Source organism: Halostagnicola sp. A-GB9-2 (assembly GCF_030068615.1).
Lineage (GTDB): Archaea > Halobacteriota > Halobacteria > Halobacteriales > Natrialbaceae > Halostagnicola.
In genome coordinates this window covers 1-43,489 of record NZ_JASJOC010000019.1, presented here as the reverse complement: position 1 = coordinate 43,489, position 43,489 = coordinate 1, and the positions used below count along the sequence as shown (strand labels likewise).

The window sequence follows — 43,489 nt, the reverse complement described above, 5'->3', positions numbered from 1 at the left end:
CGTCCCGCCGTAGGCGTCCTTTTCGACCAGCGTCGTATCGAGCCCGTGTTGGGCGGCCCGAATCGCCGCCACGTAGCCGCCGGGACCGCCGCCGATTACCAGTACATCCGTCGCCGTCCGCACATCTCCCATCACCATTATTCGAGTAGTAGCAGTTCAGGATTGTTCAGGTATCGCTTGACCTCGTTCGTAAACTGTGCCGCCTCCGCGCCGTCGACGATCCGGTGGTCGACCGACATCGAAATGGGGAGCGTCTCTCGAACGACGAGTTCGCCGTCTTCGACCCACGGCCGCTCTTTCAGCGATCCCATCGCGAGGATCCCCGCCTCGGGATAATTGATTATCGGCGAAACGTACTCGCCGCCGATCGCCCCAACATTCGTGATCGTAAATGTGCCGCCCTGCATTTCGTCGGGCGCGATCGAACGGGTTCGAGCGCGTTCGGCCTTATCGTTGATCTCTCGAGCCAACTCGATCAAGCTCTTTTGATCCGCATCGTCGATCACGGGTACCATCAATCCGGCGTCGTTCGCCACGGCGATCCCGATGTTGTACTCGTCGTGGAGAAGAATCTCGTCGTTCTCCTCGTCCAACTCCGCGTTTAACGCCGGGACTTCTTTCAACGCCGCAACCGACGCCTTGATCGCGAACGGCAGGTACGTAAGCGACGCGTCGCGATCCGAGGCTACCTCTTTGAGTCGACTTCGCATTTCGACTAACTCCGACACGTCGACCTCGTCTTGATGGCTGACGTGGGGAGCCGTGTACTTCGAGGTCGACATCTTCTCCCCGATCGTCCGCCGCACTCCAGTGTACGGAATCCGGTCTCCCGGCCGATCGTGGTCGGGTTCGACCGCTCGTGATTCTTGCTTTCCGGACGTCGTTCGATCGCCCTCCACGTACTCGTCGACGTCGTCAGGGGTGACGAACGGTTCTCCTTCCCGCTTTTCGCTCGCCGGAACCCGATCTATGGCAACGTCTTTCTCGCGAGCGAGTTGACGGGTCGCCGGCATTGCGAGCGTTCGATCCCGGTCCGCGCTTTCGACGCGTTCGGCTGGGGTCGAATCACGCTCCTTGAGTCCGGTTCCATGTGCCTCGAACTCATATTCGGCTTCGGTACCATCTGTCGGTTTAGTATCTGTTGTCAGTTTGGAACCTGCGGCCGATTCGGTGCCCACCGCTTCGTTCGAGTTTGTGAAGGCGCGTACATCAGACTCGGAGATCCGACCGGCCGAACCGTCCATCCGGCTCCGGACCGCGGAAAGATCCACACCCTGTTCTCGAGCGAGATTTCGGACGCTCGGCGGTGCAAATACGCGTTCGTCCTGAACGGGAACATCGGTTCCGCCGCTCGTCTCGCTTGCCGGTTTGGCCGAATCCCCCGTCGGGTCGGAGTCAGCGGACAACGTTTCGGTCGAAGCGCTCGAGTTACCCGAAGCCGTTTCGGCAGATGAGGATCCCTCAGCGACGGTTCCGTCATCGACTTCGAAAGCGACGAGGACATCGCCGACCGGTACCGTCTCATCCTCTTTCGCACGAAGTTCGGCAACGACGCCCTCGTACGAAGACGGAATCTCTACCAACGCCTTATCCGTCTCAACTTCGGCAATCGGTTGATCCTTCTCGACGTGGTCGCCGGGTTCGACGAACCACGTGACCAGCTTACCTTCGGCGACGCCTTCGCCGACGTCAGGAAGTTTAAACTCCTCTATAGCCATGCGTGTTAGTACATCGTATACAGAGTGCTATACACTCTTCGGTGACTGATATTGTTATCGAGACTAGATTCCAGTAATACGACCGAACGGTTCACACGAATTTCGGGGCGGTTGTAGCACAGTTCTCCGTGCGGTCACGCGGCAGGTTTTCTTCTCGCACTGCCATCTTGGTGGGACACTAGCACGAATCGGAACTAGCAACCAACTTCACGAGATAAGAACTCCGAAGCGGAGTACCCACTAGTCAACAGTGCTAGTATCGATATAGATTGCCACTATCGAAAGAAATATTCGGCTAGGGAAATTCCGGTCACATGTGATTGGAGAAATCGACCACATCGAGATAGAGGCAAGTAACGCTGAGGAAATGGCCGGATTCCTGAAGAAGCTCGGATACGAAGAGCTTCGAACGACGGAACACCACGGCGAGTCCTTCGAACTCGAACCGTCATCCGGGGACGGTCCGCTCTTCGAAATCCACACCGTCGAAGGTGAAGAGGTCCCAGGAATCAACCACATCGCCTTCGGGGTCGACGATATCGACGAGGTTTCCGAGCAACTCGCGGAGGAAGACATCGATTCGATCGTCGGTCCGTACGACGTTGAAGAGACCGGCCGGACTATTACGAACTTCCGCGACCCCGACGGTCGACGGTTTCAGGTAGTGTCGGACGACGAGTAAAGATGCGAGTGCCGCCGACCGGCGCGTGAGAAGCGTTTCGGCCGGCGAGACAGCGAAAGCGAAGCGCGGACCTTGACAAAACGTCTACCACCCGCGCCTTTTCAAAGCGTTTCCCACCCGCGATTCCATTCTCGGAATCGAGACAGTTGGGATCAGACTCCTTCGGACATTTCTACTCGAGAATTGTTCTCGAAAGTCGTTTCATTTAACGGTACCGGGCAGATGATATCTCGCCCGACAGTAGAATGCCGCAGTTCCGATTTACTCGGATCCAGAGAATTATAAATGCGCACATAGTAAAATTCATTATTTAGTTTGTGGGATTTATACAGTCTGCCAGGCATATTACAACCATATGTTTGTAAGATATCAGTAGGACGTATTCGACGAGCCACCATCCGACCATATCGGAAGGGGTAGAAGACGGTTCGTAGCCCGCAGACAAGTACGAACACTAGTTAAACGTTACAGAGCGCTGAGTAACTAAGAGGGGTATAACTGAAGGAAATCTCTAGTTTGGCGATCAGTATGCTTATTGTTACCGCGCAGATTCTTCACAGCAATGCACGTCGCAATTATCGGCGGAGCGAGTACGATCGGATCGACCTTCGCTTACACAATTATCGCAAATAATCCAAACGCCGACGTCACGATCGTCGAAAAAGCCGAAGATGCCGCGTGGGGGCACGCGACAGATATTACGCATAGCCAGTATCACTTCGCCGATTCTCCGAAGGAGGGCTCGTCCGCTTCCGGAACGATCGAGAGCATCGGAACGGACGAACTCGAGACGATAGAACCGGATGTGGTAGTGATTACTGCTCGCGCCCCCCTGGAGATCGATCCGAAAGAAGCCGAGAACGGAGACGTACGGAAAAAAGAGCTAGCAGGAAACGTTCCGATCATCGACAATATCGCCACTCAGTTGCGGTCGATCGGTCCGTTGCCCGTGATCGTCGTTACGAACCCGATCGATAGGATCACGTACAGACTCTGGGATCGATTGAAGTGGGACCGCGAGCGGTTTCTCGGATTTTCGTTAGCCGAAACGGCAAGAGCCGCGGAGACGATCGCATCGCTGTATGATGTTCACCCGTCCAAGGTGTACTGTCCGACGATGGGCGAACACGGCGATAACGTCGTCCCCATCTTTTCGAAAGCGACGGTAAACGGGGACCGCGTGAGCCTCTCGGAGGAACAACGAGCGGAGATCACGGAACGAGTGCTCGAGATTCCGTTCAAAATCGCAGAGGGTCGCGGAATAGAAGACTCATCGCGATGGGTAACCAGCGCGGGATTGAGTCGCGTACTTAGAAACATGTTCGACGAGACCCTTCAGGATCACCTGTGTCTCTCCGTTCCGGTCGATGGAGAATACGGATTGGAAGACGGATGTCTGAGTATCCCGGTAGAGTTGAACGAGAGCGGGGTGAAACGAACGATAGAGTGGGACCTCTCGAGTTCGGAAGCCCAGAGGGTAGAAACCGCACATAACAATATCCAGACGGATATTAACAGACTCGATACCTTTAACTGAGTGGAATGGGAGTTTTGGATACGATAACTGGAACAGTTTGAGACACAGCGATGTGAGCGACGTTGTCGCCTCCGTTTAGTTACAAGACTGGGGAAGGAGACACCCCTCTATCGATGTGTTCCGAAGACGGAGAACGGCGTTTCACCCGGGTTTTAGCAGGCGATCATGGTTACAGTAGAGTATCGTGAGATATACTACCCGACGCAACGAATCCTCGAGTACTCAATGACGACTACCGAAGACCGAATCAGCACGACGCACGTCGGAAGTCTCCCCCGTCCGCCAGAACTGCTCGAGCTTCTCAAAGCGCGCCAGGATGGCGCGGACGTCGACGAAGACGAGTGGGAGGCGACCGTCACCGACGCCACACGGACCGTCCTCGAACGCCAAGCAGACATCGGCCTCGACGTCGTCAACAACGGCGAGCAGTCTCGAGTCTCGTTCAACTGGTACGTCGCAGATCGACTCAGCGGCATCGACGGCGAGCGCGAGCAGGAGATTTGGGCTGACCTCGAGGATTACCCGGAGTACGCCGATGAAACGTTCAAGACGGACGTCATCGACCTCTCGATGCAGCCCGTCGTCGTCGACGAGATCGAGTACACCGGCCAGGAGGAGGCCGCCGCCGAATGCGAGGAGTTCCGAGAGGCGCTTACAACCGTCGACGCCGAATACGAGGAGACGTTCATGACCTCAGCGTCGCCGAGCATCGTTACGACCACGCACGTCAACGACTACTACGACTCCTACAAGGAGTACCTCTTCGACGTCGCGGACGCGATGGCAGACGAGTACGAACTGGTCGCCGAAACCGGGATGACCATCCAGATCGACGCCCCTGAACTCCTCACCGTCGGCCAGACGTCGGCATTCGCAGACGAACCCATCGAGGATATCAAGAACGCCACGAATCTCCACGTCAAGGCGCTCAACAAAGCTCTCGAGAACGTCCCCGCCGAGCAGGTCCGGCTTCACACCTGCTGGGGGAGTTACGAGGGGCCCCACCATCTCGACGCGAATCTCGTCGATCTCCTGCCGGAGATATACGAAGCCGATATCACGGGATTGCACGTCGAACAGGCCAACCCGCGCCACCAGCACGAGTACCGCGCGTTCGCCGAACAGCCGGTTCCGGACGGGTGGACCCTAATGCCGGGGGTCGTCGACGTGAAAACGAACATCATCGACCACCCGGAGACGATCGCGGACCGTCTCGAGCGGGTCGCCGACGTCGTCGACGACTCGACGCCGATCGTCGCCGCGCCCGACTGCGGCTTCGACACCCAGGCCGGGATCGGCATGGTCGATCCCGAAATAGCGTGGGCGAAACTCGAGGCGCTCGTCGAGGGGAGCGAGATAGCGACCGAGCGTCTCCACTGAGAGAAGGCTGAAGCGGTCGAACGATCGCGATGTAGCGTCTTCTCGAGTGGGACCAGCGTCGTATCGGTTATCGCCTCACCGTAGCCGATCCGCCTCTCGAGGAACTCCCGTCGGTCATCGGCGATCACGCGGTCACCGTCAGCCCATCGGATCAACCCGATTACCGCCGCGAACCGTGATTGAGCCGTCGATGGTTCGTCCGTCGACGGGTGGCGTTCATGCTGTGCGGTCCCTACCGTACTGGAGTCGTCGAGCGGTATGAGACTAACCGATACGCCGCACAAGACTCGCTAAGCAGTCTGTGAGTATTGTCTCAAACAAACTCTACGACCTGCTTGTTTCTCAAACAGGTCTAACTAGAAAATAGAGGCTCGAGAGAAGTTTTAGTTCCTAATCAGGCAGATCAAACTCCCAATCGACCACCATCTTATGAAAATCGACATATTGGGTTACCTGAAACGAAAGAAGTCGATAATTGATAATTTGGCTACGGTTCGCTATCATCACCCCCACGTAGACTTTCGGCGAACCGGTTCGACTGCGATGACAATGGCGTGTTCCGACCATCAATTGAGAGCGTTACGTACTCGTATCCGTCCGTGTGGTCTTCCTTTAGATAGGGCGAGTTACTCGATTTGGTTCGAGAACTGCTGACTGATTCGGGTTCGAACAATCAGCTACTGCATACTGATACTCTCCCGGTACAGACAGATTGTTGATAATATATCTCTGTCCTTCGCGTTCGATGCTCGTCCTGTATCGAACGCAGCAAACACACGCTCCCGACCAAACACAACAATCTCATCCACGGTATCGTCCACGGAGCGGTGAAGAGACGGCTTCGATGAACTCCACTCTGCGGTCCCTAAGCAACCCGTCCGGATCGTGTGACTGTGTTACCGACTAAATCCGAGACGGGTGATGCCGTCATAGGACTATTCTCGAGGAGGTGTTTTTCATCCCGACTCCGCTGAACCATCCGATAGATCGACTGCGAAACGACCCTCACCCTCGCCAAAACAACTATCAGTGACAACGGTCACATCAGTTGCAATGAACGGTCTCGATCGCGTTCGACCGCACGTCATCGGAGAAGGGTGGAGAGGTGGGCTTTTCTTACTGGCAGTGATCGCTCTCTCGTTGCTCTTCTCCGGTGGTTTTGTGCTCGAAATACTGGATGTGGGCTTCTCACTTAGCTGGGTCGTCGTAGCGTTCGGGATCGCGATCGTCGCAGGAGGGGTGAGGGCAGGCCTCCTACCGGCTATCGGTTCGCTGTGGTTTTTCGCCTTCTGGTGGTATACCTTTCCACCGCTCGTGGGCTATCTCACCGGCGATTGGGAAGCGGCCTCCCGATATACGTACCCTCGGACGTTGGGATACGGGTACGATTCAGCCTACCACGAGCTAATGGGTGGGATCAATCGGGGCGTTAGATCTGGCCTCTCGTTTGCTCTTTTCGTCGGAACAATTGGATACAGTATTGGAACCGCCGTCGCTTGGTTTCAACACGATTGAGAGGTCGTCGATAACTATCTCCTCTGTACGTACTGTTCGTCGGGTAGTCACAGAGAGGCGATGCAAATCGTCCTATGACACCGCCATACGGGAGACCGGCAGTGCGACCTCATCGAAAGATGCGATACTGTACCGGTGGGGTGTGTTGGGCGGCCACCCATCCGTTTTGCTGATCCGCGGGAAATCGCGACAGGCACCCCGTGGCCCCCTACGGGTAACGCGCGTATGGCACTTCGAGCCAGACGCTGGGAGCATGATTCCGAGTGATCTAGAGCGCGGTCGTTTCAGTTCCACTCTAAGACGAACCGTCTTGGTTGTGGATTCCGTCGAGTAATCGAGGAACAACAGCTATGACATCCATTGGTAACGTCACGTTCGCATGTACGGACCCCAACCGACTGGCAACCTTCTGGGCAAGCGCACTCGAGTACGAACGCGAGGAGTGGCCGGCCGAGTTCCAGCAAGCGTGGGAGGACGCAGGTCGTGATCCCAACGGTGCTGCTGCGATCGTCGATCCCGACGACAACGGACCACGGCTACTCTTCCAGAAGAAGCCGAAGACGCCGACCGAATCGATCCCCATCCACCTGGACCTCACGACGGACGACCGGGAGGCGACGGTCGAACGACTCGTCGAGCGTGGGGCGACGGAAGGGGAGACGAAGACGATGGAAATCGGCCCGCACACGGAAACCTGGACGGTGATGACCGATCCCGAGGACAACGGCTTCTGCGTACAAGCGCCGGATCAGTAACAAGGCCGATCGCGGAACGCGGATCGTCGTCGTTCGACCCGGTGTCCGTCGTCGATTCTTCCCGTTCGGTAGCACGGGGTTTGGTCATCGTCTCTCTCGTTCGTCCGCTCGTGGGGGAACGCGATAGGTTAGGTGCGTCACGACCGGTGACTCGACCACCCTCGTTCGCTCGAGTTCGATTCCGTCGTGATCCGATCGTCCGAACAGCCGAACGCCGTCACCGAGCACCACCGGCACGAGGTGGAGTTCGAGTTCGTCGAGCAAACCCGCCTCGACGCACTGTTGGATCGTGCTCGCACCGCCAGCGACCGAAACCTCCGCGTCGCCCGCAACCTCTCTCGCCAGTTCGACCGCGGACTCGATCCCTTCGGTGACGAATGTGAACGTCGTTTCGCCCAGTTCGAGGGGCTCTCGCTCGTGGTGCGTGAGCACGAACACCGGCACGCCGAAGGGTGGATCCTCGCCCCAGTGACCCTCGAACGGGTCGTCTTGCCACGGTCCTTCGCCGTTGTCGAACATCCGCCGACCCATCACCACCGCGCCGACGTTCTCGATCGACTCGCTGAATATCTCGTCGGCCCGACCCGTCTCGCCGCCCTCGAGACCGTGGACCTCCCGCCAGCTCGCGAGGTCGTAGATCCACTCGTGGAGGCGCTCGCCGCCGTCGCCGAGGGGATTCTCGCGACTGTCGTTCGGCCCGGCGACGAAGCCGTCGACCGAGACCGAGATGCTGGCACGGACCTCGGTCATCTCAGGGTCCACCTCCACTCGCCGCTTCGTCGTCGCCTCCGTTCGCCGCCAGGTGCTCGTCCGTTCGGAGCGGTTCGAGGTCCGCTTCGAACGCAGCCGCCGTGAGTTTCGCTGCCTTCGCGGGGTCGGAGCTCATGGTCGAGTTCCTCCGTCTGCGAACCCCATTTCTTCCGATTCGAGACTGTCCTGTAACGTCTCGAGGACCGACGGGCCGATTCCGTGCAACGCCTCGATTTCGGACGGGTCGGCCCCGTCCAACTGGTCGAGGCGGGAGTAGCCGGCCCCGGCGAGAGCGCGGCGTGTCGGCGCGGTCAGTTCCTCGGGGAAGTCGTCTCGAAGCAGGTAGGTGATTTCGGTGATCCACTTCGATCGATCGGATTCCGCCGTCGGATCGGTTTGGAAATGCTCGTATCGTCCCTCCCATCGGGTTGTCTCGCCGTCCGTTCGACGGGCGATATCGTGTCCGCTCGCCTCCGCCCAGTCCTCGAGCGCCGCGTGTCGGCCGGGAAGATCGTCGGGATCTCCCTCGTGTACTAGGATCGCGTACGTGCCGGCGGGGATCGTTCCAGGCTGCACCCGATCGTCGCCGTCGAGTCGCCCCTCGGTCGGGACGCCAACCTCGAGCTCGAACGGCCTCGTCTCGTCGCCGAGGACCCGATACCGGTAGAACGGGGCACCAACAAGTGGCTCTTCGTGGCGCTCGAGCCACTCGAGGAGCTCTCCGACGAGCGCGTTAACCTGCCCCCACTCGGCGAGCGTGGCCTCGATCGGGATCTCCACGCAGGGACGATCGCTGCGGTGCTCGAGAGATGGGGTCGTCGCCGTCATGTGCGAGCGTCTCCCGACTCGTCGAGGTATTCCTCGAGCTTCTCGAAGCTCTGGCTCCAGCCCATTTCCATCCCGCCGAGGGACTCCTCCACCGCCGGCGTCGCCGAGACGACTTCCGCTTCCAGCGTGAGATGCGTCTGATCGCCGTCGTCCTCGAACGTGACGGTGTTTCGGACCTCGAGCTGGTAGCCACCGTCGTCGTCCTCGAACGCCCGACTCGTGCTCACGAGCCGCTCGGGATCGACAACTTCGTGGAACACCCCCTCGTCGGGGTAAACGGTGCCGTCGGGCGCTTCCATATCGATGCTGAATGCGCCACCGGGGCGCGCGTCCACCTCACAGTCGGGGACGGTGAATCCCTGGGGGCCCCACCACTCGGCTACCTGGTTGGGATCGGTCCACGCCGCCCACACCGCTTCGCGGGGGGCGTCGAAGGTTCGCGTGATCGTCGTGTCGTACTCGCTCGGGTCGAATTCGTGCTCGCCGGTCGTGTCTTCGGTCATCGTTCTCGGGTCTCTTCGTTCCGCACTGTCTCCGCCACCGTTTCGATCGCCGCCATCCATCCCTCGGCGTGTTCCTCGGTGGTCTCTCGGTCCGGAAGACCCTCGTGAGTGAGCACGACCTCGGTGCCCTGACCGACCTCGTCGAATTCTACCGTGACTCGACCGACGTACCAGGTGTGGACGAGGCGCTCGCGCTCGATCACCTCGAGGAACTCGCACTCGATGTCGTGGTCGTCCTCGTCGTTACGCATGGTGATCGAGAACGAACCCCCAGGTTCGGCCTCGAGCGCGTGAATCTCGACGTCCATCATGTCCGATCCGTACCACCGACCAACCTCGTCGGGGTCGGTGAACGCTCGCCAGACGGCCTCGGTCGGCGCGTTGACGGTGCGCCGGACGGTCAGGCTCGTCTCCGTCGTTTCGAGCGAGGAACCCGCCGTCACGAGATCCGCCAGGGTCTCGAGGGAGTCGTTCCATCCCTCGTTCGCATCCGAGGGTGGAATCGCCTCGGGGATGTTTTCCTGACGAACGGTGACCTCCGTCCCGTCGGCAACTGCTTCGAAGGTGACGGTGACCGTCATCTCGCCGGCCATCTCCGGTTCGTCGCTCTCGAACTCGTCCGTGTGGACGATCCGTTCGCCTCGAGAGAGCTCCACGTAGGTCCCGCCGAACGACTGCTCGAAGTCCGCGACCTCTTCGGCGTCGCCGTAGAACGTCATGCGGTACGTGCCGCCTTCCTCCGGTTCCAGGTGGTGGACCTCGGCCGTGAAACCGGTCGGCGGCAACCACGCTGCGAGTTCGTCCGGATCGAGGAAGGCGTCGTATACCCGCTCGGGCGACGCCTCGATCACGCGACTCACTGTCATCGTTCGCGTTTCCGGCGTCGGAACGTCCGTCATCGGTTCGATCCCTCCTCGAGTACCTCCGCCAGTTGAGCGAGCATGCCCGTCCAGCCCGCTTTGGCACCGTCGGGAACCGGACCGGGGAACTCCTGGGTGATCACGACCTCGGTGCCGCCGCCGACGTCGCGGAACTCGTACGTGAGACGGAGTTCGCCAGCCTCGGTCTCCTCGCCCGAAACGAGGCGTTCGGCTTCGACAACGTCGATGTAGTACCCCTCGTTGTCCACGTGCGTCTCCCCATCCGTCCAGCGGATGGCCATCTCGCCGCCAGACTCGAGTTCGTTGGCGCGAACCTCCGCCGTCATGCCCTCCGGTACGAACCACTGCTCGAGTTCGTCCGGATCGGTGAACGCCCGCCAAACGCGTTCCCGTGGGGCGTCGAAGGTCCGTCTGATCGTCAGGTGCTCGGCGCGCGATTCGGATACTGCTTCGGTGTTCGCCGTGTCGTCTATCATTGGTTTGCTTCCTCCAGATGGTCCTCGAGTGCGTCGAATCGATCCTCCCAGAAGACGCGGTATCGAGTGAGCCACCCGAAGGCGTCGCTCAGCGGAGCGGCGTCCAGGTGACACTGACGTACGCGTCCGTCCTTCTCGACGTCGATGAGATCCGCATCTTCGAGCACCTGCAAGTGCTTCGAGACTGCTGCCAGGGACATGTCGTGTGGCTCGGCCAGGTCGCCGACGCGTTCCGGTCCGCTGGCTAACTGCTCGATGAGTTCCCGCCGAGTCGGGTGAGCCAGGGCTCCGAAGATCGCGTCAAGATCGATGTCGTTCGGGTCTCGTTCAACCATCCAGTTGAATATATGCCGCGGTATTATTTAACCTTTTAGTTGAATGAGGAGAAGTTCCAGTTCGTGTACCCTCCGTACGAAGGTTCAGCGACGCTATTAGACCACTTCAACGGAGACCGGTGTCGGCGAGTTCGACCGGAGGGACTCCTCTCCGTTGGATCGTCTTGTCTACGACCATCCGAGTCGGTTCTGCTCGAGCCGGAGATCGATCGACTCGGCGACGACCAGTCCGTCACCTCCGCGAACGAAGCCTTGACCGAACTCGAGGAGCGATACGGAGTCAGTACGCCGATCCAGGACCGCGTCCAAGAACTGACAAAGCAAGACGACCGCGGGCTCGAAGTCCTTCACACACCCGACGAATCAATGACTGTCGACGAACTGGCTACTGATGGTGATTGTTGACGAGTCGAGAGTCGGATTCGTCGGCAAGAAGTGCCCCATAATTGTCAGGCTGAGCCAATGGAGAGTTTCGGGTCAACGTCGTTCCGGCCAGTTCGGTCGGTTGCCGAGTAACTGAAATATACTCGATGTAATTACAAACACACGTCTGTAAATCACTCATTGTCAAACCATAATATATCAATACAGAGATAGCTTGTGCCGCGGCCAACTCGTCGGAGCCAGGGCACCACTCGTCCGTGGGCTCTCTTTCGGTGCCGGCTCGGTGAGGACCGACTGGCGAAGCGTAGCGAACGAACCGTATTCGTGATCGAATTCGAGTGCGACGGCGCCGTCAGTTACGTCACCTCGCGTATCGCATCGGTCAACTCCGGAACGACCTCGTGAAGGTCGCCGATCACGGCGTAGTCGGCTTTCTGGACGATGGCGGCCTCCGAGTCGGTGTTGATCGCGAGGATCTTGTCGGCACCCTTGCAGCCGACCATGTGCTGGACCGCGCCGCTGATCCCACAGGCGATGTAGATGTCGGGACTGATCTGTGCGCCGGTTAGCCCGATCTGATCGTCGTGGGGCCGCCAGCCCTCGTTGATCGCGGCCCGCGACGCACCGACCGTTCCGCCGAGCAGATCGGCCAACTCCTCGAGTTTGTCGTAGTCCTCCGGGCCACCGACGCCGCGGCCACCGCCGACCACGACACGGGCTTCGCCCAGGGGAATACCCTCCTCGTCTGCCGTCTCGACTCGCTCGACGCGGACCCGGAGATGGGCGTCCTCGAGCGACGGCGTGAACTCGTTGACCGTCGGCTCGGTCGTCGACGCGGCCTCCTCGATCGGGTATTCGTGCTCGGCGGCGGTCACCAGCTTCGTCTCACCCTCGAGGCGGGCGTGCTCGACGAGGCTACCGCCCCAGCGGTCACGGCGCACCTCGTAGCTCTCTCCCGCCCCGGTGACGTCGACGCAGTTGGTGGCCATCGGGGCGTCGAGCGTGGCACCGGCGTGGGCCAGCACTTCGTGCCCACGATCCGTCCCGGCGGCCGCGACCGTGCTCGCGCCCAGATCAGAGACGAGCTGGGCGACGCTTTCACCCCACCCCTCCGGTGCGTAGCCCTCGAGGCGGTCGTGAGTGACGTGGTGAATTTCTTCGATGCCGTACGGGCCGAGCTCGTCTTTCAGGGCGGCCCCCTCGTCACCGAAGACGACGGCGCAAAGCACCGCCTCTTCGTCCGTAGCGAGCTCGCGGGCCATGGTAAGCATCTCGAGGGAGGTCTCTTCGGGAACGCCGCTTTCGTGTTCGACGAATCCGAGGATCATAGTACTTCGATCTCCGACTCGAGTAGTTCGACGATCTCCGGGACAGCATCGGTCCCCTCGCCGAGAACCATGGCGTCGGAGTCGTCCGCTTCGGGAGCCTCCAGGCGGGTTTTCTCGAACGTGCCCGGAGCCTCCGTCCGATCGGGCTCGAGGCGGCCGACCTCCTGGCGACGCGCCTGCATCTTGGCGCGCATCGAGGCGTATCGGGGCTCGTTGATCCCTTCTTTTACCGAGACGACCGCTGGCAGGTCGATCTCGTACACTTCCTCGCCGCCGCCGATCTCGCGTTTCGCGGTCGCCACGCCGTCCTCGACCTCGAGTGATTTGATCCCCGTCACGCAGGGGAGATCGAGTTCGGTCGCGACGCGGACGCCGACCTGGTAGTTGGCCATATCGGCCGACTCGTTCCCGAACAGCAGCAGGTCGAACTCGGCGTCGTCCTCGGGCAGGTCGCGAATGGCGGTCGCGATGGCCGACGCGGTCTCCCGGGGGCCCCACTCCTCGCCGTCAGTCTCGAGCAGCGTCGCCTCGTCGGCCCGCATGGCAAGTCCCGTCCGGAGCTGTTCGGTCGCTTCCTCCGGGCCGAGCGTGAGGACGTGCGTCGAACCGCCATGGGTTTCGACTTGCTGGATGGCTTCCTCGACGGCACACTCCTCGTGCGGGCTCATGGTAAACCCGAGATTACTCGTGTCGATCCGTTGGTTGTCGTCCGTTAGTACGATCTTTGCACCGGTGTTCGGTACCCGTTTGATACAGGCTAGTACGTTCATTGTGTGGATGGGAGGCCGCAGACGGCCTCGGTGTGGTTCGCGTGCTGTGCTAGCTGCGGATCCGTTCGTTCTCCGGATCGAACAGCGGCTCGCTCCCGACGACGTCGACGGTCACGGGGTACTGCTCGCCCATGTACTCGACGTGCAGTCCCTGCCCCTCGTCGGCGTACTCCGGCGGGAGGTACGCCATCAGCAGGTGTTTGCCGACGCTCGGACCGGTTCCCGCGCTCGTGACGTAGGACTCCCGGCCCTCCTCGTCGACGATCACGTCGCCGTCCTCGTTCAGTACCGGCTCGTTGCCGAGCATGAACCGGCGTTCGCCGTCGGACGACGTGTGATCGTCCACCGAGAGGGTACAGAGCGTGGCTGCGTTGTCTTCCTCGAGCGCCTCGGCGTAGGCTTCCTTCCCGATGAAGTTGGCGTCCTTGACGCCGTGGAACGTAAGTCCGGCCTCCGCCGGGGTGTACTCGAGTTCGAGCTCGTGGCCGTGGAGGCGGTACCCCTTCTCCATGCGGCCGGTCGTTCCGTAAACGCCCATGCCGACGGGCCGGATATCGTACTCCTCGCCGGCCTCGGCGATGATATCCCAGAGGCGCTGGCCCTGGCCCATTGATGTGTAGATCTCCCAGCCCCGTTCTCCGACGTAGGAGAGGCGCATCGCCCAGCAGTCGACCTCGCCGATGGTGAGTTCCTGTGCGGTGTACGGCGGGAACGATTCGTGGGATACGTCCTCCTCGACCACGCTATCGACGACCGCACGGGCGTCGGGGCCCCAAACGCCGAGCGTGCACAGCGACTCGGAGCGGTCGATCAGCGTCACGTCCTCGTCCGTGCCGATGTGATCCCCGAACCATGCGCGGTCGCCGCCAGCCGCCGCCCCGCCGGTGATGACCCGGTAGTGTTCGGGACCGAGCCGGGCGATCGTCAGGTCCGAGACGAAGCCGCCGTTCTCGGCGAGAATCGGCGTATAGACCGTCTTCCCGACGTCGACGTCGGTCCGGCCGACGGCCATCCGTTCCATGTAGTCGACGACGTCCGAACCCACGAAGTCGAACTTGCCAAAGCCCATGTCCCCGACCATGGCGACGTTGTCCCGCATGTGCAGATGTTCGGCCAGGATGATCGGCGACCACCACCGCGAGTCCCACTCGTTGGGTCGTTTCAGCCCCTCGAGGTCGTCATCGTAGCGCTCGAGGAGATCCTCGTTGGACTCGAACCACTGCGGCCGTTCCCAGCCGGCGGCTTCGAAGAACCGCGCGCCGAGGGCGTCCTGCCGGTCGTAAAACGGGCTGGTCCGCAGCGGTCGCGAACTCTGCCACTGTTCGGCCGGGTGAACGATACCGTAGATCTTCTGGAACCCCTCGTGGGCGCGGTTCTCGACAAATTTCCTGGAGGTTCCGTACTCGTAGAACCGGTTGACGTCCGAGCCGTGGAGGTCGATGTCCGACCAGCCCCGCGTCATCCACTGGGCGACGGCCTCGCCGATCGCGGGCGCTTCCTTGATCCAGACCGCGGCACACGACCACAGCCCCTCGACGTCCTGAATCGGACCCAGTAGCGGCATTCCGTCCGGGGTGACCGACAGCAACCCGTCGATCTCGTGGCGGATTCCGGCCTCGGGATCGTCGAGCAGTTCCGGAACGATCTCGAGCGCATCGGCCATCGACTGCTCGAACGCGTCGTCGGTCAGCGGCGGCTGTGTCGGCGACAGCGGCGCCTCGTCGATCGAGGGGATGTCCTCGACGTCCCAGAGGATCGGCCGGTGCTGGTAAGAGCCGACCTCGAGGTCGTTACCGTGCTGGCGCTCGTACATCTGGGTGTCCATGTCCCGCACGACGGGGAAGGAAATCTCGCCCTCGTAGTCTTCGAAGAACGAGATCGGTCCGACGCTGACCATCTGGTGGACTGCTGGGGTCAGGGGGATCTCGGCGCCGGCCATCTCGGCGATCTTGGGGCTCCACAGCCCCGCGGCGATCACAACCTCGCCGGCCTCGACCGTCCCGCGGTCAGTTTCGACGGCCTGGATCGCTCCGTTCTCGACGTGCAGATCGATCACCTCGGTGTTCGGCGAGAGCGTCAGACCGCCCTCCATCGCATCGTCCGCCCGCGCCCGCATGACCTCGCCAGCGCGGAGCGGATCGCAGGTTCCGGCACCCTCGCTGTAGAAGCCGCCCTTGATGATGTCCGTATTGACGTACGGCACCATCTCTTCGATCTCCTCGACGGTGAGCAGTCGCCCGGCTTCGCCCCACGATTTGGCCGACTGGACGCGTCGCTCGAGTTCGTCCATCCGCTCGTCGGTCCGGGCCACCTCGATCCCGCCGCTGTTCGTGAACGTGTCCATGTCGTCGTACTGTTCGATGCTCCGGCGAGTGAGGTGGGTCATCTCCTTCGAGTGCTCGACCGGCATCAAGAAGTTCGACGCGTGACCGGTCGAGCCACCCGGATCGGGGAGCGGCCCCTTGTCCATCAACAGGATATCGTCCCGACCCTGTTCTGCGAGGTGATAGGTGAGACTGTTCCCGACGATGCCCGTCCCGATAATGACTGTGTCCGCACTCGACGGGAAGTCGCTGTCGCTCATCGTCGGTCGATACCTCCGTCACGTAGCTGTCCGTTCCTCGAGTCGATCCCTACTCTCGAGTTGGTACCGTACAGTAGCATCTTCGATCGTTTGGTACTACCTCACAGGGTATTAAGCGTCCGCAAACCTGACACCGAACATATACAACGAGCGATTCGAACGCCGATCGATGGTGACAGCCAGTTTGCGAACCGGCCCGTAACAGCCCCGAGCACCAGTCGAGCAGCGTCCGAGGCGACTCACAAGACATCCACAACGTGTCCCTCGTTCTAGAGGTTGTGCCGTTCGACCGATGATTCTGTGGTCGGGCCAGGACGAACGGCACGGCCAATTTCAGTCGGAGCCACAGCGCCGAACGATCGGAGTCCCACGCCGATCCACAGTAACAGCTACCGGTCGGCGACAGTCCGCTCGGCGGTGGCGATCGCGGCGGCGTTCGGAACAATGTCGTGGACACGAACGAGATCGACGCCGCGCTCGGCCGCCAGCGCCGTTGCGACGGCGGTCGGCACGACTCGATCCTCGTCGCGACGCGCCGCGTGCTCGAACATCGAGTTGCGGGAGTGGCCGATCATCAGCGGTGTCCCCAGCGCACGGAACTCCGCGATCCGATCGAGCAACTCGAAGCTCTCGGCGGCAGTCGTTCCGAAGCCGAGCCCAGGGTCGAGCACGAGTCGCGAGCGATCGATCCCCGCGCGCTCGGCGAGGAGCACACGCTCCGTGAGCCGCTCGAGCACGTCGTCGACGACATCGTCGTAGGTGTGCTGTCGACCGGGGTTGACCGGGGCGGAGGGACTGTGCATGAGCACGGCCGGTACCTCCCGTTCGGCAACGATGTGTCGCATCTCTGCGTCCGCGAGCCCGGTGTCGTCGTTGACCATGTCTGCGCCCGCGTCGAGCGCAGCCTCTGCGACCGACGGTTTGTGCGTGTCGATCGAGACCATCGCCTCGAGCCCGCCGAGGCGCTCGAGAACTGGAAGAGTACGCTCACGTTCCGTCTCGGCGGAGGTCGGCTCGGCTCCCGGTCGGGTCGATTCGCCGCCGACGTCGACGACGTTCGCCCCCGCCGCGACCATCTCCTCGGCGCGAGCGACGGCCTCGTCGACCGCGTCGTACTCGTCACTGTCGTGGAAGCTGTCCGGCGTCACGTTCAGGATCCCCATCACCGCCGTCCCCTCGTTCCACGGGTACTCGCCGCTCGAGCCGTCGGCCCCGATGCCGAGCGCGTCGGTCAGCTGTTCGGCCAACCGACGGCCGCCGACCGCCCGCCCGCGCAGTCGGACGACGAGATCCGTAAACTGCGCGAGCGTGCCACCGAGCACGACTTCGACGTGCAGATCCGTCGCACCGATACCGGCGACCGCACAGGTGCCGCCTAGTGACTCCATCAGTGTGCACAGTTCGGACGCCTCCTTCTGGCGGACATGAAACCGAAGCGTTCGGTGGGGAAACCGATCCGCGCGGTCCCGGCGCTCCGAAGCGGGGACGTCCGCACGCCGCATGACTGCTCGAGCGCGTTCTGGGGTGGGCGTCTGGACCGATTGCAGCGTCCGCGTCCACCAGTCGCGGGCTTCCCCGACGACGGAGAGTGATCCGGTCACGAGCACGCAGTCCGACGGCTCAGCCGTCCGGAGTGCCCGATCCAGGGCGACGAGGACCGACCCGAATCGATCGGTCTCGGCGTCCGTCTCGCGGTCGAACGTCTCGGCGAGCACGTCCGTTCCAAGGGCACGGTCGACGTCCGCCGCGGCGAGATAGACCCGGTCGGGATCCGGGAGCATCCGACACATCTCCGGGTAGTCCTTGTCACGTAATGCCCCGAACACGAGGTGGAGGTCGTCGTACTCGAACCGTTCGAGAAGCGTCGCGACTGTCGCACACGCGTCGGGGTTGTGCGCGCCGTCGAGAATCGCGAGTGGCTCGTCGTCCATCACTTCAAACCGGCCCGGCCACCGGACGTTGCGGATCCCCGCCGCAATGTCTCGCTCGGACGTTCCGGCGATCTGTCTGGCGAGCGTGGCGGCGATTCCCGCGTTAACCGCCTGGTGGCGACCGAGTAGCGGCGTTCGGCTCTGGACCTCCCAGTCGGGACCGACCAGTGAGATCGACGACGTCGTCGGCAAAACCATCCCAGTCTCTTCTGCTACCACGTCGATTGTTTCGGCTGATCGACCGGTCGAGTCTCCGTCGCGATCGGATTTCGCGTCGAGGCCGACCCGTACGACGTCGGTCTCCTCTCGGATCGCGTCCAGCGCTGCGCCCGTTGCGCCGGTCACCAGCGGCGCGTCCGCCGGCGCGACCTGGGCCTTGTCGCGAGCGATCTCTTCAACCGTGTCGCCGAGGATGTCGGTGTGCTCGAGGCTGACGGTCGTGACCGCGGCCGCCGCGGGATCGACCACGCTCGTCGCGTCGTAGCGGCCGCCGATGCCGACCTCGAGGACGGCGACGTCGACATCCTCGCGGTCGAAGTGCCAGAAGGCCATGGCGGTGAACACTTCGAAGAACGTCGGCGACGCACCCTCAACGGCCCGGTCGACGACGAAGGGCCAGACGGTCTCGACGAACCGCACCACCTCGTGTTTCGGGATCTTCCGGCCCCCGACCGTGATACGCTCACGCCGGTCGTTCAGGTCGGGAGAGGTGTAACAGCCGACAGTGTGCCCTTCCGCTCGGAAGATTCGGTCGAGAACGCGAGCCGTACTCCCCTTGCCGTTCGATCCGGCGATCTGAACGGCGACCAGGTCCTCGTGTGGATCCCCCAGATTCGAAAGCATCGCAGCGGTCGTTTCCGTCCCCATTTCCGGACGGAGCCGTCGCAGTCGTTCCATCCTGGAGACGGATTCGTGGTACTCCATAACATGGTGGATCACACGCCAGCCAATAAAGTTCCTACTGACCGGTGTCGGCCCACAAGTAGTACATTTTCTTACACGTTCTGCCGTGTGGCTGTGTCCGTTCTGTCGTCAGCTTCCGTCCACGTTCGGACGCCGATTTGAGGACGTAACTCGCGCCAGTCGCCATCCGCAGGCCGCCGCCGGTACCGTGCCACAGAAATACCACGGCTTCCGGCACTCGAGAGGGGACTGAACTACCAAGCACTGTACGACAGCTATCGCCGCGATTCGGCGCGCCACCCACGTCGTATCCGGAACGTTATAAGTGTGTTAACACTTAACACCAGGCGCGGAAACGTATCTGTACATGACAGCCTCTGAGGAAACCGACCAGTCGATACCGACCGACTACGAAATTGCACAGTCCGCTGAGACGAGCCACATCGCCGACGTCGTCGAGCCGTTCGGGCTTATGCGGGACGACCTGCAACTGTTCGGCAAACACAAAGCAAAGGTCACACTCGAGGCGATCGAGCGGATCCACGAGGAACGATCGGCTGACGGCAAGCTCGTTCTGGTCACCGGGATGACCCCAACGCCGCTGGGCGAGGGCAAGACGGTGACGACGGTCGGGCTCGGACAGGCGTTCAATCAGATCGACAAGGACGCGCTCATCGCGATCCGCGAACCGTCGCTGGGTCCCGTCTTCGGGGTCAAAGGTGGCGCTGCAGGCGGCGGGTACTCCCAGGTACTCCCGATGGAGGACATCAACCTCCACTTCACCGGCGACCTCCACGCGCTCACGTCGGCGCACAACCTCATCGCGACGATGCTCGACAACCACATCAAACACGGGAACGAACTCGACATCGCGGTCAACTGGGTCAACTGGCCGCGTGCGATCGACATGAACGATCGCGTGCTCCGCGAGACCGTGATCGGTCTCGGTGGTGACGTCACCGGCGTCCCTCGCCAGGACGGGTTCATCCTGACGGCCGCGTCGGAACTGATGGCCGTCCTCTGTCTCGCCGACGGGATCGACGATCTCAAGGAACGGCTGGCTCGCATCATCGTCGCCTACGACGAGAGCGGCGACCCGGTTACCGCAGACGACATCGGCGCGACGGGTCCCGCTGCGATCCTGCTGAAAGACGCGTTGAAACCAAACGTCGTCCAGACGATCGAGGGCACGCCCGCGTTCGTCCACGGCGGCCCGTTCGCGAACATCGCCCACGGGACCAACTCGCTGATCGCAGACGGGGTCGCCGCCCACCTCTCCGACTATCTCATCACCGAGGCCGGCTTCGGCTCCGATCTGGGCGCCGAGAAGTTCATGAACATCGTCTGCCGGTTCGGTGAGATGGAACCCGACGCGGTGACGCTCGTCGCGTCGGTGCGAGCACTGAAGTACCACGGCCAAGAGATGTGGCCGCCCGACCTCGACGAACTCGAGGCAGAAGACGTGGACGCGGTTCGCAACGGGTTCGAGAACCTCGACAAACACGTTGCCAACCTCCAGCAGTTCGGCGTTCCGGTCGTCGTCGCCCTCAACCGCTTCCCGGACGATTCCGACGCGGAGGTCGACGCGGTCGTCGGCCACTGTGAGAACGAACTCGAGGTCAGGGTCGCCGAGTCGAACGTCTTCACCGACGGTGGAGAGGGTGGGATCGACCTCGCCGAGAGCCTAGTCGAGGCTGCAGAGTCCGAATCGACGTTCGAACCGCTCTATGACGTCGACGCGTCGATCAAATCGAAGATCGAAACCGTCGCCACCGAAATCTACGGTGCCGACGCCGTCGAGTACCACAGCGACGCCGAAGACGACATCGAGCGGCTCACGAACCTTGGCTTCGACGAGGTCCCGATCTGTGTGTCGAAGACGTTCCACTCGCTCAGTGACGACGCGAGTCGCAAGGGTGCGCCCGACGACTGGACGCTCGAGGTAAACGAAATCTACCCCTCGGCGGGTGCCGGTTTCCTCGTGGTGCTCACCGCCGACGTCCTCACGCTGCCCGGCCTTCCTGCCGAACCTGCTGCCGCCGGGATGGATCTTCACTCCGATGGGGACGTCTCCGGGCTCTTCTGACCCGGACAGCGGGCTCGAGATGCGTCTCCGGATCGAGAACCTGCGGACACGCGGTCGCTACGGATACCACTCCCATCGGTTCTAGCTCTCCAGTCGGTCGTCGTCTTCGGCTGGTCTATTCCCGGTCGTCGTCTTCAGCTTCTCTAGCCAGCTTCACGCGTGCAGTACCGACGATCGATCTCCGACCGCGTTCGTGTCTGTAGAACGTTCCGACGAGGCCGACCAGGGCGATCAGGACGACCAGGGCGAACGGGCCGCCGGTCAACACGGCCATCGCCTGCAGGACTTCGGCGCTACCGGTGACGAGCACCGAGATGGCGACGAGTCCCTGAAATATTCCCCAAAAAATGATCGCGCCAGTCGTCGGTGCGAATTCGCGTCTCGTCGCCAGCACCGCTACGACGAGTGTAGACGTGTCGGCGGAAGTCGCCATGAAGACGACGATCAACGCGAGAAAGAGGAACATGAAGAGCTGGCTTATCGCGAGTGCCTCGAAGACCGGGAAGCCAGCGACGGCCTCGGCGCCGCCGTAGGCATCGATCGCTGCGAGGACGTCCACAGCGCTCGTCTGCTGGAGGTGAAGCGAGGTCGAACCCAACAGGAGAAACCAGACCATCGTCGCCAATGCGGTCGCGACAAAGCCCGTCAGGACGACCGTTCGGATCCGCCGGCCACGAGAGAGGGCGGCCAGGAAGAGGCCGGCGAACGGAGCCCAGGAGAACCACCACGCCCAGTTCCAGATCGTCCAGTCAGCGACCCACGGGTCGGCGACCAATCCGTTCCCCAGATGGAGGGTCATCGGGACCGCGTTGACGGCGTAGCTCCCAATCGCTCGCGAGGAACTCTCGACGACGACCGTTCGCGGTGCGACGGCGAAAAACAACACCACAAACAGGCCGAACAGGACGAGGTTGACGGCCGCGATCCGTCTGATTCCCCGGTGGACGCCGCTCTGTGCCGATACGACGAAGACGAACGTCAACCCGGCGACAAAGAGTACCGATCCAACGGTACCGAACGCCACATCCCACTGGAATTGGATCCCGGTGAGGAACTGCTCGCCAACGAGCGCGATGGAGGTGGCGATCCCGCCGATCGTCGCGAAGATTGCAAGCAGGTCGACGATCCGACACCACACCGAGTCGAGGTTTTCCACGCCGAGAAACGGCGTCAGGATCGTCGAAACCCGTAACGGTGCTCCCCGCTGGTAGACGTAGTAGGCGATCGGCACGCCGACGGCGATATAGGCGCTCCAGGCCCAGAAGCCCCAATGGAACAGTGCGTAGGTGAGTGCCGCCCCGGCTGCCGCCTCCGACTGTGGTTCGGCGTCGAAGTACGGCGGTGGCGTCTCGTAGTGAAACAGCGCCTCGGCTGGCCCCCAAAAAACGATTCCGGCGGCGATGCCGGCTGTGAAGAACATGGTAAAGTAGACGGGGTAGGTGTACGCCGGTTCGGCGTCGGGACCACCGAGTTTTACCGTTCCCCACGGCCCCACCAACAGGTACAGAGAGAACACCACCGCGAGCAGCATGACCGCGACGAACAGCCAGCCTCCGTACGTGGTGACGGCCCGCTGTGTGGCACCGACGGTGGCGATCGTTCCTGACGGCACCAGCAACTGCCCGAGAAAAAAGAGGGCGAACGCAGCGACCGGAACCCCAAACGTAACTGGATCCTGGCGGGAGAGAAATCCCCTGACGGTGCCAGTCAGCCCGAGCCGACGGACCCGGAGCAGAAACTCCGGATCAAGCTCGCTCATGCTTTCGTCACTCTCGGCCGGCAACACGGCGAGGTATGCCAACCCCGACCCGAAGAAGACGAGCGAGATGACGAGCCAGATTCGCCCGGAGATCGTTTCCCCCACGAGTTCGGGGAAGAAAAAACCCAACACGACGACGGCCCCCGAGAGGACACAGAGCGGAGCCAGCAGCTTCCGAAGCACCCGTTCGGCTGGGCTGACTCCCTGAAGCCCCATAAGAAGGAATGACCTCCCGTTCCATTATAAATACCCCAGTCAGTCGGGTCAAGTGGACTCCCGTTACGGAATGGATACGGGGGGCCCAGTCCTCGTTCTGGCCCGCGCGTGGATTTCCCGCCCGAACGCCAGCTACCGGACAGTCGGACCGGTCCCGTTCGAACGGCCGTGTCGTGTCCGCTTCAGTCCGAATCCTCGTCAAGATTCTCGAACAGTGACTCGGCGGACGCCTCCTCGAGGATCGATCGACCGAGGAGTCGGCCACCGATCTCCATCGGGCTGATGACCTCGTCTGCGCCGACCTCCTCGAACTTGTCGACGTGCTGTCGGTCGTTCGCCGCGGCGACGATGCGGACCTCCGGATTCGACTTCCGCGCCGCGAGGACGGCCAGCACGTCGTTGGCGTCGTCCCGCGTCGCGACGACCACGCCAGAAGCGTCGTCGATCTTGGCGTCGGAAAGCGTCTCCTCGTGGGTCGGATCGTCGGTGAGGACGTTGACGTCTCGATCGTTCAACGTGGAGGCCTCGTCGGCGTCCAGCGTGACGACCACGACGTCGACTTGGTCAGCGAGTTCGTCAAGCAGTGATTCCGTGATGTCGCTGTAGCCGAGGACCAGCACGTGGTCATCGAGCAGGGTGAGTTCTGACAGTGTCATGGTTCCGAATGCCGCGGCCATTCGCTTCTCGATCGCCGGCACGACCAGCGACCCAATCGCGACCGTAAACGCGCCGGTCCCAAAGAGGATAACCGACACCGAAAACCACTTCGCCCCGGTCGTCAGCGGGGTGATGTCGCCGTAGCCGACGGTCGCGATGGTGACGACAACGTAATAAAGCGAGTCACTCCAGGTATCGATCTCGCTAAACTGGTCTTGGAGGGCATACGAGCCGATGGTGCCGTACAGGACGACACCCACGATCGAGGAGAGTGAGGCGATCTGGAGCGAAGAGAGTTCAATCCGCCGGTCGAACGCGCCCCGGTTGGTGAACAAGAGCGGGAGCGTCACGAGGATCGAAAGCAGGAGGGGAACGTCAGTAGTCTGGAGCGTCGTCAGGGCCAATAGCGTAACCAGCGCCAGAACGGCAAGCGTGAGGTACCACGCGAGACGCTTTCGGCGCTGCAGGCCGAAGACGAGTCCCGCAAGAACGAACGCGATTAGAACGCCCGTAAACTGCACGAAGCCCGGGTCGACTGGAATGGCCGCCGCCAGGGGACCGTCGTAGGTCACGTTCGGCTGGCTAAGATTCGACAGTCCGGTAACGAACGTGAGGACGGCGACGAAACCGGTCAACAGCACCGCCGTCTTCGCCCCGGAGAACTCGTCCCAGTAGACGAGCCGGATCCTCTCGGAGTGATAGAACAGGCGCTCGAGAGCGGGCTCCGACGAATCTGGGGTATCGGACACGACCGCTTGACGATACGGGAGCGGGATATATAATTGGTGTCGAACCAGGCTCTGCGCTCCGACTCGCTCCGCCCGGGAACCGCAATCAGATCGTGAAATGTGTTAACAGAGGTAAGGATTATACGAGATACCCCCGATACTACAGACGGGGACGAGTACAAATGTACGATAACGTTCTGATCGCGACTGACGGCAGCGACAAGGCCGAGGGTTGCGTCGACCACGGTCTCGACATTGCCGAGGCGATGGATGCGAAGGTACACGCGCTGTACGTGGTCGAGACCAAAGCCAGCTACATCCTGACCGTCGGTCTCTCCGACGAGGAGCTAGAGTCCTACAGAGAATACGGCGAGGATGCCGTCACCGAAGTGATCGAGAGCGCCTCCGTGCGAGACCTCGGCGGGGAAGGCGTGGTCAGGACCGGGCGCCCATCCGAGGAGATCGTCGACTACGCCGAGGGAAACGACATCGACGCCATCATCATGGGCAAACAGGGTCACGGGGCAATCGAGAGGCACCTCGGGAGTACCGCGGAGAAAGTCATGCGGATGGCCGAGACACCAGTGACGGTCGTCGCCGGGGATTGACGAGCGAGCGCGGAGAGGATGGACGCCGGTTCCACGCATCGATTCCGAGGACGCCCCGACGACCCCGCGTGCGCTTTCGAACCGTTACAATTGATATGCTCCCCCTCGAAGAGGGGACAGAACGTATGCACTGGAGCCCCCGGACGTACCTCCGACTCTTCCTTCTCGTTGGCGGGACACTCCTCCTTGCCAATGGGATCCTCGGCGGTGAGCTGCTGGAGATTGCCATCGGGGCCGCCGCGGTGGGTCTCGGCGGCGTCGGCCTGGCCTCCGAGTGGCGGGAGTCGTCGGTCTGACGACACGTATAAGTCCCATCCTCACAGTTGTTCTCACATGTCCGGACGCGTCGCGACTGTTTCCACGATTCTCGCGGTGGTACTAGCCATCGCGAGCCTCCTCCTTCTTCTGGCAGGCCGTCACTTTTTCGCCGGCGTACTGTTGACGTTCGTCGCGTTCTCCATCTATCTCAGGGAGACCAACACGGACTGAACCGATTGGCGCGTGACACACCCCCGGGAGACAAACTATTTTGTACAGCCCTACGAAGACTCAGACAGTAGCACGGTTATGCTAGACAAGATACTGATTGCGACGGACGGCAGCGACAGGGTGTCGAAAGCGATCGAACACGGGCTAGATCTCGCGGAGGTGTTCGACGCGGAGGTACACGTGATCTACGTCATCGAGACGGAGGCGTCGTACATCCTCACAGTCGGGGTGAGCGAGTCGGAAATGGAAGAGTATCGACAGTACGGCGAGGACGTCGTTACCGACGTGGTAGAGCAAATCGAGGGACGAGGTCTCGATGGCGTCGGCGCGGTCACAACCGGAAAGGTCGCACAGGAAATCGTCGACTACGCCGAACAAGAAGATATCGACACCGTCGTCATGGCCGAGCGTGGCCGCGGTACGCTCGAGAAGTACCTCGGATCCAGCACGGAGAAGGTCGTGCGGATGTGTCCGAAACCGGTCACCGTCGTTCGCTCCTAGGTCCGCACCCGGTCGGTTCGGATTCCCCCGTGCCAGGATCGTCACGGCGTCCGAGCGATAGTCTGCCGTGTCGACGTAAGCGGACGTCAGTCGTCACTGACGTCGATAACTCTGTCCTCTCTGGTCCTGACGTGGGTAACGAGGTCACCGGTCTGGCTCGTGACGACGATCTCCTCTTCCTCCTCGAGATCGTCTATCAACTCGGTGAACTCGTCGGACTGGAGGAGCCTGTACTCCCGCCTGAGACCGATCATCACGGCGTAGATCATGAACAGCAGAATAACGGTGAACGGGAGTCCGCTGGCGATGGCGGCCGCCTGGAGTGCCTCGACGGCCGCGTCGCCGCCGGCGATCAGCAACGTGGCGGCGACTAGCCCCTCTGATGCGGCCCAGAAGACGCGGCCGGCTGGCGGCGTCTCGTGTTTGCCGCCGGTGCTCAGGTGTTCGAGAACGAGCGATCCCGAGTCCGAGGAGGTCACGAAGAACGTCGTCACCAGGATGATCGCGAGCAGGGACAGGAGCACCGTTCCCGGCATCAGATCGAACATCGCGAACATCGCGACCTCTTCACCGACCTCGAACACCGGTCCGCTGATCGCCCCTTCCGTCGCCTCGTTCAGTTCGAAGCTGAGGGCACTCCCGCCCATCGCCGCGAACCAGGCGAAGGAGAATACGACGGGGATCAAGAGCACTCCACCGACGAACTCCCGGATGGAGCGGCCCTTCGAGATTCGGGCGATGAACATCCCGACAAACGGCGACCAGGAAATCCACCAAGCCCAGTAGAACACCGTCCAGTCGACGAGGAAGGCACCCTCACCCTCGCCGCCCGAGCCGTAGTACTCCGAACCCTGGAAGTAGTGGTTGTCGAACGAGTTGCCGAAGAAGGACAGCTCGAAGAAGTTGCCGAGGTAGCCGCCGATGCCCTGTGGCAACGCACCGAGGATGAACAGCGTCGGCCCGAGGACGAACACCGACGCCAGAAGAATCATCATCAGCGTGAGGTTCAGGTTGCTGAGCCGTCGGATCCCCTTGTCGAGGCCGAGGTAGACCGAGACGATCGCCATCCCCGTGACGACTCCGATGATGGCGACTGCAACCCAGATCGAGTCGGGCACTGCGGGGAACGCGCCCACCTCCTGGCCAACGAACGTCAGCCCCGCATTGATCTGCAATGCGCCTAACCCGAGAGAGGTCACGAGGCCGAACAGCGTCGCGAAGATGGTGAAGATGTCGATGAGGTGTCCCGGCCAGCCGTAGATCCGATCACCGAGCACCGGGTAGAACACCGACCGGAAAGTCAGTGGCAGCCCGCGATTGTACGAGAAGAACGCCAGGCTGAGCGCGACCAACGCGTAGATCGCCCACGGGTGAAAGCCCCAGTGGAACAGCGACACCGCAAGCGCCACTTCGCCGGCACCCTCGGTTCCCGCCTCGGCACCCAGGTGCGGGTCGAAGAGGTGAAACACCGGTTCGGCGACACCGAAGAACATGAGGCCGATCCCCATACCCGCGCTGAACAGCATCGCGACCCACGAGATGTCGCTGAACTCCTTCTCGCCGTCGACGCCGCCGAGTCGTATCGAGCCGTACCTGCTTATCGCAAGATAGACCATGAAGATAATGAAAATGTTAGCGGCCAGGATGAACAGCCAGTCGAAGTAATCGGACACTGCGACTCGAGTGTCCTGATACATCGTCCCCGCCTGATCCGGGAACACGAGCGAGAGAGCAATAAAGAGGATGATCAACCCTCCCGCGATGAGAAATACGGGTGGGTTGATGTCGAACCCGTATCCTCGCCAGTTCTTGTCGCCCGGTTCTCGGTCCGTCTCCGCGTAGAACAGACCTTCCTGTATTCCGCGTTTGTCTTCGTCTGCCATAGTTACCCTCCGTGTTCGTCCTGTCGTGTTTTGTCCGTTCGAGGCCGTCCGTCGGTCGTTTCGAAGCGGTCAGTCGTAGCATCACGCTCGACCCAGTCGATCGTACTGACCATCTCCAACCGCCTGGTCCGACCTCCACTCATCGTGCGAATGCGTATCGAGTGGTATTCATTACCAATCCCATTACTTCGATTCCATGCATTTCCGTATATAGTTTTGGTAAATATACCGATATTTTACGAGAAATCGTATCGTCAGGCAGTTAATTACGACCATCTCCGGTTCAAAATCCGACATCGCGAGCGTCGGATAGCACTCTCAAAATCGGGCGAAGATGGAACCAAGCCGGTACGGCGTGGCGAGAAACGAAACGACGAACATCACGACGGCGAGTCCGAACGAGACGGCCGCGAGTCCGACGAGAAACGGCGCCAATCCCGTCCAGAAGGGAATCATCAGCGTGATCACCGACATCGAAACCACGACGACCATCAAAAACACCATCGAGACGCGAAGCCCCATCTGTCGCGGATTGAACCCGCACCTGGGACACCCTTCTTCGCCCCCCTCGAGCCCGCAGCCACACCGTTTGCAATGGGGCACCCCACCAGTGAACGGACGCATATACTAACTTCTCGCTGAAACAATAAAAAGGCGTACCCCGTCTCTGGACTCGAGTAATCAAAAGCGTGATCGGTTCCTCTAGCGACTGCGACGGAGCAGTCCGGCGACAAACTGCACGAGGTAATTCGGCTCCTCGGACACGTTCGGCATGGCAGGCATATAGTTAACGAGTTCTTCTGTCGACGTTTCGTCGGATTTCCTTTCCGTTCTCATTCACTCAGACATTTGAACTACCGGGGATTAAGAATTGCGAATTTATCTTTGGTAACCAGCAAATACGTTCATTCCCTCTAACCGGACGGATTCGGTTAGTTCACCACGTCGACCTCGTACCCGTGGTCAGCGATCGCCTCGATGATCTTTCGGGCGTGTTCCGCACCGCTGGTTTCGACCTGGAAGATCAGGTAGGCCTCGCCGACGTCCAGGTCCTCGAGGACACGGTCGTGGCGGACGGTCTGGATGTTGGCACCGTGGTCGGCGATAACCCCGGAGAGCTCCGCCATCTTTCCGGGTCGGTCGTCGATGTGTACCCGCAATCGCAGGATCTGCTCGCGGTGAGTCAGTGCGTGGATGAGTATCGCGCGGAGCATCGTCATGTCGAGGTTGCCGCCACAGAGCAGCGGCATTATGCGCTCGCCGTCGACGTCGACCGCGTCGCTTCGGATCGCTGCAACTGCGGCGGCGCCAGCCCCTTCCACCAACTGTTTCGCTCGCTCCAGCAGAACCAGTACGGCTTCGGCGATCTCGCCGTTCGTCACCGTGACGACCTCGTCGACGTGTCGCTCCATAATCGACAGCGTCAGCTCGGAGATGCCGCCCGTTGCGATTCCGTCCGCGATTGTATCGACCGTGTCGAGCGTTTGTGGGACACCCTTGTCCAGGCTGTCGGAGACGGTCGCCGCCTCCGCCGCCTGGACGCCAACGATCCGCGTCTCGGGGCTGCGTTCGGCGAACGCGGTTGCGATCCCGCTGATCAGACCGCCGCCGCCGATCGGCACGACGACGGTGTCGACCTCGGGAACGTCTTCGACCATCTCGAGTCCGAGCGTTCCCTGGCCGGCGACGATCGCCGGGTCGTCGAACGCGTGGACGAACTCGGCCTCCGATTCCCCAGCTAACTCGCGCGCGAAGTTCGTCGCCTCCTGGAAGTCCTTTCCGACGAGTTCGACGGTCCCGCCGTAGCCGCGCGTGGCGTCGATCTTCGTCTGAGGAGCGGTCGTCGGCATGACGATCGTCGAATCGACGCCGAGCTTCGTCGCGGCGAGGGCGACGCCCTGTGCGTGATTTCCGGCGCTCGCCGCGACGACCCGCTCGAGTTCCCCCTCCTCCAGACAGCGCTGGATCTTGTTGTACGCCCCGCGGGTCTTGAACGAGCCAGTCCACTGGAGGTGCTCGAGTTTGAGCATGACCTCCGTGGCGCCGGTCATTGCCTCGAGCGACGTGTTCCGCTCGACTGGTGTCCGCTTGACGATCGACGGATCGTCGAGTCGCTCACGGGCCGCTTCGACGTCAGCGAACGTGACGGGAAGTTCGTCTCGGCTCATCGTCGTCTCACGGGAGTTTGATCTGCTCGAGGCCGTCGATACAGTCGCGGAGGGCGTCCTGAATTCGGTTCGCCACCGCGTCGCCGTCGATGACGTGGGTCACGGAAACTCACCGTCGGTCCTATCGTACGTGTCGGTTGCGTCGAAGGTCATTCTCTCTCACCGCTGCGTCGCTCCCGACGAGTGCGTCGTGTCGTCCCTGTGGACGTCCGCGCACGTCGGGCGATACTGAAAGCTAGCAGTGCGAAGAGTTATCAATGCACTGCATCAGCCGATTCGAGTGCGGATTTCGGGGCCCGTTCGGATCGAATTCCACATCGTGTAAAATATACGTTATGTATAGTCGGACGAAAATCTCCCGCAACTGCGCCTCGTCGAATCTAAGCTATCACCCTTCTCGAGGCCCCTTCTGGCGCACTATTGCCGGTTTCGAGAGTGGTGGAGTGGTGGAAATCTCCTACTTTTATATTCTACGGGAGACATATGCATGGTAATGTCTGACAGCCAGCCACCGGAACAGGACAGTACGGAACACCCAAACTACCCGAGCGTCGATCAGTCGGATCGAACCCTCCCGAGGAATCTGCGCCAGTCCGGCGATCCAGGAATCGAGATGCTCGTTTCCACGCGCGTTCGCAAGTCACCGTTCTTCCACAAATCGTTCGTGGAGAACGGCGCCTGGCGGGCGACGGTCTACAACCGAATTTACCACCCGAGGGGCCTCGTCGAGCCCGAAGACGGCGGCATGATGGAGGAGTACGATGCGCTGGTCAACCGGGTGACGCTCTGGGACGTCGCGGTCGAACGACAGATCCGCGTCCAAGGGCCCGACGCCGAGGCGCTCACCAACCACGTCATCACCCGGGACGCGACCGAGATCGAGACGATGCGTGGCAAGTACGTCATCCTCTGCAACGAGGACGGCGGCATCCTCAACGACCCCGTGTTGTTGCGACCGGGCGAACACGAGTTCTGGTTTTCGATCTCGGACTCGACGCTGATGCAGTGGCTCCAGGGCGTCAACGTTGGCATGGACTTCGACGTCGAGATCGACGAGATCGACGTCGCGCCGATGCAGATTCAGGGCCCGCGCTCCGTCGACGCAATGGCCGACGTCGTCGGCGAGGAAGTCGAGGAAATCCCCTATTACGGTCTGATGGAAGCCGAGATCGACGGCTGTTCGGTGCTGGTGAGCCAGACCGGCTTCTCCGGCGAGAAAGGCTTCGAGATCTACGTCCGGGACGCCTCGAAAAACGCCGAAGCGGTCTGGGATCCCGTCCTCGAGTCCGTCAGGGATCACGGCGGGATGCAGGTCGCGCCGGCACACCACCGCCGTATCGCGGCAGGGATCCTCTCGTGGGGCCAGGACATGGATCACGAGACCTCGCCGTTCCAAGTCAACCTCGGCTACCAGGTCCCCGACGACAAGGACGTCGACTACGTCGGCAAGGAAGAACTCGAGCGCCAACAGGCACAGATCGAGAGCGGCGAGTACCCGTTCGTCCACAAGATGGTCGGCCTCAAGATGGCCGGCGAGCCGGTTCGGGACTACGCGCCGGACTTCTGGCTCATCTCCGACCCCGACACCGGCGAGAACTGCGGCTACGTCACGTCGCCGTGGTACAACCCCGAACTCAAGACGAACCTCGCGCTCGGATTCGTTCCGGCGGCGAAACTCGACGGCGATCCGATGGAGGTCTACGATGGCGACATCGAGACGGAGTTCCAGGTCCACCTGCCGGACGAGTACGCTGAGGAACCCGGCGAGCCGGTGTACGCCAAAGTCTCGGAGGTCCCGTTCAAGCCGTCGGTCAACCCGAGCGCCCGGGAGCAGGCCAAACTGAACGCCAGAGAGGAGGCCTCGGAGTGAATCGTGACCGGGACGGGAGAATCGTGACCGGGACGGAAGGAACGAACCGCTCGCGACGGTGCCGGAAACGAACCGTTCAACGCCTCTACGGACCGGTCCTGTGTCGGCCACCGCCGATACGTACGTCGGGCTCGAGACCCAACGCGGTACCTGAGCCAGCCGACGACCGACTTCACTCGACCCGGTCACGGGCGTTCGTGCCGAAGAACGGACCAGCCACCACAGGAGTGAGACCATGTCATCCGAAATACAGTCGACTGCGACGGCGGAAGGGGTAGTGGAGTTACTCGAGGAGCCGCGCTTCGAGCTGATGCCGTTCGAGAGTATCGACGAACAACTGGGGCACCTCCCGGACGGCGCGGAGGTCGCGATCACGACCTCGCCGACGCTCGGCCTCGAGGCGACGATCGACTGGACCGAGAAAGCGACCGATCGCGGCTACGAGATCGTCCCGCACGTCGCGGCGCGCTACGTTCGCAACGAGGACCACCTCGAGGAGATCGCGGGACGGCTCACCGACGCGGGCGTTACCGACGTCTTCGTCCCGGGTGGCGATCGCGAGGAGCCAGTGGGGGAGTTTCACTCGGCGTACGACCTCCTCTCGGCGCTCGAGGAACTCGACTACGCGTTCGAGGAGGTCGGCATCACCGGCTACCCCGAGGGTCACGCGTTCCTCGACGACGAGGTGCTCGCCGAGTCGATGGCGAGGAAAGAGGCCTACGCCACGTATATCGTGACACAGCTGTGTTACGATTCCGACGCCATCCTCGAGTGGATCGCGGACATCCGTGACCGGGGGATCGAGCTCCCGGTCGAGGTCGGCATTCCGGGCGTTATGAAGTACCAGCGGTTACTGGGTATCTCGAAAAAGGTCGGCGTCGGCGATTCGGTCCGTTTCCTCCAGAAGACGAGCGGCGTCCTCGGCTTCGTCCGCCAGCTCGTCGGCTCCCGGGGGACCTACGTGCCCGAAGAACTCATCGAAGGTCTCGCGCCGTACGCGACCGACCCCTACCACGACATCCGCGGCGTTCACATCTACGCGTTCAACCAGGTTCCGGACCTCGAGTCGTGGCGTGCGGACACTCTCGGCCGGTATCAGTGACGCTGCAGGAGGCGACGCTCGCCGTCGACTCGGAGAACACCTCTCACCCGTCGCTCGAGGTCCTCACGGCGACGACACCATCGACGATCACCCGCCGTCAGTCGAGGTTCGGTCCTGAACAGCTCACTCGCCCCGTTTTCGCTCCTGCGTCGGGTGCTCGGAGATGTACACCATCATGTTGTCCGGCACGTCCTCCGTAACCCACGAGTTCGCGCCGATGCTGACGTGGTTGCCGATGCTGACCGCTCCCAGAACCTTCGTCCCGGCGCCGATCACGACGTGATCGCCGATGTCCGGGTGTCGCTTGTACCCCTTCTTCAGCGTCTTCTCCTCGTCTTCTTCCTCCTCGAAGTGGAGTGCCCCAAGCGTCACGTCCTGGTAGAGGCGAACCCAGTCACCGATTGTCGCCGTCTCGCCGATGACGACGCCGGTACCGTGATCGACGAAGAAGTACTCGCCGATCTTCGCACCCGGGTGGATGTCTATCCCCGTCACCGTCTTCACGTATTCGGTGAGTTCCCGCGCGTACTCGGGAGTCCCGGCCTCGTACAGTTCGTGTGCAACCCGTTGCATCGTGATGGCCTGAAAGCCGGGATACGACCGGATGACTTCGACGTAGGACTTCGCGGCGGGATCACCCTTGTAGGCGGCCTCGACGTCCTTCTTGAGCGTCGCCCGGAGTTCGGGCAGCCGGTCGAGCACGTCGTCGACCGTTTCGGACGGGTCCGTTCCCGAATACGGGCGGATCCCGCGACAGTACAGCGACCCCAGTTCCGACAGCACGTCCCGTATCGCCGACTCGTCCTCGAGCAGGGCGTCGGCGTTCCAACACCTGGGAAAGAGAAGTTGTCTGAGCAGTCCCATCTCCGCCCGCCGTTCCGATTTCGGGAAGTTCATCGACGACTGCGTCGGGAAGGGATCGGTGTCCGCCTCGTAGGCCTCGAGGAGTTGCGCGTGTGCATCGCCCGTGTATCTGTACTCCATGTCCGTTGGTCCTTCGCGTGCTACGTACAAAGACGTAAATGGCCGAACGCATCGCGGATCAACGGACGATCGTCGCGCCGAAGAGCCGACACTGTCCGAGCGTTCGATAACGGCAAGCCAGTACCGAAGGCCCAAGAGATCGCCTCACAGAGCGATTCCTGGCTGGACACCGCGCGGTACTCGATCCGGAGCTGGCCGCGAGAGCCGCCTACGTAGTGAACCATCGGCTACCGGGCCGAATGCTACAAGAGCGTCGCCGTCGAACTCAGACCGTGTCGACGGAACTGCTCCTCGGCGAACCGGTTGCGGCGGACATCCGCGAGGCGGTGAGCGACCGGGTCCACGAACTCGGCGATCGAGGTATCATCCCGACGCTCGGGACCGTACTGATGAGCGAGGAGCCGGCCGACAAGCGCTTTATGGACCTGAAGCACGCTGCCTGCGACGATGTCGGCGTTGCGACGCGGGACATCCGTCTCGACCCGTCCGAACCGTCACGACGCCTCCATCGGGAGATCGAGGATCTGTGTACCGATTCCGAGATCGACGGCGTGTTCGTCCAGGTTCCGCTTCCGAACCACGTCGCGCTGCCCGCGGTCAGGCAGCGGCTCGAGCCCGAGAAGGACGTCGACTGCTTCCACCCCGAGAACCTCGGCCGGCTCGTCGCCGGCGAACCACGGTTCGTCCCGGCCACGCCGGCAGCGGTGTGCCGGCTACTTTCGAGCTACGACGTTCCGGTCGCGGGGGCGGACGTCGCGATCGTCGGCCGATCTGGAATCATCGGGAAACCGCTGGCGAACCTGTTGCTACAGGACAGGACGCCGGGAAACGCGACCGTCACCGTCTGTCACTCGAAGACGGCCGACCTCGCGTCGGTGACCCGTCAGGCGGACGTCGTCGTCACCGCCAGCGGCGCTCCGGAACTGGTCGACGGCTCGATGCTCTCCTCCGGCGCGGTGGTCGTCGACGTGAGCGCGAACCGCGAACCCGAGACTGGCAAAACGGATGACGGCTCGAGCAGTCGACACGGTTCAGGGACTGCCAACGTGGTTGGCGACGTCGAGTTCGAGAGCGCCAGGGAGAAAGCGAGCGCGATTACGCCCGTTCCCGGCGGCGTCGGTCCAATCACGCTCGCAATGCTCGTGAAGAACGTCGTTCGCGCCGCCGAGCGCCGAGGTACCGACGGATAGAATTCGACGATCGGACAGGAATGAAGTCTCTCCGGCAACCGCTTCAGCGATCGCTGCGCTCGTGTTGTCGGTCCGCTCGAATTCGCCCTCGACGACGGAACAGGGTTTTGAGGAATCGCTCGAGTCGGCCATCGGAGGGAGACATCGCGGGAGTCCCGGGGAGATAGTATTCCGCGCCGCGCTGTTCTTCCGACGTGGTACGTTCTTGACTCATATTCGAACAGTGGGCCTCGATCGGATTAAAAATTCTGGAATGGTATGGAATACCCTAACGAATGTTCACTACTGACAATTGTCGTCGAGCACCGCCTCGACTCGCGCGTGCTGTCAGGTACTTGACCGCCTCGCGATCTTCGGAGCCCGACGAGGTCCGGGAAAAACCACCGCTCGCGCCACGCGGATGTCACGTCGTCTACCGTCGACCTTCGGGCGTCTAACACGACCCCTCTCTCCCTCGTGATCTCCGAACCGAGCAGTCTCGTTTCCGGGTCGAACTCGATTCCCCGCGGATGTCGGTTGTCGACCGCCGAGACTGGCGTCCCGTCACGAACTGTGCGATCGTTCTCGAGGGCCGACCCTATTCGTTAGGACTGTGGAACGGAGGCTTCGCGGAGGCGGTCGACGATCTCTTCGCGGCCGATCCTGCGCTCGGACTCGTTGGCAACGCGACCCACCACGAGGTCGACGAGGTCGAGTTGGCGTAACAGCTCGAGCGTCTCGTCTCGATCCAGTCCGAGATCCTGTTTGGCTTCGTAGATCGTATTCGACCGCGACACCGTCTCGACGAGTGTTTCAGCGGTAACATCCTCGGGAAGCCCAATTCCGTCGGTGAGAACGACCGGCGACGACTGCGTGTGTTCTGAACCGTCGGCCGACCGGTCGTCGGAGGGACTCCGTGCCGACGCATCCGAATCGCTGTCGATCTGGGGACGCCCGCCCGAGTCGCCGTCCTCGGTTCCGTCGGTATGCGAGTTCGGCTCGTGGATATCGTAATCGATCATATACCGTCTGACCGTCTCTGCGGTGACGTCCATCTCGATAACCTCGCTCATTTCCGTGAACGTGTCACAGGATTCGTACACCTCCGTGAGCAGCTCCGGGTCTCTGAACGGCGGCACGTTCCGTTCTCGATCGTCAGTCGCCGTGTCGTCGGTGTCGTCGGAAACCGCAGGCGGACTCGAGTTCCGTTCGTCCGTTTCAAAAGTAGCGCCGCCGGTCTCGTTATCCTCGGTAGCGACGGAGACACTGAGCGCGATCGTTATCGACCCGTCGTCGATCGTCACGCTCGTCGGATCGACCTCGAAATCCGGATTGGTCGTCGGAACGAACGGTACCGACTCCAGGGTGAACTGGAGTCGGCCGTCGTCGTCGGCGGTTACGTTGTCGGGGCCGAGCGGCGTCCACTGTTGGCTCGATAACGACGGTACCGTCAGTTCGACCTCGGCGGTCGGCCTCGTTTCCGGATCGAGTCGATCGGCGAATTCGACGCTCGTTATGGTGCCGACCTCCTCGTCGAATTCCTCGAGAAAGAGACCCAGGTTCTGAAGGGTATTGCCGACATCCATGGTATATGTTATCTCACCATGCACAAGCATGAGGATATGTGATGAATACTGCAGGTGTTTAAGTGTAGTTCGAGTCCAAAACGAGTCAGCGAGTGTCTACCTACAACCGAAGGTTCCGGTCTCGAAACGGAACTCTCCGTCCGTTTCATCGATCGATAGATCGCGTCGTACTGTCCGACGGTTACTTCAAATACACATATGATATCTAGTGGTTTGTCGGAATCCATCTTCCGAATTCTGCAACTTCGACGATAACCACGGGACCGGCCAGGCGATGTTCTCAAGATCATGCGACGAGCTGGCTGGGAGCCAACGAACGCCTGTTTCTCGAGAAAACGGCTCACGTTCGAAGAGGCGGGTTCGCGAAAGCCGCACTGATAAAAATTCTGTTAGATCCATAACCCGGCCAATCCAAGCGATTATATTCTACGTGCCCATCATCCACGTTTTCGGGATCTAACACCGCTACAAACGAGATCGGAGAGAAGGTAGTCCGATTTGAGACATTTGTATCTGGACCGGCTGGTGTAGTTCACCGACGACTGGTGATATGCAGTAAACGACGACTCACCACGCAAGATCCAGCGGAGAGTACGAGTGCTGCGGCTCTCCACAAGCGGCCTGCAGAGCGTGACCGCAGTTTTAGCCACCCTCGCGGAGATATTGTCCGACCGCCCGGACGAACGTCCTGGCGGTCACGACTGGTGGGGAGCGAATATCACGGCCCATCCCGACTTTCACCAGATAATCCGTGAGTCGCCAGAGGTTGTACAACAGTGCTGCGAAGGTGAACGTGAACAGCCGCATACGAGATGTTCTGCTGGCTCGGTGGTCTGGTCATCCCAAAACCCTTCAGGAGTGCTGGTCGGTTTGCAAGGCGATCTGCAAGTTCGCACTGTGTGAGGTCATGGATCGTCTGGTAGATGTAGAGCCGTGCCATCGACTCGGTGCTAAAGACTGCTCTGTTCTGGTCGCAGGTATCGGTGAGTTCAGCAACTGGAATCGAGACCCGGTTGAGCAGCCGGCAAAGTTCATCAACATTATTACAAAGTATCTTCGCATGATAGACGATTGCTCCCGCCACCGCGGGAGCATTGTCGTCTAGCGTTGGGGTCAATTCGTGTGACACAGTAGGTGAAGGTATGAGAACTGATGTGTATGAATTCTTCAACTGAACTACTCAGAGAATTACTTGTAGACTAGCGGAACTAATGTTCGTATATCGATTATTGTAGGTGTCTAAATAGAATAGATGTTATTACTTTGATCGTTATACACCGTTCCAAAAACTAGGGTGTGAGTGGACTGGCTAGTTGTCAGCCTTTGTCCCTCCGGTGTTAGCCATGTATAGGTACCAGTTTCGCCCCGGTTTCAATCACCCGTTTGCCTTCTTCCATGATGAGTAGGAACACGAAATCGGGCGTCTCCGATCGTGGGTACCGACGATACGGACGGAGAGATTGTCGGTTTGCCTCTCCCTCGAGTCGGCGTCGCGAACGAATTAATCGGGTACGTTTCGAGAAGAGGCTACACCCCTGCCAGACTATTGCAGCGCTCTTGTCGGCTAAGGGCCACAGTATTGCTATCTTTAAGCAATTCAAAGTCGTGGTTTCCGCAGGTAGACCGCCCGGCCCTTGCTCGAGGAATCCGATACGGGCGGAATACGACGGCTGCACCGGAACCGACGGTCAGCGGTCGGTCTCAGTGAGCGAGTGGGTGACGAATAGCAACCGCGGGTGACGAATAGCAACCGCGGGTGACGAGGGTGACGAATGGGAAAACGAGCGCGGAACCGAGCGCAGGTCGGACGGGCTGACGAGTTCAAATTGGTCAGCCGGGAGCGTTCGCTTAGGTTTCGGCAACCGCAGCACTCTCGTCGACGCTCTCGTACTTGTCCTCGAACTCCTGGATGAGCTGGCCCATCTTCGCGTACCAGTCGTTAAGCTTTCGCTGCATATCGTCGGCGATCTGGGACGGATCCGTCGGGTAGTAGACGTGGTAGTAGCCGCCCTGATCGTAGTTGATCTGTTCTTTCTGGATAAATCCGGACTGGAGCAGCCGCTGGATCGAGCGGTAGGCGGTCGATCGCTCACGGTCGACGCCCTCCGCAACCTCGTCGATCGTCAGTGGTTCGTCGCTTTCGACCATCACCCGAAAGCAGTCCTTATCAAGTTGCTTGAGACCGTGAATACACTCTAGCAATCCCTCACATTCCATGTCCTGCTGGAGTTGTTCTGCCATCGAATTAGCCATTATTCTGTTTTGAAGTAGAGACCGTGCAGGTATAAGGGTTGTGTGAATATTGCGCAAGTTCGATGAGCGCCGGATCTAGCGTTTGAGACCCACGGTTGGATCCAACGGTCAAACCGTGGCATCGTTGCTTGGACATCCGATAGTGACTGTTACCAATCGTCGGCAAGCAGGTCGAGAAGCGCGTCGATTTCGGCAGCGGTGTTGACAGCGTGAACCGAGACTCGAATTGCGTTCGGAGACGGAAGCGCCCGGACGACGATCCCCTCGTCACTGAGGCGGCTAACGGTTTCGTCGGGTGCATCGACGTCAATCGTTACGAGGCCCGACTCGGGAGATGCGGGACTGAGTAGACGGTCCTCGGGGACGCCCGACGCGAGTCGACCGGAGAGGTCACGGATTCGGCGTTCGATAGTATCGAGACCGACGTCCGACACAGTGTGGATGGCCTCTCGCAGCGCAACGTGTGGGGCTGGATTCGCAGATCCGATCTCGAAGCGACGAGCACCCGCGGCGAACACTGGTTCGGCCGCCGTAGGCGTGTCGACGCTCCGGTAGCCGACCGCACGCGGTTCGAGCCGGTCGGCGACGTCGGCATCGACGTACAGAAAGCCACTGCCCCAAAGTCCGAGCAGCCACTTGTGGCCAGCGGCGGCGACGATGTCTGCGCCCCACTCGGCGACGTCCATCGGCAGCTGTCCCGGTACCTGAACGGCGTCGATAAGCGTGAGTGCGCCCGCATCGTGCGCGATGTCGACGAGTTCCGACACCTGGAGTTTCGTCCCGTGAGTCCAGGTGACGGCGCTAAACGAAACGAGTCTCGCATCAGCGACTGCCTCGATGTACGCCTCGTGGTCGAGTCGGCCACCACTGGTCTCGACGGTTCGAACCTCAACGCCCTCACGCTCGAGACGCTTCCAGGGAAGAATCCCGGCCGGGTGCTCAAGGTCGGTACGGACCACGACGTCGCCGGGTTGCCAGTCGATCGCGCCGGCGATCGCGTTGATTCCGGCGGACGTACTCTCTGTAAGGGCGATCTCGTCTGGTTGTGCGCCAACAAATGACGCGACCTGGCTCCTCGTTTCATCAAACTCGCCAAACGCCGTTTCGTAGGGGTCAGCCGAAGCAGGCACGTCGTACTCGTGGCGTTGAACGAAGTCCGTAGCGGCCTCGACTACGTACTTCGGACTCGGTCCGTGTGCACCATAGTTCAGATATGTGGCCTCCTGCAGTGCAGGAATGTCGGCTCGGAGCTCTGTCGGGGTTAGCATCGGATCAACCCCATTGTAGATACGCCCATGTCAAAACGAAGGTGTTACCCACATAATAGTTTTGGGATTAACACACAATATTAGATCCTGGGGCGATCAACAACGGTAGCTACGATAGTCGAAACCAAATATTGTATAAGTGGATTTTAGCGACTGTACTGTTGAATTGAAAAGATTCCCGTACTACAAGATTCCCGATACAGTTCGAATACTGACTTCGCCAGCATTCGCCTCGAATACTTTTCTATAGAATTGAGCAATACACACAATACATTTGCACCAGCTCTGCCAACGCAGTATTGTATGTCGGCCGAAACACAATCGCCGATGGCGTTCGACTACGAGTGGGAGTACTCACCACGAGTAACGACGCTATTTGGCCTATTCGCGTTCGTCGCGATTCTCGGCTGGTTCGTCACAGTCATTCTGACAGCGATCCATCTGTTCTCGATTCCCGCAATCCCAGCCGATGCACCGGTTCAAGGAAGTATCGAAGTGATTACCAGCCCGTGGGCGTACGTCTTCGGAATCCCGCTCGCGACGCTGGGCGGATTCTACTACCTGACGACGATCGGGCTCGCCCTCTGGTGGTTCGACACCCGGCACCCGCTGCTCATCAAGATCCTAACGCCGATCACGGCGAGCGGCGTCGTGTTCTCGACATACTTCGTCTACCTGCAGCTGGGCGTCATCGGCGAAATCTGCCCGTTCTGCATGGTGTCCGCCGCGGCGACGGTCGTCCTGTTCGCTCTCGAACTGGTGATCGTCCGCCAGAGCACGACCCCGTCGTTGTCCAGCATGGGTAGCGACCTCGGTCGCGTCCTCGAGCAGACGAACTACGCAGTCGTCCTTGTCCCGGTCCTGATGGGACTGGTCACCATCGTAGATCTGTTCATGGTGCCCCTGCTCCCGCTGCCAGAAGCCGTCCCATTCGTCTAAACGAAAGGCAGCGCGAGTTTCCCAACCCACTGGGCTCAGGGTGAAGCGCTCTTGTAACGAGATCCGAAAATAGGAGTGTTCAACCAACAAAAGTGAGTTACTCGCCTGCGTATCGACGTGCGAACGCGTCCGGGAGCTGTGCGTACACCGCTGCCGTCGTCTCGAGCGCCTCGACCGTCGTGTATTCGTCGCAGGCATGGACTGTATCGGTTCCAACGGCGAACTCGACAGTCGGAACCCCAGCGTTGCGGAGTCGCTTCGCATCGCCACCGCCGGTCGCGCTACGTCGATAGACTCGGCCGTCGAGAACTGCAGTCGCTGCAGCCGTCGTTGCGTCCACGAGCGGTGACTCGGGCGCTTCGTACGTTCCAACGCTCCAGCTGACGTCGGCGATCGAGACGGTCTCGCCCTCGTTCTCGCGGAGCCACTCCCTGACGTTCTCGAGCATGGCCTCCGTGTCGACGCCTGCCGGAAGCCGCACGTCGAGTTCTGCGCTGGCAAATCGGGGGACGCTGTTGACGGCTTCCCCGCCCTCGATTGTCCCGAGATTGACGGTCGGCCGGTCGAATAGGCGCCGAGCGACGTCCTCGTCCATCGACGTTCCGTAGTAGTCGATTGACTCCTCGAGAATCGGCGCAACCGGTTCGGGAACTGCGATGTGATAGGCCTCGAGTCGCGCCCGAATCAGCTCGAGGGCGTCCCAGAGCGCATCAATCGCGTTAGTGCCGAGCATCGGCCGCGAGCCGTGGGCCGCTTCACCGGTATCCTCGAGCGTCAACCAGAGGCTGCCCTTGTCGGCGACGGTGATCGACGGGGCATTCAGTGGGCCAGTCGGTTCGCCGATCACGCAGGCGTCGGCCGCGAGCCGATCCGCGTCGAGTATCGTCTGCAGTCCAGCGTCGCCGGCAACTTCCTCGTCGCTGACGAACGCAAACTCGAGTGTCACGGGTGGGCGTCGATCGGCCACGGCGAAGGCACGGGCGAGTTCGAGCATCGCGGCCACCCCGCCCTTCATGTCCGTCGTCCCTCTCCCGTAGAGGCGATTACCGACGCGCTCACCAAGTGGGTCGTACGACCAGCCGTCGGGATCGTACGGAACCGTGTCGAGGTGTCCGCTGAACAGCAGGGTCGTCGATCGTTCACCAGGTAGCGTCGCCAGCAGGTTCGGTTTCGTCGGATCGGTTGCTATCCGTTCGGTTTCGAGACCGAGATCGGTGGTTGTCGATTCGATCCAGTCGACGATTTCGCGGGTGTCGCCTGGGGGATTCGACGTGTCGAAGGAGACGAGGTCGAACGTCGTCTTGACCAGCCGTTCCCGAGGAATTTTAAGCGGACGTTCGCGACTGGACATGGAGTCAGTCAGAACGCCTCATCTGGCGTCGGTTCGTCGATGGAGTCGTATTTGTCCTCGAACTCCTGGACGAGCTGTCCCATCTTCGCGTACCAGTCGTTGAGTTGGTGTCGCATGTCGGTCGCAATCTGCTCGGGATCAGTCGGGGAGTAGACGTGGTAGTAGCCACCCTGATTATAGTTGATCTGTTCTTTTTCGAGCAGGCCACGTCCCAGCAACCGCTGGATCGAGCGGTACGCGGTCGAGCGTTCGCGGTCGATCCGGTCGGCGACCTCGTCGATGGTAAACGGGTCGTCGCTCTCGACCATCACGCGGTAGCAATCTCTGTCGAGCGGTTTGAGTCCGTGTAAGCATTCGAGCAGCCCTTCACAGGCTATATCTCGTTTCAGTTGATCGGTTATCGACGGCTGCATAGTCATACTCGAACATAAGCGGCGCACTGGCATAAGGTTTGCTCGTATTGCACAATACTGGTTTGGCGAGCACTGAGGACGCTGACCGAAGCTTCCAACTCAGACGGTCGTTTCCGGCGCGACCGCGACGTGAACAGCGGCTGCGTCGGTGTACCGGTACGACATTCCGTATCAGTCGTGGGGATGGAATCGTTTGACG

40 protein-coding genes and 1 pseudogene are annotated in these 43,489 nt (G+C 61.1%); 15 read left to right on the top strand and 26 right to left on the bottom strand.

The window, feature by feature from the left end; translation table 11 throughout:
• Positions 1-138, bottom strand: a 138-nt coding sequence (locus QNM96_RS22080) for an FAD-dependent oxidoreductase (protein ID WP_283838971.1), incomplete at its 3' end; no start/stop codon positions are given.
• On the bottom strand, positions 138-1,718 hold the full coding sequence (locus QNM96_RS22075; RefSeq protein WP_283838968.1) for a dihydrolipoamide acetyltransferase family protein: 1,581 nt from the start codon (positions 1,716-1,718) through the stop codon (positions 138-140). The genes QNM96_RS22075 and QNM96_RS22080, both read right to left, overlap by 1 nt.
• Positions 1,719-2,034: 316 nt before the next feature.
• On the opposite strand from QNM96_RS22075, the gene QNM96_RS22070 reads away from it, so the two are divergent.
• The 5 genes from QNM96_RS22070 to QNM96_RS22050 all read left to right on the top strand — a co-directional run bounded on the left by QNM96_RS22070 (position 2,035) and on the right by QNM96_RS22050 (position 7,587).
• Complete coding sequence (locus QNM96_RS22070; RefSeq protein ID WP_283838967.1) at positions 2,035-2,400, top strand: VOC family protein; 366 nt, start codon at positions 2,035-2,037, stop codon at positions 2,398-2,400.
• 562 nt (positions 2,401-2,962) lie between these two features.
• Positions 2,963-3,937, top strand: a complete 975-nt coding sequence (locus QNM96_RS22065) for a lactate dehydrogenase (protein ID WP_283838966.1) — start codon at positions 2,963-2,965, stop codon at positions 3,935-3,937.
• A gap of 225 nt (positions 3,938-4,162) precedes the next feature.
• Positions 4,163-5,317, top strand: a complete 1,155-nt coding sequence (locus QNM96_RS22060; protein WP_283838965.1) for a cobalamin-independent methionine synthase II family protein — start codon at positions 4,163-4,165, stop codon at positions 5,315-5,317.
• A gap of 1,053 nt (positions 5,318-6,370) precedes the next feature.
• Positions 6,371-6,832, top strand: a complete 462-nt coding sequence (locus QNM96_RS22055; RefSeq protein ID WP_283838964.1) for a hypothetical protein — start codon at positions 6,371-6,373, stop codon at positions 6,830-6,832.
• A 350-nt stretch (positions 6,833-7,182) separates the two neighbouring features.
• On the top strand, positions 7,183-7,587 hold the full coding sequence (locus QNM96_RS22050; protein ID WP_283838963.1) for a VOC family protein: 405 nt from the start codon (positions 7,183-7,185) through the stop codon (positions 7,585-7,587).
• A gap of 84 nt (positions 7,588-7,671) precedes the next feature.
• Here the strand turns inward: QNM96_RS22050 and QNM96_RS22045 are convergent, their stop codons facing one another.
• From QNM96_RS22045 to QNM96_RS22015, 7 genes are read right to left on the bottom strand one after another with little or no spacing between them, the layout of a single operon-like run.
• On the bottom strand, positions 7,672-8,337 hold the full coding sequence (locus QNM96_RS22045; protein ID WP_283838962.1) for a dihydrofolate reductase family protein: 666 nt from the start codon (positions 8,335-8,337) through the stop codon (positions 7,672-7,674).
• A 1-nt stretch (position 8,338) separates the two neighbouring features.
• Positions 8,339-8,473: a hypothetical protein gene (locus QNM96_RS22040; RefSeq protein WP_283838961.1), complete on the bottom strand. Its 135-nt coding sequence runs from the start codon at positions 8,471-8,473 to the stop codon at positions 8,339-8,341.
• The gene (locus tag QNM96_RS22035; RefSeq protein WP_283838960.1) at positions 8,470-9,165 is read right to left on the bottom strand and encodes a GyrI-like domain-containing protein; all 696 of its coding nucleotides are present in this window, start codon (positions 9,163-9,165) and stop codon (positions 8,470-8,472) included. The genes QNM96_RS22040 and QNM96_RS22035 overlap by 4 nt, the downstream gene beginning before the upstream one ends.
• Positions 9,162-9,668, bottom strand: a complete 507-nt coding sequence (locus QNM96_RS22030) for an SRPBCC domain-containing protein (protein ID WP_283838959.1) — start codon at positions 9,666-9,668, stop codon at positions 9,162-9,164. The genes QNM96_RS22035 and QNM96_RS22030 overlap by 4 nt, the downstream gene beginning before the upstream one ends.
• Positions 9,665-10,567 carry an SRPBCC family protein gene (locus QNM96_RS22025; protein WP_283838958.1) on the bottom strand — a complete coding sequence of 301 codons (903 nt, stop codon included), beginning with the start codon at positions 10,565-10,567 and terminating at the stop codon, positions 9,665-9,667. The genes QNM96_RS22030 and QNM96_RS22025 overlap by 4 nt, the downstream gene beginning before the upstream one ends.
• Positions 10,564-11,025: an SRPBCC domain-containing protein gene (locus tag QNM96_RS22020; RefSeq protein WP_283838957.1), complete on the bottom strand. Its 462-nt coding sequence runs from the start codon at positions 11,023-11,025 to the stop codon at positions 10,564-10,566. The genes QNM96_RS22025 and QNM96_RS22020 overlap by 4 nt, the downstream gene beginning before the upstream one ends.
• The gene (locus tag QNM96_RS22015) at positions 11,022-11,360 is read right to left on the bottom strand and encodes a metalloregulator ArsR/SmtB family transcription factor (RefSeq protein WP_283838956.1); all 339 of its coding nucleotides are present in this window, start codon (positions 11,358-11,360) and stop codon (positions 11,022-11,024) included. Before QNM96_RS22015 ends, QNM96_RS22020 begins: the two co-directional genes overlap by 4 nt.
• 192 nt (positions 11,361-11,552) lie before the next feature.
• Here QNM96_RS22015 and QNM96_RS23010 point away from each other — a divergent pair.
• Positions 11,553-11,753: pseudogene (locus QNM96_RS23010) on the top strand (hypothetical protein); the annotation flags it as partial.
• Positions 11,754-12,100: 347 nt separating this feature from the next.
• Here the strand turns inward: QNM96_RS23010 and QNM96_RS22005 are convergent.
• The 4 genes from QNM96_RS22005 to folP form a co-directional block, all read right to left on the bottom strand.
• Positions 12,101-13,072, bottom strand: coding sequence for an electron transfer flavoprotein subunit alpha/FixB family protein (locus tag QNM96_RS22005; RefSeq protein WP_283838954.1), 972 nt, complete (start codon positions 13,070-13,072; stop codon positions 12,101-12,103).
• Positions 13,069-13,842, bottom strand: a complete 774-nt coding sequence (locus QNM96_RS22000) for an electron transfer flavoprotein subunit beta/FixA family protein (protein WP_283838953.1) — start codon at positions 13,840-13,842, stop codon at positions 13,069-13,071. The genes QNM96_RS22005 and QNM96_RS22000 overlap by 4 nt, the downstream gene beginning before the upstream one ends.
• A gap of 49 nt (positions 13,843-13,891) precedes the next feature.
• Complete coding sequence (locus tag QNM96_RS21995) at positions 13,892-16,426, bottom strand: FAD-dependent oxidoreductase (RefSeq protein ID WP_283838952.1); 2,535 nt, start codon at positions 16,424-16,426, stop codon at positions 13,892-13,894.
• Positions 16,427-16,815: 389 nt separating this feature from the next.
• A complete protein-coding gene (gene folP, locus QNM96_RS21990) occupies positions 16,816-19,281 on the bottom strand; it encodes a dihydropteroate synthase (protein ID WP_283838951.1) in 2,466 nt (821 codons plus the stop codon).
• Positions 19,282-19,627: 346 nt separating this feature from the next.
• Here folP and QNM96_RS21985 point away from each other — a divergent pair, with 346 nt between their 5' ends.
• On the top strand, positions 19,628-21,346 hold the full coding sequence (locus QNM96_RS21985; RefSeq protein WP_283838950.1) for a formate--tetrahydrofolate ligase: 1,719 nt from the start codon (positions 19,628-19,630) through the stop codon (positions 21,344-21,346).
• A 115-nt stretch (positions 21,347-21,461) separates the two neighbouring features.
• On the opposite strand, the gene QNM96_RS21980 is transcribed toward QNM96_RS21985, so the two are convergent.
• Positions 21,462-23,321, bottom strand: a complete 1,860-nt coding sequence (locus tag QNM96_RS21980) for a BCCT family transporter (protein WP_283838949.1) — start codon at positions 23,319-23,321, stop codon at positions 21,462-21,464.
• 182 nt (positions 23,322-23,503) lie between these two features.
• Positions 23,504-24,727: an NAD-binding protein gene (locus QNM96_RS21975; protein ID WP_283838948.1), complete on the bottom strand. Its 1,224-nt coding sequence runs from the start codon at positions 24,725-24,727 to the stop codon at positions 23,504-23,506.
• Positions 24,728-24,888: 161 nt separating this feature from the next.
• Here QNM96_RS21975 and QNM96_RS21970 point away from each other — a divergent pair, with 161 nt between their 5' ends.
• From QNM96_RS21970 to QNM96_RS21955, 4 genes are all read left to right on the top strand, one after another.
• A complete protein-coding gene (locus QNM96_RS21970; protein ID WP_283838947.1) occupies positions 24,889-25,314 on the top strand; it encodes a universal stress protein in 426 nt (141 codons plus the stop codon).
• Between the two features lie 125 nt (positions 25,315-25,439).
• Positions 25,440-25,610 carry a hypothetical protein gene (locus tag QNM96_RS21965; RefSeq protein ID WP_283838946.1) on the top strand — a complete coding sequence of 57 codons (171 nt, stop codon included), beginning with the start codon at positions 25,440-25,442 and terminating at the stop codon, positions 25,608-25,610.
• Between the two features lie 37 nt (positions 25,611-25,647).
• The gene (locus QNM96_RS21960; protein WP_283838945.1) at positions 25,648-25,803 is read left to right on the top strand and encodes a hypothetical protein; all 156 of its coding nucleotides are present in this window, start codon (positions 25,648-25,650) and stop codon (positions 25,801-25,803) included.
• Between the two features lie 78 nt (positions 25,804-25,881).
• Positions 25,882-26,304, top strand: coding sequence for a universal stress protein (locus QNM96_RS21955; RefSeq protein ID WP_283838944.1), 423 nt, complete (start codon positions 25,882-25,884; stop codon positions 26,302-26,304).
• 86 nt (positions 26,305-26,390) lie between these two features.
• On the opposite strand, the gene QNM96_RS21950 is transcribed toward QNM96_RS21955, so the two are convergent.
• The 3 genes from QNM96_RS21950 to ilvA all read right to left on the bottom strand — a co-directional run bounded on the left by QNM96_RS21950 (position 26,391) and on the right by ilvA (position 30,355).
• Positions 26,391-28,187, bottom strand: a complete 1,797-nt coding sequence (locus tag QNM96_RS21950) for a BCCT family transporter (RefSeq protein ID WP_283838943.1) — start codon at positions 28,185-28,187, stop codon at positions 26,391-26,393.
• 318 nt (positions 28,188-28,505) lie between these two features.
• Positions 28,506-28,811: a hypothetical protein gene (locus tag QNM96_RS21945; RefSeq protein ID WP_283838942.1), complete on the bottom strand. Its 306-nt coding sequence runs from the start codon at positions 28,809-28,811 to the stop codon at positions 28,506-28,508.
• A 308-nt stretch (positions 28,812-29,119) separates the two neighbouring features.
• Positions 29,120-30,355, bottom strand: a complete 1,236-nt coding sequence (ilvA, locus tag QNM96_RS21940) for a threonine ammonia-lyase (protein WP_283838941.1) — start codon at positions 30,353-30,355, stop codon at positions 29,120-29,122.
• A gap of 493 nt (positions 30,356-30,848) precedes the next feature.
• Between ilvA and QNM96_RS21935 the strand changes: the two genes are divergently transcribed.
• Both QNM96_RS21935 and QNM96_RS21930 read left to right on the top strand, forming a co-directional pair.
• Positions 30,849-32,225: an aminomethyl transferase family protein gene (locus QNM96_RS21935; protein ID WP_283838940.1), complete on the top strand. Its 1,377-nt coding sequence runs from the start codon at positions 30,849-30,851 to the stop codon at positions 32,223-32,225.
• Between the two features lie 235 nt (positions 32,226-32,460).
• Complete coding sequence (locus tag QNM96_RS21930; RefSeq protein ID WP_283838939.1) at positions 32,461-33,327, top strand: methylenetetrahydrofolate reductase; 867 nt, start codon at positions 32,461-32,463, stop codon at positions 33,325-33,327.
• 123 nt (positions 33,328-33,450) lie between these two features.
• On the opposite strand, the gene epsC is transcribed toward QNM96_RS21930, so the two are convergent.
• Positions 33,451-34,311, bottom strand: coding sequence for a serine O-acetyltransferase EpsC (epsC, locus tag QNM96_RS21925; protein WP_283838938.1), 861 nt, complete (start codon positions 34,309-34,311; stop codon positions 33,451-33,453).
• 272 nt (positions 34,312-34,583) lie between these two features.
• Here epsC and QNM96_RS21920 point away from each other — a divergent pair, with 272 nt between their 5' ends.
• Positions 34,584-35,501 (top strand): tetrahydrofolate dehydrogenase/cyclohydrolase catalytic domain-containing protein, encoded by a 918-nt coding sequence (locus QNM96_RS21920; protein WP_283838937.1) that lies wholly within the window; start codon positions 34,584-34,586, stop codon positions 35,499-35,501.
• 43 nt (positions 35,502-35,544) lie between these two features.
• Here the strand turns inward: QNM96_RS21920 and QNM96_RS21915 are convergent, their stop codons facing one another.
• The 5 genes from QNM96_RS21915 to QNM96_RS21895 all read right to left on the bottom strand — a co-directional run bounded on the left by QNM96_RS21915 (position 35,545) and on the right by QNM96_RS21895 (position 40,587).
• Positions 35,545-35,715 carry a hypothetical protein gene (locus QNM96_RS21915; protein ID WP_283838936.1) on the bottom strand — a complete coding sequence of 57 codons (171 nt, stop codon included), beginning with the start codon at positions 35,713-35,715 and terminating at the stop codon, positions 35,545-35,547.
• A gap of 370 nt (positions 35,716-36,085) precedes the next feature.
• Positions 36,086-37,066: a hypothetical protein gene (locus QNM96_RS21910; protein ID WP_283838935.1), complete on the bottom strand. Its 981-nt coding sequence runs from the start codon at positions 37,064-37,066 to the stop codon at positions 36,086-36,088.
• Between the two features lie 642 nt (positions 37,067-37,708).
• A complete protein-coding gene (locus tag QNM96_RS21905) occupies positions 37,709-37,873 on the bottom strand; it encodes a hypothetical protein (RefSeq protein ID WP_283838934.1) in 165 nt (54 codons plus the stop codon).
• A 1,041-nt stretch (positions 37,874-38,914) separates the two neighbouring features.
• The gene (locus tag QNM96_RS21900; protein ID WP_283838933.1) at positions 38,915-39,319 is read right to left on the bottom strand and encodes a helix-turn-helix domain-containing protein; all 405 of its coding nucleotides are present in this window, start codon (positions 39,317-39,319) and stop codon (positions 38,915-38,917) included.
• Between the two features lie 149 nt (positions 39,320-39,468).
• A complete protein-coding gene (locus tag QNM96_RS21895) occupies positions 39,469-40,587 on the bottom strand; it encodes an aminotransferase class V-fold PLP-dependent enzyme (RefSeq protein ID WP_283838932.1) in 1,119 nt (372 codons plus the stop codon).
• Positions 40,588-40,914: 327 nt separating this feature from the next.
• Here QNM96_RS21895 and QNM96_RS21890 point away from each other — a divergent pair, with 327 nt between their 5' ends.
• Positions 40,915-41,526: a vitamin K epoxide reductase family protein gene (locus QNM96_RS21890; RefSeq protein WP_283838970.1), complete on the top strand. Its 612-nt coding sequence runs from the start codon at positions 40,915-40,917 to the stop codon at positions 41,524-41,526.
• Between the two features lie 97 nt (positions 41,527-41,623).
• Here QNM96_RS21890 and QNM96_RS21885 read toward each other — a convergent pair whose 3' ends face one another.
• Positions 41,624-42,877, bottom strand: a complete 1,254-nt coding sequence (locus QNM96_RS21885) for a M20/M25/M40 family metallo-hydrolase (protein WP_283838931.1) — start codon at positions 42,875-42,877, stop codon at positions 41,624-41,626.
• Between the two features lie 8 nt (positions 42,878-42,885).
• On the bottom strand, positions 42,886-43,290 hold the full coding sequence (locus QNM96_RS21880; protein WP_283838969.1) for a helix-turn-helix domain-containing protein: 405 nt from the start codon (positions 43,288-43,290) through the stop codon (positions 42,886-42,888).
• Positions 43,291-43,489 lie beyond the last annotated feature (199 nt).

Bases quoted from the DNA above. Each gene is read 5' to 3' on its own strand.
- QNM96_RS21995 (WP_283838952.1), bottom strand. From the start codon at position 16,426: ATGAGCGACAGCGACTTCCCGTCGAGTGCGGACACAGTCATTATCGGG.
- QNM96_RS21980 (WP_283838949.1), bottom strand. From the start codon at position 23,321: ATGGGGCTTCAGGGAGTCAGCCCAGCCGAACGGGTGCTTCGGAAGCTG.
- QNM96_RS21965 (WP_283838946.1), top strand. From the start codon at position 25,440: ATGCACTGGAGCCCCCGGACGTACCTCCGACTCTTCCTTCTCGTTGGC.
- QNM96_RS21960 (WP_283838945.1), top strand. From the start codon at position 25,648: ATGTCCGGACGCGTCGCGACTGTTTCCACGATTCTCGCGGTGGTACTA.
- QNM96_RS22050 (WP_283838963.1), top strand. From the start codon at position 7,183: ATGACATCCATTGGTAACGTCACGTTCGCATGTACGGACCCCAACCGA.
- QNM96_RS21895 (WP_283838932.1), bottom strand. From the start codon at position 40,587: ATGCTAACCCCGACAGAGCTCCGAGCCGACATTCCTGCACTGCAGGAG.
- ilvA (WP_283838941.1), bottom strand. From the start codon at position 30,355: ATGAGCCGAGACGAACTTCCCGTCACGTTCGCTGACGTCGAAGCGGCC.
- folP (WP_283838951.1), bottom strand. From the start codon at position 19,281: ATGGAGTACCACGAATCCGTCTCCAGGATGGAACGACTGCGACGGCTC.
- QNM96_RS21950 (WP_283838943.1), bottom strand. From the start codon at position 28,187: ATGGCAGACGAAGACAAACGCGGAATACAGGAAGGTCTGTTCTACGCG.
- QNM96_RS22015 (WP_283838956.1), bottom strand. From the start codon at position 11,360: ATGGTTGAACGAGACCCGAACGACATCGATCTTGACGCGATCTTCGGA.
- QNM96_RS22000 (WP_283838953.1), bottom strand. From the start codon at position 13,842: ATGAACGTACTAGCCTGTATCAAACGGGTACCGAACACCGGTGCAAAG.
- QNM96_RS21890 (WP_283838970.1), top strand. From the start codon at position 40,915: ATGGCGTTCGACTACGAGTGGGAGTACTCACCACGAGTAACGACGCTA.
- QNM96_RS22060 (WP_283838965.1), top strand. From the start codon at position 4,163: ATGACGACTACCGAAGACCGAATCAGCACGACGCACGTCGGAAGTCTC.
- QNM96_RS21945 (WP_283838942.1), bottom strand. From the start codon at position 28,811: ATGCGTCCGTTCACTGGTGGGGTGCCCCATTGCAAACGGTGTGGCTGC.
- QNM96_RS22055 (WP_283838964.1), top strand. From the start codon at position 6,371: ATGAACGGTCTCGATCGCGTTCGACCGCACGTCATCGGAGAAGGGTGG.
- QNM96_RS22020 (WP_283838957.1), bottom strand. From the start codon at position 11,025: ATGATAGACGACACGGCGAACACCGAAGCAGTATCCGAATCGCGCGCC.
- QNM96_RS22035 (WP_283838960.1), bottom strand. From the start codon at position 9,165: ATGACGGCGACGACCCCATCTCTCGAGCACCGCAGCGATCGTCCCTGC.
- QNM96_RS21970 (WP_283838947.1), top strand. From the start codon at position 24,889: ATGTACGATAACGTTCTGATCGCGACTGACGGCAGCGACAAGGCCGAG.
- QNM96_RS21930 (WP_283838939.1), top strand. From the start codon at position 32,461: ATGTCATCCGAAATACAGTCGACTGCGACGGCGGAAGGGGTAGTGGAG.
- QNM96_RS21880 (WP_283838969.1), bottom strand. From the start codon at position 43,290: ATGCAGCCGTCGATAACCGATCAACTGAAACGAGATATAGCCTGTGAA.
- QNM96_RS21910 (WP_283838935.1), bottom strand. From the start codon at position 37,066: ATGGATGTCGGCAATACCCTTCAGAACCTGGGTCTCTTTCTCGAGGAA.
- QNM96_RS22005 (WP_283838954.1), bottom strand. From the start codon at position 13,072: ATGATCCTCGGATTCGTCGAACACGAAAGCGGCGTTCCCGAAGAGACC.
- QNM96_RS21885 (WP_283838931.1), bottom strand. From the start codon at position 42,877: ATGTCCAGTCGCGAACGTCCGCTTAAAATTCCTCGGGAACGGCTGGTC.
- QNM96_RS21900 (WP_283838933.1), bottom strand. From the start codon at position 39,319: ATGGCTAATTCGATGGCAGAACAACTCCAGCAGGACATGGAATGTGAG.
- QNM96_RS21915 (WP_283838936.1), bottom strand. From the start codon at position 35,715: ATGAGTCAAGAACGTACCACGTCGGAAGAACAGCGCGGCGCGGAATAC.
- QNM96_RS22025 (WP_283838958.1), bottom strand. From the start codon at position 10,567: ATGACGGACGTTCCGACGCCGGAAACGCGAACGATGACAGTGAGTCGC.
- QNM96_RS22065 (WP_283838966.1), top strand. From the start codon at position 2,963: ATGCACGTCGCAATTATCGGCGGAGCGAGTACGATCGGATCGACCTTC.
- QNM96_RS21955 (WP_283838944.1), top strand. From the start codon at position 25,882: ATGCTAGACAAGATACTGATTGCGACGGACGGCAGCGACAGGGTGTCG.
- QNM96_RS22040 (WP_283838961.1), bottom strand. From the start codon at position 8,473: ATGAGCTCCGACCCCGCGAAGGCAGCGAAACTCACGGCGGCTGCGTTC.
- QNM96_RS22030 (WP_283838959.1), bottom strand. From the start codon at position 9,668: ATGACCGAAGACACGACCGGCGAGCACGAATTCGACCCGAGCGAGTAC.
- QNM96_RS21935 (WP_283838940.1), top strand. From the start codon at position 30,849: ATGTCTGACAGCCAGCCACCGGAACAGGACAGTACGGAACACCCAAAC.
- epsC (WP_283838938.1), bottom strand. From the start codon at position 34,311: ATGGAGTACAGATACACGGGCGATGCACACGCGCAACTCCTCGAGGCC.
- QNM96_RS21905 (WP_283838934.1), bottom strand. From the start codon at position 37,873: ATGCGGCTGTTCACGTTCACCTTCGCAGCACTGTTGTACAACCTCTGG.
- QNM96_RS22075 (WP_283838968.1), bottom strand. From the start codon at position 1,718: ATGGCTATAGAGGAGTTTAAACTTCCTGACGTCGGCGAAGGCGTCGCC.
- QNM96_RS21985 (WP_283838950.1), top strand. From the start codon at position 19,628: ATGACAGCCTCTGAGGAAACCGACCAGTCGATACCGACCGACTACGAA.
- QNM96_RS22045 (WP_283838962.1), bottom strand. From the start codon at position 8,337: ATGACCGAGGTCCGTGCCAGCATCTCGGTCTCGGTCGACGGCTTCGTC.